We start from the raw sequence: 57671 nt of genomic DNA on the forward strand, positions 1-57671 counted from the left end.
GGTTATCTGTCTTGCCACGGGTCACCTCGATGCTTGGATTGATCCTATCGAGTGTCCAGCCGGATTAGACCACCTCAACCCATCCATGGGGGCTTGGTCGCCGCATCCATGCGGCTCACACCCCCGCAAACCCGCCCCCGCCGACCCTTCGACATCGGGTCGGTGGCCATGGAAAAAGCTGGGGCTTCGCTGACGCCGGCCGTTGGCCGGCCCTCTGCATTGCCGGCCCTCCGCATTGCCGGCTGCGGTAGGTATCGACCGTTGGTCGATACGCGCGCTACAGGATGTACGGCACCTTGAAGGCCAGGGTGAAGTCCGGCGAATCCGGCGTCAGGCCGATACCCAGCAGGCTCACGATCGTGGTGTTCTGGTTGAGTGCGTAGGTGATGCCCAGGTTGAGCGTGGCCGCATTGGCGTCGCTGCCGACGATCTTGACCCACTGGCCGCCCTTGAAGCGGGTGGAGGCGCGGGCGCTGAGCTTGTCACTGAAGGAGATGCTCAGGCTGGTGCGTTCGTTGAAGGCGAACGCCACGCCGGCGCCGAAGTAATACGAGCCGCCGAGTTTGACGTCACCGGGGTTGACGGTATCGGGGTTGGCGTCGAGGTCGTCGAAGCTGTTTTCGAACGAATGGATGTAGCCGATGTTGGCGAACAGGATGGCCGGGTCGGCGGTCTTGACCGCCGACAGGCCGACGTTGGCCTGCCAGACGCCGTTGCCGGTGGGTTGCTGTTCGGGCACGGCGAAGCGGATGAAGTCGTCGTCGTCGCGCTCGAGCACTTTCCAGCTCAGGCCGTAGGGTTCGCGGCCGGTGGGGGCGGTGGCGCCGACGGTCAACACGGTTTCGGGCCAGCGGCCTTTTTCGGAGAACAGTTTGTAGTTGGCACTGAGGCTGATGTCGCCGATGCCGTTGCCGGTGGTTTCTTCCTGGGCGATGGCCGCCGCCGAGCCGCCGGCGCCGCCCTTCTGGAAGACGGTCTTGCGGGCCAGGTAGGGCACGTCCAGGTTCAGGGCCAGGCGCGGGGTGAGGCCCCAGCGTGCGGCGAGGTTGTAGGTGAGGGTGTCGGACTCGACGTTTTCGATGGCGATGTTGCCGAGGAAGATCGCGTCGAGGGCGAGGAAGCCGTTGAGGGTCAGCTGCTTGCGGTCGTAGCGTGCGTAGCTGAGGCTGTTTTCCAGTGTGAAGCGGCGGGTGAACAGGGTCGAGGTCTGTTGTTTGACGTCGTCGACGCTGCGGCGCGAGGCTTCTTTGGCCTGCTGCGCTTCGGCGGCGGTGCTGGCGTAGCCATCGCCGGTCGGCGGTGCGGCGGGGGTGCTCGAGGGCAGCGGTTCGGGCGGGGCGGCGCCGGCCAGCGGTGCGGTCTTGCCGCTCAAGCGGGCCTGCATGGCCTGCACCTGCATGTCCAGTTCGCGCAGCCGGCGCACTTCCTGGGCGTAATTGGCTTTGAGCGTTTCCAGCTGCTGGATGAGTGCTTTTACGTCTGCTTCGTCTGCCGGGGTGGCCGGTGCGTCCTGGGCGTTTGCCGCAGCTGACGCGGTCAGTGCCAGCGCCGCCAGCGCCAGCGGTGTCGTGCATATCGAGGTGTGCATTTCCTTGCCCTGTGTTCTGGTGTCGTTCCCCCACCCGGCCGGTGTTACTGGCCGGGCCCCATGCCTACGCCGCGTACCAGGTTCATCGCCTGGGCCACGTTCTGGTTCAGCGACGCGCTGTTGGCCAGGGTCTGCCGCACCAGGTCGATCTGCATGCGGTTGCTGGCCGATTGGCCATCGCTGGCCACGGCGATGCTCTGGCCGACGCTGCCGTTGCGGATCCATTGCTGGACCTGGCCCACGCCCTGGATCTGCAGCTGCACGCTGGCGCCGTTGCCGTCCTGCTGGGCCACGGCGCTCACGCCGCCCTGCTGCGCGCTGGCCTGCGCGGCGCTCTGTTCGGTGGTGGTGGGTGCGGTGCCTTCGCGCACGTTCAACTGGGTGGCGTTGCTGGCCACGTTGTTGTCACCGGCCACCTGGATGCTCTGGGTAAGCCCGGCCACGTTCTGCAGGCCGCTCGAATCCACGCTGCGCCCCGGGGTCTCCGGCAGGGGCGCGTCGGCGGCGGTGACCGTCACGCTGGGCGTGAAGCTCACCTTGGGCGTGTTGCCCCCATGGCTGAAATCCATGCCCAAGGTCAGCGCGCTCTGTGCGGACTGGTTGCCGGCCTGCCATTGTGAAACCATGGTCACGCCGAACCAGGCCACGGCATTGCCGTTGACGGTGTAGCGGCCACGCATCAATTTCAGTTCCGGGTCGGGGATTTCGCTCAATCCCTTGCCGGGGCGTCCCTGCTCCTGCGCGTTGGGTGCATCGGCGGCGTGTACCGGGGCGACCCCGAGCAGCGCGACGAGCAATGCACTGTGCGTCCAGTTTGCGATGTTCATGGTGCCTCCTAGAACAGATCGGCATGGGTGAAACCGAAATCCACCAGTTCCGCGTCGGTGATCGGGCCCTGCCGTGCATACAGCGAACGCGCACTGGGCTGTTCGCCGGGCTGCAGCAACACGGTGTTGCGGTCGAAATCGGTACCGATGACGACGAACACGGCGCGCGACGGCCATGATTCGAGAAATTCGTTGACGGGTATGCTGCGGTTGCCCAGGATCGGGTCCGCTACGTCGACCACGTCGCCGCGGACCTGCTTGAGGACCACGAAGTGGCGGAATCCACGCACATCCATCAACACCAGCCCGGGCACGCGCAGCGAGCGCAGGCGCTCTTCGTTGACGCGGTAGCCGCGCCCACGCATGCCCATCGATTCCACGTAACGCTTGATGTCCAGCAGCGAGAAGCCACGCTGGTGGACCAGTTCAGGGTCCGACACCCCCATCATTCCTTCGATCACCGTGCCTTCGTCCGCGTCCAGGTGGTAGGCATAACGCAGGATCGTGGCCAAAGCGGCCGCGCCGCAGCTGTAATCGGTGTGTTGGCGCACCACGTTGCGGAAGCGCCGTTCCTGCATGCTCTCCACGCGCTGGGAGTACACCGCGCCATTGGGCAGCACGCCGCTGAAGGACACATCGCCGGCGCGCGAGGCGCCCACCGGCAGGATCAGCAGCGACAACGCGCAGCACAGGGCTCGGGTCGACCACATCGGCATGGCTCCGGAAGAAGGAAGGAGCCCCTGCCCCAAAGGGGGAGGATGGAACAGGGGCTCCCGGGGAACCCGGCCATTGGCGGATGGCCGGGTTTGTTGCGCTCAACGCGTGTTGCCTGCGAAAACGGACAGCGTTACTCGCCGCCACCGCCGCCCGGGTTGCCGCCAGTGGACGGCTGGGCCACGGCCAGGGCCAGGCTGTTGGCCTGCAGGTTGCCGGTGCCGGCTGCGACGTTCACGCCGATGTTGCCGCTGGCGCCGCGGAACGAGTCACCCGACAGCGAAGCGTTGTTTTCGGCACGTTCCACGACCCAGCGGGTGGTGGCCACGGTACCGCTCAGGCTGGCCTGCAGATCGGCATAGCCCACTTCACCGTACGCCAGAACGCCGCGCTCGTCGGTGTCGAAGGCGAGACCGCCTGCACCTTCGTTGTACGGGTTGTCGGTGGCGCCCTGGGCGTCAGCATCCAGGTCGATGTGCCCGGTCTGGTTGCCACCGGTATGCGACGAGCCGCTCCAGGTATCCGGGTAGAAGTTTTCCTTCTGGTAGGCATTGCCGCGACCGGCGTAACCACCCACGCCGATGGCTGCAGTACCGCCCCGGACGTTGCCACGCAGGGTGACCTGGGTGGTGTCACGCATGGCCTTCACGTAGCCCTCGTTGGACACGCTGTTGCCGGTGGACACCTGGTTCGAGCTGATGCTCGCGGTGGCCATGCGGGCGGTGGACACCGACGCAGCCAGGGCGTTCTTCTGCTCGTTGTTGTTGCCGGCGGCGCTGTTCACGCCGATGTTGCCGGTGGCGCCGCGGAAGGCGTTGCCGCTGAGGCTGGAGTTGTTGACCACGCCATCATTCATGGTGGTGTTGCCGGCGCCGTACTGGTTCACGTACACCTGCGCATCGGACATGCCGAAGGTGAACGAAGCATCGGCGGCGGACAGCGACGCGGCGTTGTCCTGGGCATTGTTGTCACCGGCGGCGGTGTTGAAGCCGAGGTTGCCCGACGCGTCCTGCGCCACGTTTTCGCTGATCGAGGAATTGTTCTCGAGCAGCTGGTTGTCGCCTTCGTTGTCGGTGATCGACTGGCGGTTGTCGATGATGGCAATCGCGGCCGAGTCCACTTCCAGGTCACCCGAGACGGTCGGACGGCCGCGGAACTGTACGTCCGCACCCACCTGCAGGTCCGATTCCAGGTTCACGTCCACGCCGTGGTTGTTCTTTTCCTTGCGCTCGTCGGCCTGGATGTTGCTGTTCTTCTGCACGTTTTCGTTGACCGAGACATTGCGCGTGTGGTTCACGTCGCTGGTGTCGCTGTAGCTCTTGGTCGTGGTCCTGGTGCTGGTGTCGGAGCTGGTGTTGGTGGTGCTGTTGTTGCGTACGCGGGTGCGCGAATCCCAGTCATTGCGGATGTTGGTATCGATATTGGTATCGATATCGGTATCGATGCTGGTGGTGATGTCGGTGTCGACATCGGTGTCGATATCGGTGTTGATGTTGGTATCAACGTCGGTATTGAGGTTGGTGTTCGTGTTCGTGTTGGTGTTGGTGCGGGTTTCCCACACGTTGTGGATGTGGTTGATGAACGCGCTTGCGTTCTGGTTGTCCTGTGCGGAGGCAGATGCGGTAGCCGCAACTGCGATGGCCAGCGCAAGTACCGTCTTGTTCATGGTGTTCATGGTGCCCTCTCTCTTCACGGTCAATCGGGTGGATGGAACTGCTCACGGGGTGGACTGCACCGAAATGCCCAACTGGTTGGCGGTGGTGTTGCCGGTACCCGCGATTTGATTGAGTTGCAGAACGCCGTCGAATCCCTGCAGTGCGGTGTCCTCCACGGCGACACTGCGGGTTCCGGCGGAACCACCGCGACGTGCGGTGCCCTGCCCCCCTGCTGACGCGAGTGCCCCCGACGCGGACAAGGCCTCGTCGTTCGTCTCGCGTATGCCCTGTTGCGCCAGCGTGGCCGTGACGACGTTGAGCGTCGCGTTGCCGATACCGCTGGCCTGGTTGATCATGGCGACGCCGCTGGCGCCGTTCAGTGCCTGGCCGCCGATGCTGGCGCTGGCATCCAGCGCGCCATCGGCGCGCACGCGGTTGCCGGCGAGGCGTTGGCGTGCATCGATGTTGACCTGTGCGTTTTCGCCGCTGGCGATACCCAGCAGGTTGGCCTGCAGGTTGAGGTCGCCGGCGGCCATGTTGACCACCATGGCGCCGTCGGCGCCGCTCAGCGCGCGGCCCTCCAGGCGGGTGTTGTTGAGGTAGCCCAGCATGCCGGCGTAGTCGCCTGCCTGCTGCGCGTACAGCGGCAGTGGCAGCACCAGCGAGAGCCCCAGCGAGAGCAGCACGGTTGCGCGCTTCATTTGCCGGGCCCACCTGCAGGCGCACCGGCCGGCTGGCCGAGCGGGAACTGCGCCAGCGCACCGCGCACCTGGTCACCGATACCGCGGGTGGCGTTGCCCACCGCGCCCATCGGCCCGCCGATGCTGCGGCCGAGCGAGCTGCCCGACAGCACACCGCTGCTGGTGGCCTTGCCCAGGGTGCTGTTGATGGTGCTGGTGGTGACGCGCTCCACGGTGGTCTGCGGGTGCCCCGCAGAGAGGCCGGTGTTGGAGCCCAGCGAGGCGTAATCGTCGTCGCTCAGTTCGTCCATGCCGGTCGAGGTGCCCAGTGCGCCAGCGACTTCGCGCTTGGGCGAGGGATCGGCGATCAAGGCCACGCCCGGGGGAGCGGGGCGATACGCCGGCCGCGCGGATACATCCCGCAGCAGCACGATTTCACCCGGTTGCTGCTTCACGCCCTGCCGTGCGCCCGAGGCCTGCACCGCTGCCGGTGCCAGCACCATCACCATCACCAGCAGCAGCCACGTCACCACCGTTGCCTTGCTCCGTACGCGAACGCTGTCCATTGCGACCTCCCGATACATGCGGAGGGATGGAGCAGCAATCGTGCCAAGTCCGAAAGGCCCTGTTTGCGGGCATGTTGCCGGCAGCGACCGCTGTCACTGCAACGCAGGTGTTACACCCGCGTGGCGTTCACGCGTCCTGAACACGAACGTGCGCGCGTCAGGAAGGCGGATAACGCTCACTTCACATGTAGGTGTATCAGCGTTGTTACACCGTCGGATACAGATGTCACAGTGCGCAGTCATCAAACGCAGACGGGCCGACAATCGCCGGCCCGCTGCATGACGACCTGACCGATCGTGCTAAGAGGTGCGCTCTTCGCCCTCTTCCACGCCCAGGTTGGTGGACGGGTTGTCGTAGACCTCGCGGTCGAGCAGCCCGGTTTCCTTGGCCACCAGCACCGGCACCAGCATCTGGCCGGTGACGTTGGTCATGGTGCGCATCATGTCCAGGATCCGGTCGATCGCGTACAGGTAGCCGATGGTCTCCAGCGGCAGGTTGGCTGCGCTCAGCACCACCGTGGCCATCACCACCGCCGTACCGGGTACCCCGGCTGTACCGAAGCTGCCCAGCACCGAAGCGATCAGCACCACCACATACTGCTCGGGGGTGAGCGGCACGCCGGTGTACTGCGCGATGAACACCGCGCACAGCGCCGGATAGATCGCGCCGCAACCGTCCATCTTGATGCTGGCGCCCAGTGGCACCGCGAAGGACGCGTAGTCCTTGTTCACGCCAAGGTTGTGGGTGATCGAACGCATTGCCGCCGGCATCGCCGCGAAGCTGGACGAGCTGACGAACGCCACCTGCATGCCCGGCGCGGCACCGCGGAAGAACTTGAGCGGGTTCAGGCCGTGCACCAGCAGCAGGCTGCCGTACACCAGCACGATATGCAGCGCGCAGGCCACGTACAGCGCCAGCACGAAGCTGCCCAGCGGCAACAGTTTTTCGAAGCCGTAGCTGCCCACCAGCCCGGCGATCAGGCCGAAGGTGCCCAGTGGGGTCATCTCCAGCACGAAGCGAGTGACCTGGATCATGATGTCGCTCATCTGCCCGGTCAGCTTGCGCGCCTCGGCGACCTTGTCGCCCAGCTTGACCATGGCAAAACCGAGCAGGCCGGCGAAGAAGATCACCGGCAGGATCGAACCGCGCCCCGCCGCCAGCACCGTCTCGCCGGCCGCGTTGACCTTGGTGCCGATGCCGGTGAGCGCGTAGAACACGTTGGACGGCACCACGTCCATGACCACCTTGACCACGCTGGGCACTTCGCGCGGCGTGTAGCCGTGGTCCATGCTCAGGCTGAGGTTGCCGGTACCCGGCTGCATCAGGGTGCCCACGGCGAGGCCGATGCCCACCGCCAGCGCGGCGGTGATGATGAACCACAGGAAGGTGCGCCCGCCCAGCGCCGCCACCGATTTCTGCCCGTGCAGGGAGGAAATGGCGTTGATCACCGCGAAGAACACCAGCGGCACCGCGATCATCTTGATCAGCGTGACGTACAGGTCGCCCAGCGGGCCGAACCAGGTTTCGGCGGCGGGGCCAAGCAGCCAGCCGGCCAGCGCGCCGAGCACGAAGCCGCCAAGTACGCGCTGCCAGAACGGGATCCGCAGCCAGGCAGACACCAGCGTCATGAGCATTCCAGGGAGAGGGTGACAGCCCCTCACCTTAGCCCAACGCGCCCCTGCGGACGAGGCGCACAGAAACAAATCAGCGTGTCATCGGCGTGCCTTGCGGCGTTCTGCATAATGAACGCCCGTTTCACCATTGAGATACGCGCGTCCATGTCCCGTTTCACGCCTGTTGTGGCGGCCCTCGCCACCACCCTGCTGCTTGGCGCCTGCGCCGCCTCCGCCCCCGCTTCCCGCGCCAACGCCGGCGCCGTTCAGGTCGATGTACCGGCAGTGGCCCACCCGGCCGGTGAAACCCCTCAGTGGTGGTACCGCAGCGGTGCCGCCCGTGCCGCCGGCAGTGGCGCCATGGACGGCCGCGCGAAAAACGTGATCCTGTTCCTGGGCGATGGCATGAGCCTGACCACCGTGGCTGCCGCACGCATCTTCGAGGGCCAGCGCAACGGCAACCCGGGCGAAGAGAACCTGCTCTCCTGGGAGCGCTTCCCGGCCACCGCGTTCAGCAAGACCTACAACACCGATTCGCAGACCCCGGATTCGGCCGGCACCATGACCGCCATCACCACCGGCGTGAAGACCCACATGGGCGCCATCGGGGTCAGCGCCGGCAGCCGCAGCGACTGCGCCGACAGCCTGGGCAAGGGCCTGCTGACCTGGCTGCAGCTGGCCGACAGCGCCGGCATGGCCACCGGCGTGGTGACCACCGCGCGCCTCACCCACGCCACCCCGGCCGCGACCTACGCCCATTCGCCCGAGCGCAACTGGGAAAGCGACGCGGACCTGCCGGAGGCGGCCAAGGCGGCCGGCTGCAAGGACATCGCCCAGCAGCTGCTGGACACCTCGCGTTACGGGCGAGGTCCGCTGGTGGCGCTGGGCGGCGGTCGTGCCCAGTTCACCAACGTGGAAGAGACCGACCCGGAGTACGACGACAAGGTGGGCCTGCGCCTGGACGGGCGCAGCCTCGTCGGCGAATGGAAGCAGGCGCACCCGCAGGGCGCCTATGTCTGGAACGCGCAGCAGCTGCAGGCCGCCGCCAACGCCCCGGCGATCCTGGGCCTGTTCGAGCCGGACCACATGCGCTATGAGATCGAACGCAAGGACGACCCGTCCGGCGAGCCCAGCCTGGCAGAACTGACCCAGGCGGCCATCGCCAACCTGTCGCGCCACCAGGAAGGCTACGTGCTGATGGTGGAAGGCGCGCGCATCGACCACGCCAACCACAGCGGCAACGCCTACCGTGCGCTCAGCGATACGGTGGCGCTGTCCGACGCGGTGCGTGCAGCGGTGGAGGCCACTTCCGACCAGGACACGCTGATCATCGTCACCGCCGACCACTCGCACACGCTCAACTTCGTGGGCTACCCGGCGCGTGGCAACCCGATCCTCGGCAAGGTCAAGGACAAGGGCGGCGAAGACGGCGCCGGCACGCTCGACCTGGCCCGCGACGGCCTCGGCCTGCCCTACACGACCCTCAGTTACGCCAATGGCCCCGGCTTCACCGGCGCCACCAACCAGCAGCCGGCAGGCCCCAAGGCCTACCCGCACAACCCGAGCAGCTTCGACCCGGCCAAGGGCCGCCCGGACCTGACCCACGTGGATACCGAGCACCCTGATTACATGCAGGAAGCGCTGGTGCCGATGAAGAGCGAAAGCCACGGCGGCGAAGATGTCGGCATCTGGGCCCGTGGCCCGGGCAGCAAGGCGGTGCGCGGCACCATGGAACAGAACGCGATCTACCACATGATCGTGCAGGCCACCCCGCGCCTGCGCCAGCGCCTGTGCGATGCCGGCACCTGCGACGCCAAGGGCGTGCCGGTGGAGCTGCCCGCACCCAAGGCGTTCGAGCGCAAGGACGCAGGCAACTGATGCGGCGGGCCGGCGTGCTGGTGGCATTACTGGCCCCGGCGGTGGGCCTCGCCGCGCCGCCGGCCTGCCAGCGGCTGACCGAGGAAGACGGGTTGCAGCCGCTGGCCGGCTGCCACCTGGAGCAGGGCCGGCTGTCGCTCGACGCGGCGGCACGTGCCAGGCTCGATTACGACAACCTGGGACTGGCTGCGGTGTACGCCGGGGACAGCTTCCACTACGTCAGCCGCCAAGGGCGCACCCAAGCGGTGATCACCTGGGACAACGGCCCGGATTACGTCGAGGAAGGCCTGCTGCGCGGCCGGGTGGGCGAGCGCATCGCCTACTTCGATGCCGCGCTGGCGCAGGCGGTACCGGGCACCTACGATTTCGGCTGGCCGTTTTCCGATGGCATTGCCCAGGTATGCAACGGCTGCCGGCGCGGCACGCCCGATGGCGATGGCCACACCCCGATGGAAGGCGGCGAGTGGTTCCACATCGACCGCCAGGGTCGCCGCGTGGCCGATCCCACCGGCCGATGAGCCTGCGTGATGGCGGCGCGTGCTGCCAAGGCCGATACTGGCCCTCTGCCTGACATGTCCCATTCGATGCCTACTGCGCTGCCCCCTGCCCCCGACCTGCCCGCACCCGTATTGGTGGGTTTCAGTGGCGGACTGGATTCGACGGTGCTGCTGCACTGGCTGGCCCAGTCACCCGCACAGCGCGCCGCCGGCCTGCATGCGGTGCACGTGCACCACGGCCTGCAGGCCGATGCAGATCGTTGGGCGGCGCACTGCGAGGCGATCTGCACGGCCTGGTCGATTCCGCTGCAGGTGATCCGCGTGGCGGTGCCGCGCGACAGCGGTGCGGGCCTGGAAGCCGCGGCACGCCACGTTCGCCGCGAAGCGTTCGCCCGCGTCCTGCGCGAAGGCGAACACCTCGCACTGGCGCACCACCGCGATGACCAGGCCGAAACGTTCCTGCTGCGGGCCCTGCGCGGCTCCGGGGTGGATGGCCTGGCGGCGATCCGGGCGCATGCGCCGTTCGGCGCCGGATCGATCTGGCGGCCGCTGCTGCAGATCCCGCGCAGCGACCTGCGGGCGCATGCCGCGACGCACGGGCTGGAGTGGATCGAAGATCCCAGCAATGCCAGCGACGTGGCCGACCGCAACTTCCTCCGCCTGCACGTGCTGCCGCTGCTGCAGCAGCGCTGGCCGCAGGCCGATGCGGCGTTCGCACGCAGCGCCGAATTGAGCGCGCAGGCGCAGCGCCTGCTCGATGCCTCCGACCACGACGCCTTGCGGCGCTGCACGGTGTCGCCCGGCGTGCTCGACTGCGCCAAGCTGCAACGGCAGCCGCGCGAGCGCCGCGCGCGGCTGCTGCGGCAGTGGGTGCGCAGCGCGGGACAACCGCCGTTGCCGGCCGCGGGCGTCCAGGCCATCGAACGCGAACTGCTGCCCGCTGCCCAGGATGCCGATGCGCAGTTCGCCTGGCAGGGCGTGCGCATCCGCCGCTGGCGCGGCCACCTGTACCTGCTGCCGATGGCCTTGGCACTGCCGCTGGACTGGAGCGTGCATTGGGACGGCGCCAGCCCACTGGCACTCCCCGATGGTGGCGAACTGGCACTGATCGGCGCCCAGCGGTTGGGTGAACCGGTGCAGGTCAGCGCACGCCGGGGCGGCGAGCGCATCCAGCTGCGCGGGCGCAGTCATTCGCACGCGCTGAAAGATCTGCTGCAACAGAGCGGATTGCCTCCGTGGCAGCGCCGCCAGGTGCCGCTGCTGTATGCAGACCAGGTGCTGGTTGCGGCCGGCGACCAGGTGATCGCGGCACCGTTGCAGCAGTGGCTGGATGAACAGCACGCCCGACTGCGCTGGACGCCGGGCGCGGCGTGAATTGACCCCTTGGGGCTGGCGCCTCACACTTGTCGCATGGCCAAGAAATCCCCCACTGACGCCTCCCCGGTCGCCCACTTCGAGCATTCGCTGGAAGAACTGGAGCAGCTGGTGGAGAAGATGGAAACCGGCGACATGAGCCTGGAGCAGTCGCTGAGCGCCTACGAGCGTGGCGTGGGCCTGTACCGCCAGTGCCAGCAGGCGCTGGAGCAGGCCGAACTGCGCGTGCGGCTGCTCAGCGACCCGGCCCGCCCGGAAACCGCCGAGCCGTTCGACCCGCCCAGCCATGACGGTTGAGTCCACGTTCGCGCGTTGGCGCGACCGCATTGAAAGCCAGCTCGACGCCAGCCTCCCCCCACCGGAACAGGCGCCCAAGCGCCTGCACCAGGCGATGCGCTATGCAGTGCTCGGTGGCGGCAAGCGCATGCGCCCGCTGCTGGTGTACGCCAGCGGGCAGATCTTCGGTGCCGACGAACATGCGCTGGACGCACCGGCGATGGCAGTGGAGCTGATCCACGCCTATTCGCTGGTGCACGACGATCTGCCGGCGATGGACGACGACGCCCTGCGTCGCGGCCGCCCGACCACGCACATCGCCTTCGACGAGGCCACGGCGATCCTGGCCGGCGATGCGCTGCAGACGCGCGCGTTCGGGCTGCTGGCCGATGCGGCGTTGCCGGCACTGCTGCGGGTGCACTGCCTGCAGGCGTTGACCCACGCCTCGGGTGCAGCCGGCATGTGCGGCGGCCAGGCGTTGGATATCGATGCAACGGGCCACGCGCAGCCGCTGGCCGACCTGCAGCACATGCATGCATTGAAGACCGGCGCGCTGATCCGCGCGGCGGTCCGCATGGGCGCGCTGTGTGGCGATGCGCCGCACGCGGCCCTGCTGCAGCTGGATGATTTTGCCAACGCCCTCGGCCTGGCCTTCCAGGTGCGCGATGACATCCTGGACGTGGAAGCCAGTTCAGAACAGCTCGGCAAGACGGCGGGCAAGGACCAGGCGCAGGCCAAGTCCACGTTCCCGGCGTTGTTGGGAATGGACGGTGCCAAAGCCGAACTTGCGGCGCTGAGCGAGCGCATGCACGACAGCCTTGCCGGATACGATGAACGCGCTGATGCGTTGCGTGCGCTGGGTCGTTTGGCGGTCGAGCGCAACCACTAACGGTAGGTACCGACCGTTGGTCGGTACGGCAGCCACGCAGGCCGTGGCGTCACGGATCAGAACGAAAAACGCCCGGCATTGCCGGGCGTTTTTTGTGGAATACCGACCAACGGTCGGTATCTACCGTGACCTCGGCGGCACCGGGCGTTGCCCGGTACACGCCAGCGGTCACTTGATCAGGCGCAGGGTGAACGGATAACGGTAAGCCTCGCCGTTGTTCGCCTTCACCGCCGCGATGATGCAGAACACGAGGTTGAGGATGCCCACCAGCGGCGCCAGCAGGCCGCCGATGATCACGATCATCAGGATGAAGCAGATGATCATTGCCAGGGTGATGGTGATCTGGAAGTTCAGCGCTTCCTTGGCCTGGTCGGTGACGAACCCCTTGCTGGCGTCGTCCTTGCTGATCAGCCAGATGATCAACGGGCCGATGAACCAGGTGAAGATGCCCAGCAGGTGCGCGGCAAGCGCCATGGTGCGCTGGTCGCTGGGAACCGGGCCGGCGCTGGTCGGCGGCGGCGGCGGGGCGGTGATGTTGTCGAATTCGCTCACATGAAACTCCTTGTCCAGTGTATGGGTGGTGCATGGCAGGCTCCCCGCCTGCCGAGGCAGCGGGCACAGGATACGTCAATCGATGCCGTCAATCGTTACCGGCAACGGTCATCCGCCCGACCAGGATCGAGCCGACGTGTACGTGCGAACGGCGGTCGATGTCGCTGCCCACCGCCTCGATCGCCGCGAACATCTCCTTGAGGTTGCCGGCGATGGTGATCCCGTCGACCGGGTACTGGATTTCGCCATTTTCCACCCGGAAGCCGCCGGCCCCGCGTGAGTAGTCGCCGGTGACGCCGTTGACGCCCTGCCCCATCAGCTCGGTCACCAGCAGGCCGTTGCCCATCTGCCGCGCCATCGAGGCCAGATCGCCCGCGTTGGAATGCACCCGCAGGTTGTGCACGCCGCCGGCGTTGCCCGTGGTCACCAGGCCCAGCTTGCGTGCCGAATAGCTGCCCAGCACATAGCGCTGCAGCACCCCGCCTTCGATCAGCGACGAATCGCGGGTGGCCACGCCATCACCATCGAACGCGGTCGAACGCAGGCCACGGCGCAGCAGCGGCCGCTCCTCGATCGCGAACCAGTCCGGGAACAGCTGCGTGCCCACGCTGTCGAGCAGGAAGCTGGCACGGCGGTACAGCGCCCCGCCGGACACCGCACCCAGCAGGTGGCCGATCAGCGAGCGCGCCACTTCCGGCGAATACAGCACCGGCATCTGCGCGGTGGCCATCGAACGCGGGTTGAGCCGGGCCAGGGTGCGCTCGGCGGCGCGGCGACCGATCGACGCCGCATCTTCCAGGTCTTCGCGGGCCAGCGCGCTGCTGTACCAGCCGTCGCGCTGCATGCCGTCACCCTGCCCTGCGATCAGCGCACAGCCCACCGAATGATGGCTGCTGCGGTCACGGCCGATGAACCCGTGCGAGTTCGCATAGACCGACAGGCTGGTGGCGGTGGACGCCGATGCGCCGTCGGAGTTGCTGATCCGCGGGTCGGCCTCGCGCCCGGCCGCTTCGCAGGCCAGCGCCAGATCCACCGCCTGGTCGGCCTGCAGCGCCCACGGGTGCCAGCTGTCCAGGTCGGGGAACTCGCGCGCCATCAGTTCCGGGTCGGCCAGGCCGGCGGCCTCGTCGTCCTCGGTATGCCGGGCAATCGCGCAGGCCTGGGCCACCGTCGATTCCAGGCTGGCCGGCTGCAGGTCGGCGGTGCTGGCGCTGCCCTTGCGCTGGCCGAAGTAGACCGTGACCGCGATTCCACGATCGCGGGTGGATTCCACCGTTTCGACTTCGCCCAGGCGCACGTTCACATCCAGCCCGCGTTCCTCGCTGCAGCTGACTTCGGCCTGGGTGGCGCCCAGCGCCCGGGCCCGGGCCAGCAGCTGCTGGGAGATGTCGGCCAGCTGTTCCAGCCTCGGCAGGCTGTCGTCGGCGGCATGGGCTTCAGGGGAGATCACGTTCAATGCTTTATCCTGTACGGGTGAGTGCCTGGCGCAACGCCGGGCACAGTTCTGGATGTGGAAAGAAGACGATGCGCGGACGCGACGAAGAAACCGGTGAATTCCTTGATATCAGCCGCAGCCAGAACCGGCGCGACGCGCTGGACGTGCTGGCCCTGGGCGAGAAGCTGGTGTCGCTGACCCCGGCCCAGCTGGCCCGCGTACCGGTGCCGGAAGACCTGCTGCCGCACATCGCCGAGGCCAAGCGGATCACCGCGCATATCGCCCACAAGCGCCAGCTGGCGTTCCTGGCCAAGCACATGCGCCGCGAGGACGATGCCACCTTGGACGCGATCCGCGATGCGCTGGACGCCAACAGCGATACCTCGCGCCGCGAAGTGGCCGCGCTGCACCGCGCCGAGGATTGGCGCGAGCGCCTGCTCAAGGACGGCGACACCGCGCTGAGCGCGCTGCTGGCCGAGTACCCGCAGGCCGACCGCCAGCAGCTGCGCACGCTGGTGCGCAATGCGCAGGCCGAGCGCGCGAAGAACAAGCCGCCGCGTGCCTTCCGTGAAATCTACCAGGTGCTGCGCACCCTGCTGCTGCCGGCCGCGCTGGGCCTGGAAGCGACGACGGCCGACACCGACGACGACGACATCGGCGACGCCGACAGCGCCGAAGACTGAGCCGGGCTGGCAGGACGGGCGCATCCGGCGATCAGGCCTGGGTGCCGCCCACGGTGATGCCATCAATCAGCAGCGACGGCTGGCCCACGCCCACCGGCACGCTCTGGCCATCCTTGCCGCACACGCCCACGCCTTCGTCCAGGGCCAGGTCGTTGCCGATCATGCGCACCTTCTGCATGGTTTCCGGACCATTGCCGATCAGGGTCGCGCCCTTCACCGGCGCGGTGACCTTGCCATCTTCGATCAGATAGGCCTCGGTGGCCGAGAACACGTACTTGCCGCTGGTGATGTCGACCTGACCGCCACCGAAGTTCACCGCATACAGGCCGCGCTTGACCGAACGGATCATTTCTTCCGGGTCATGCTGGCCGGCACGCATGTAGGTGTTGGTCATGCGCGGCATGGTCATGTGCGCGAACGATTCGCGGCGGCCGTTGCCGGTCGGGGCCACGCCCATCAGGCGTGCATTGAGCGAATCCTGCATGTAGCCGACCAGGATGCCGTCCTCGATCAGCGTGGTGCACTGGGTCGGATGCCCCTCGTCGTCGATGTTGAGCGAGCCGCGGCGACCGTCCAGGGTGCCGTCGTCAACGATGGTCACGCCCGGCGCTGCCACGCGCTCGCCAATACGGCCGGCGTACACGCTGGTGCCCTTGCGGTTGAAATCACCTTCCAGGCCATGGCCGACCGCCTCGTGCAGCAGCACGCCGGGCCAGCCCGGGCCGAGCACCACGGTCATCACCCCGGCCGGGGCCGGAATGGCGTCCAGGTTGACCAGCGCCTGGCGCAGCGCTTCGCGGGCGAAGGCTTCCGGGCGTCCGTCAGCGAACAGTTCCTCGTAGCTGTAGCGCCCGCCACCGCCGGAATAGCCCGATTCACGGCGGCCGTGCTGCTCCACGATCACCTGCACGTTCAGCCGCACCAGCGGGCGGATGTCGCCGGCCAGCACGCCGTCGCTGCGCGCGATCAGGATGGTATCCACGCCACCGGACAGGCTCACCATCACCTGCTGCACGCGCGGGTCGGCCGCACGCAGGAAACGGTCCAGGCGCTTGAGCACCTCCACCTTGGCTTCGTTGCCCATGCCATCGATCGGGTCCAGTGCGGGGTACAGCGCGCGTGCATTGCCGCGCACCAGCGACCGCGCCGGCTGCGCCCCGCCCTCGCGGGAAATCGCGCGCGCCGAGCGCGCCGCGCCCAGCAGCGCATCGCCATGGATGTCGTCGGAATAGGCAAACCCGGTCTTCTCGCCGGCAATGGCGCGCACGCCCACGCCCTGTTCGATGGAATGGGCGCCGTCTTTCACGATGCCGTCTTCCACGCTCCAGCTTTCGCGGCGGGCGTGCTGGAAGTACAGATCGCCAAAATCGATACCCGGCCCCAGCAGGGTGCCAAAGGTGCGTTCCAGGCCACCGGCATCCAGCCCGGCGGGCAGCAGCAGGCGGTCTTGGGCAAGGGTGAGTGCGTTGTCGGTCATGGTCTTGATCTGTGGGCGCGGGCAGATATCGCAAGCCGTGCGCGGGACATTGTGGGGGTAACGGCCGGGATCAACGTGGCGGCGCGTCGTCGCGGTCGATCACTTCGACCTTGGGTTCGGCCCAGGGGCCGGTCACGCGGTAGGTCTTGGCACCGATCTCGCCCAGCGGCTTGGACAGCACCGCATTGGCGGCCGCGCCCACCGCCGCGCCGACCGGACCGCCGGCGACGGCGCCGACCACGGTAAGCAGGTTGCCGGCGCGCGGATTGACGTCGATGGTCTGGTCGAACTGCTGGCGGCGCAGGTCGGTGCGGCCGCGGATGCTGATGTTGGCGGCCGGGCCTTCGATCAGCACTTTGTCGGTGGTGGCCATGCCATCGGCGAACGCCAGCGTGCCCTCCACCTGGTTGAAGGCGAAGCCCTTGGAGAAGAAATCGCGGAAATCGAACATCAACCGGCGCGGCAGCTGGGTCACGCTGAGCAGGCCGAGCACGCGGCCGGCGCCCGGCTCGAGCTCCAGCAGCTGGCCGTTGCGTGCGTGCACCTGCATCTGGCCCTGCAAAGCGCCCAGCTGGAAGTCCGATGGCCCGCCCTGCCAGCCGGCATCCAGGCTGATCTGGCCCTGGCCGCCGCGCAGCTGGCCGCCGTAGTCCAGGTTCTGCATCAGCCCGCCCAGGTCCTCACTGTCGACCTTGACCTGGAACTGGGTACGCGCCGCCTCACCCATGCCCAGCCAGCGGCCCTGGATGTCGATCACCTGCTTGGGCGCGCGGAACTGCAGCTGGTCCACGCTCAGCCCGTTGCCGAACGGACGCGTGCGCAGCACCGCCTGGCCCAGCCGCGCCTTGCCGAACTGCAGGTCGTTGATGTCCAGCGACAGCGGCGGAATCTTTGCCGGGTTGGTGTCGTTGGCGCTGGCTTGCACCCGCGCCGGCAAGCTGGCGTCGGCCGGCAGGATGATCGGCGCGCCATCAGGCGGGGCTTTCACGGGGGTGGGCAGCGACTGCCAGTGCACCCGGTCCAGCTTGCCGACGATGGCCGCGCCGTCGGCATTGGGCACGCTCAGGTCGCCCGACAGCGACGGGCCGTCCAGGCGCACGTCCACGCCGGTGGGAGTCGGACGCAGCTGCAGGCGCGTCTGCGCGAACACGCCGCCGGCCAGCAGCAGCTGCCCGACCTGCACGTCCACCTGGCGCAGCGGCATCGGGTCCGCACCGGGCGTCCCGCCTGGCGAACGCGCCAGCGCGATCCAGTCCAGGGCATCCAGCGAGCCGCTGCGGCCGTTGACCACCAGCCCGCTGGCGGGCGGGTCGCGGTCAACGGTGGCGCTGCCCAGCGTGACCTGCACGCCCGTCTTGTTGTCGTGGGTGCGCGCGGCCAGGGCCAGCCGTTCGCCGAAGGCAACGTCCACCCGACCGGCGCCCATCGGCAGCTGCGCCTTCACGGCGGTGGCCAGGGGCACCTCGGCTGGCTTGTCCAGCGGTGCCGGCAGGTCCAGCCGGGTGCCGACCAGGTCCGAGTGCAGGGTGAGCAGGGTCGGCGGCGCGGTCTTGCCGCCCGGCGCCAGCTTGGGCAGCGTCACCCCGATCGTCCAGCGCGACGTCCCCTCGATGTAAGGCTTGAGCCAGCCCAGCTCGGGCGCACGGTCCAGCAGCTGGCCGGCATCCATCCGCGCGGCCAGCTCGGCTTCGAACGCATGCTGCGGGTCACGCGCATAACCGCCGGCGCGCAGGCTGAGCTGGCCGTCCTGGCCCAGGTGGCGCACGGCCAGTGCCTCTGCACCGAACCCGTCCTGGCTGTACCTGGCCTGGCCGCGCATCGCCTCGAAGGTCAGGTCGAAGCGTTTGTCCGACAGCGTGGCGCCGTCCAGATCCACCGTGCCCTGCAGGTGCCCGCCGCCCTCGGCGTGGTGCAGCGGCTGCAGCAGGTCGAAGGTCACCGCCGCCGGGCCCTTGGCCGCCAGGTTGTCCAGCGAATCGGCATAGGTCTTGTGCAGCGGGCTCTGCTTGAGCATCGCCAGCAGCGCGCCGGCGTCGCTGCGGCTGGCCGCCTTGACGTACAGCTGGGAGGCGCCGAAATCGGCGATGCCTGCATCGAAGTGGTCCACCGCCACGCCGGCCAGGTCGCCACGGCCGTGCAGCTCGAACCCCGGGCCGATGAAGGCGATATCGCCTTCGACCTTGTCCATCGTCGGCCAGTCACGCTGGAAGCGGATGTTGCCGTTGTCGATGCGGCCGGTCGCCTCGAACCGACCGTTGTGGTCCTTGAACGGCCAGTCTTCCAGGTCGCCGGTCACCAGGCCGATACCCCCGCGGATATGGCCCCCCACCAGCGCCGCATCCAGCCAGTCGGTGGCCGCTTTGCTCATCTTGGAATGGATCCAGAAGCGCTTGGCCGCGGTCATCGGCACGTCGTCGAGCTTGGCCGCCAGCTGCATCCACGGGCGCGTGCCATTGCCCTGGAACCACATCGTGCCGCGCACGTCGGCGGCGTAATCGGTGCCCTGCACGCGCAGCGCCGGGGTGCCGATGCGCCAGCCGCCGCCTTCATCGCGCCAACCCACCATGCTGCCGGCCAGGCGCACGTCATGGCGCACGCCGAACCCGGTGGGCCAGTCGAAATGCATCACCCGGGTCGGCTGAAGGTCGAGCCGGAAGCCGTTGGCATCGCCCTCGAAATGGCCGCCCACCCCACCCAGGCCGGGTGCGTGGCCGGCGGCGGCGAACTGGATCTCTTCCAGCTCGCCTTCAAAACCCAGCGGCCCGTCGCGCTCGCCGGCGAACCGCACGCGGCTCATGCGCACCTTCGGCGCCGCGTCGTGCAGCCAACCGCGCAGCCCGGCATCGATCCGATCGGTCAACGCCAGCCCGCGCAGCAGCGCGGTGGCATCGATGTTGTCGCCGGCCAGCGCCATGTGCTGGCCGCCGGCCACCAACAGCCCATCCAGCGTTTCGGTGCGTCCTTCCAGGCCGATCCGCAGGCGCGGTGCATCGGCACGCCAGCCGCCCTGCACCCAACGCCAGCGCGCGCGAAGCTGCAAGGTATCGAGCTTCAGTTGCGGACGCCCGCCATCGGCCAGGCGCGCACCACGCAGCTGTACGCCAGCCAGGTCGGCATCGGTGGTGATCATCACCGGACGGCGGTCGCGCAGGTCCACCCAGGCATTCAACGTGCCGGTACCCTGCTGCAGGGCCACGCCGCCGAACTGCAGCAGCGACGACCACGCACGGAAGTCGGCCGGGTCGGCGGCCAGCCAGGCCTGCCCGTTGCCGTGGGCACGGTCGAAATCCACCACGGCCGTCAGCGGAGCGCCCTTGAGATCGGCCCACGCGCGCGCACCCACCGCCAGCCGCTGCCCGTTCACCCGCAGCCGCAGGTCGATGCGCGGCAGTTCGGTCTGTACATTCAACGACGGCGCATCCACCCGCAGCCGACCGCCGATGACCTGCAGTTCGCCCAGCCGGCGCAGGGTATCCAGCGGATCGCCGCCGGCCTTGGGTTGCGGCAGCCCCTGCACCGACCAGCGGCCATCGGGCGCACGCTGCAGCACCAGCGTCAGGCCGCGCAGGCGCAGCTCGGTCAGCGAACGACCGGGCAGCAGCCCCGAATACATCGAGACCTGCACTTCAGCCTCGCCGATGCGCAGTCCCTCGCCTTCACCGATGCGCAGGCCCTTCAACGCCAGCACCGGGCCGCGCCGGGTCCAGCGTGTCTGCAGCTGGTCGAAACGCACCGGCTGGCCGGCACGCGCACTCAACCACCCGGCCACCTTGTCCGGGTGCCGTTCGGCCAGCGGCAGCACTTGGCTGAGGCTGCCCACCAGCACCGCCACACAGACCAGTACGATCGCCATGGCATAGACAGCATGGCGGCGAATCCTTCGCAGTCGCAGGCGCAGCGGCGCGCTCATCGGGTCCCGCAGGCGCCGGCGCACCACTGCGCGGGCCGGCTCAGGTCACAGCAGCACGACATCGAACTGCTCCTGCAGGTACTGCTCGTCGGCCTGGAAGCGGATCGACTTGCCGAGGAATTCCTCCAGTTCTGCCACCGCCGAGGATTCCTCATCGGTGATCCGCGCCACGACCTTGGACGAGGCGATCACCAGCAGGCGCGCGGCATCGAACTGGCGCACGGCCCGGGTGATCTCACGGAAGATTTCGTAGGTGACCGTTTCCGCGGTCTTGATCGACCCGCGCCCGCTGCATTCCGGGCACGGCTCGGACAGCTGGCGCTCCAGGCTTTCCACGGTGCGCTTGCGGGTCATTTCCACCAGCCCCAGCGGCGAGAACTCATACACCGTGGTCTTGGCATGGTCGCGCGCCAGCGCCTTCTCCAGCGTGCGCAGCACCTGGCGGCGGTGCTCGGCGTCATCCATGTCGATGAAGTCGATGATGATGATCCCGCCGAGGTTGCGCAGGCGCAGCTGGCGCGCCACCGACTGCGCGGCCTCGAGGTTGGTGCGGAACACCGTTTCCTCCAGGTTGCGCTGGCCCAGGAACGAGCCGGTGTTGACGTCGATGGTGGTCATCGCCTCGGTCTGGTCGATCACCAGGTAGCCGCCGGATTTGAGCGGCACCTGCTTGTCCAGCGCGCGGCCGATCTCATCCTCCACCCCGAACATGTCGAAGATCGGGCGGTCGCCGCTGTACAGCTCCAGCTTCTCGGCCAGCACCGGCATGTACTTGGCCACGAAGGCCTGCAGCTGTGTGAAGGTCTCCTTGGAGTCCACCTTCACCTTGTCCACGTCCTTGCGGATCAGGTCGCGCACCGAACGCAGCGGCAGGCTCAGGTCTTCATAGATCACGCTGCACGGGGCCGCCTCGCGGCCACGGCGCTCGACCACGTTCCAGACCCGTGACAGGTAGGCGATGTCTTCGGCAATCGCCTCGGCCGGCTGGCCTTCGGCATTGGTGCGCACGATGTAGCCGTAACCACCGTGCTGGGCCGACAGCTCGGTGACCAGCGTCTTGAGCCGGGCACGCTCGGCCTCGTCCTCGATCCGCGCCGATACCCCGACCACCTTGGACTGCGGCAGCAGCACCATGTAACGCGAGGGAATGCTGATCTGGGTGGTCAGGCGCGCGCCCTTGGTGCCGATCGGGTCCTTGACCACCTGCACCACGATGTCCTGCCCGTCGCGCAGCAGCTCCACGATCGGCACCGACGATGGCGGCGGCAGCGTGGTGCCCTCGGTATCGGGGCTGGCCACCGGGGCCGGCCGTACCACGTCGTTGGCGTGCAGGAACGCGGCGCGCTCCAGCCCGACCTCGACGAAGGCCGCCTGCATGCCGGGCATCACCCGCTGCACCTTGCCCTTGTAGATGTTGCCCACCACCCCGCGGCGCCAGCCACGTTCGATGTGCAGTTCCTGCAGCATGCCGTTTTCGATGACGGCCACGCGGGTCTCGCGTGGGGTGACGTTGACCAGGATTTCTTCAGACACCGGCGACTCCCTTCGATTCAAATGCCTGCAGCAACTGCTCGGTCTGTTGCAGGGGCAAGCCCATGACACCCGAATAGCTTCCCGCCAGGTGGCGGATGTAACGCTCGGCCCCGCCCTGGATGGCGTAGGCCCCGGCCTTGCCCATCGGCTCGCCGCTGGCCACGTAGGCGGCAATGGCCGCCTCGTCCAGCGCGATGAAACTCACCTCCGACACGACCATCACCGCCTGCTCGGCGCCGGCGGCGACCAGCGCCGCGGCGGTCATCACCTGGTGGGTGCGGCCGGACAAGCGGCGCAGCATGGCGGCGGCATCGGCGGCATCGACCGGCTTGCCGAACACCTCACCGTCCAGCACCACTTCGGTATCCGCGCCCAGCACCATCGCGTCGGGGTCGTGGGCCACCTGCGCCAAGCCGGCACGGGCCTTGTCGATGGCCACGCGCTGCACGTAGTCCTGGGCGGTTTCCCCGGCGGCCCGTACTTCAGGCACATCCAGGTCCAGCGCGCGGAACGGTCGGTCCAGGCGCGCCAGCAGTTGGGTTCGTCGGGGCGAACGAGAGGCGAGATAAAGCATCGCGGAAGCATAACCTGCGGGCCCTGTCTGAATCGCGAGCAACGCCTCCGAATCGTCATCAACCCCGATAAACCTCACCAGACGTTCATCGCTCCGACACCAACCTCAACGCCTTCACATGGAGATGCATATGCGCCGCCCGACCCTGTCCCCGCTGCTGCTTGCCCTGTCCCTTGCCCTGGGAACCTCGATGACCGCCCACGCCCAGACCCCGCCCGCCATCGCCGTCCCCGCCGACAGCACCCTGCTCAACATCTCGGCCAACGCCGAAGCCCGCCGCGTGCCCGACGTGGCCACGCTGTCGGCCGGCGTGGTCACCCAGGCCACCGACGGCAACACGGCCATGCGCCAGAACGCCGAACAGATGGTCAAGGTGCTGGCCGCGATCAAGGCCGCCGGCATCGCCGAGCGCGACGTGCAGACCAGCGGGGTCAACCTCAGCCCGCAGTACCGCTACGCCGAAAATGAAGCGCCGAAGATCACCGGCTACCAGGCCAGCAATACCGTCAGCCTGAAGGTGCGCGACATCGCCAAGCTGGGCAAGGTACTCGACGCGCTGGCCGCACAGGGCGCCAACCAGATCAACGGCCCGCAGTTCGAGATCGACCAGCCCGAACCGGTCTATGACGAAGCCCGCCTGGCCGCACTGAAGAAGGCCCAAGCCCGCGCCGAGACGTACGCCAAGTCGCTGGGCCTGCGCGTGCGCCGCATCGTCAGCATTTCCGAAAGCGGCGGCGGCAACTTCCGGCCGGTGATGATGCGCGCCGCAGCCGCGCCGATGGCCGCCGATGTTTCCACTCCGGTGTCGCCGGGCGAGTCGACCGTGTCGGTCAACCTGGACGTTGTCTTCGACCTGGGGCGGTAAGCCCGCCCGGTATTCGACCTGGGCCGGTGAGCCCGCCCGTCAGCAGCGGACCGTTGGTCCGCTGTGTTCCTGACCGGCAGCCAAACACCCACGCCACCCCTGACTTCCGGCCCGCGCCGGGCTGCGGTATTGCTGTCATTGCGGGGCCCCGGCCCCTGCACGTTGATGTTCCCGCACGCACATCTGGCAAGGAGAGTGGCGCATGGTCCGTACGCATCCCCCGGTGGTCCCGCTGCAAATCGACGTCCCGCGCGTGCTTGGCTGGAGCACCGCGCTGGCCCTGCACCTGCTCGCCCTGATGCTGCTGCTGATTCCCGCCGCCTACGTTGCTGCCCCGCTGCCCCGCGAGCGGACGGTGGTGAACCTGATCACCCCACCGGTGCCGCAACCGGAGCCGCCGCTACCGATCCCCCCGCAGGAACCGGTGCCGGTGCGTGCGCCGACCACCACCCCGCGCGTGGCCCCGCTGCCGCTGCCCACCGCGAGCGCGGACGACGTACTGGCCGTGCCGCCTCTGCCCGCCAGCGACGTACAGACGCCGACCCTGGCGCCGGTCGAGCCGGCGCCTGCGGCCTCCGGTGACGGCGCGCAGCTGCAGTACCGCACCGCACCGCCGCCGAGCTACCCGATCGCCGCCATCCGGGCCGGGGAGCAGGGGACGGTCACCCTCCGGGTGCAGGTCGACGCCGACGGCAAGCCGACCTCCGTCTCCATCGAACGCAGCAGTGGTTCGCGGGCGCTGGACCATGCTGCGCGGCAGCAGGTGCTGCGCAACTGGCGCTTCGTGCCGGCCCAGGTCAACGGGCAGGCCGTGCCGGCCGTGGGCCTGGTCCCGGTGAGCTTCTCGCTGCCGCAGTAACGTCAGGAATGCGGGGTCCCCAACCCGGGACCCCGCACTTTTTTGACGGCCATCACCAATTGCGCGAATTAAGCAATTTTTCACGTTTACGTCACCTGTTGGAAACCTAGATTGGCGCCGACGCGTCAATCCGTTGACGGCGCCCCAGCCCAGACCCCAGGTTGTCCAGTCAGGAGAGAAGCTGTGAAACACCCGATCCAACAACGCTACAGCGGCAATCGTCGCAACCCGCTTGCCCACTCCATTTCTTCGGCCCTTGCTGGCGGCGTGCTGCTGCTGGCCGGCGCCTTCGCCTCCTCCTCGGCCCTGGCCCAGGACCAGGCCACCAACCTGGACCGCATCACGGTCACCGGGTCGAATATTCCCCGCACCAACACTGAAACCCCCTCGCCCGTGCAGGTAGTGACGCGCCAGGACATCGATCGCAGCGGCAAGACCACCGTGGCCGAGTACCTGCAGACGCTCACCTCCGATGGCGCCGGCTCCATTCCCAAGACCTTCGGCAACGGCTTTGCCGGCGGCGGCGCGGGCATCTCGCTGCGCGGCCTGGGTGCCGGCTCCACGCTGGTGCTGTTGAACGGCCGCCGCATGGCCACCTACGGCCTGGCCGATGACGGCCAGAAGGTCTTCACCGACCTGAGCACCATCCCGCTGGACGCGGTCGAGCGCGTGGAAGTGCTCAAGGATGGCGCGTCGGCGATCTACGGCTCCGACGCCATCGCCGGCGTGGTCAACATCATCCTGCGCAGCGATTTCGATGGCGTGATCCTGCGCGGTTCGTACGGTCTGTCCGGCGACAGCGATGGCGACGCAAAGAAGGCCACCTTGACCGCCGGTACCGGTGACCTCGCCGAAGACGGCTGGAACGCCTTCTTCAGCCTGGACGTCGGCAAGACCGATGCAATCAAGATCAGCGACCGCAAGGACCGCAAGTGGATCGGTACCGGTGACCTGCGCCGCTGGGGCATCGCCGCCTCCGACGCGCAGTTCCTCAGCGGCGCATTCCTTAACGGCGCCACCAGCGGCGGCGCCGGCCCGAACGGTTCGGTGTTCGACGACCGCAACGTGGATGCCGACAACCCGGCCTTCCTGGTACCGCTGCCGGGCTGCCAGTCCGTGACCAACATCCCGGGCCAGACCGATGCCTCGATCGCCGAAGACGGCTGTCTGTACGATGCGGCCCAGCAGTTCCGCGACCTGAGCCCGAAGGAGGAATACGTCAACGTATTCGGCCGCGCCAGCTTTGCATACGGCGAAGGCGGCGAGATCTACACCGAGATCGGGTACTCCAAGAAGGAAACGGTCTTCAGCAACACCCCGTCCGGCGTGTCCGGCAGCTGGGGCTATCCCGGCGGCCCGGTCAACGCCAGCAGCGGCCCGGGTGCGGTCGTGCTGGGGCCGACCCATCCCGACAACCCGATCCCGGGCCAGGACTCGCGCCTGCGCTATTCTGCCTGGGACGTCGGCCCGCGCGTGACCACCAACACCAATGAGTTCACCCGCTTCCTGGTCGGCACCAAGGGCAACTGGGGCGAGTGGGGCTACGACACCGCCTACCTGCATTCGAGCACCAACCTGGTCAACAAGCGTGACGGCTTCCTGCGCTACAGCGCCGTGCAATGTGCGCTGGGCGACCCGGCCTGCGCGGGTGGGGTCTGGCGCATCGGCGACAACGCCGGGCAGAACTCGCAGGCGCTGTACGACTACATTTCGCCGCAGATCCAGGCCAACGCCAAATCCAGCCTGGACATGTTCGACTTCACCGTCTCGCGCAGCCTGATGGACCTCAAGGGCGGCCCGCTCGGCCTGGCGATCGGTACCGAATGGCGCAAGACCAGCAACAGCCTGACCCCGCAGACCTATACCGACGTGGGCGACATCATCGGCCTGGGCTACTCGGCCTATGACGGCACCCAGAACGTGTACGCCGGCTACGTGGAACTGTCCGCGCCGGTGCTGGAGCAGCTGGAGTTGTCGGGCGCCGTGCGTTACGACAAATATGAAAGCGGCGAAGGCAAGGCCACCCCGAAGTTCGGCGTGAAGTGGACCCCGGTGGACTGGGTGGCACTGCGTGCCACCTACGCGGAAGGCTTCCGCGCGCCGAATCCTGCCGAGAACGGCGACGGCGGCCTGGCGGCGTTCTCCACCGCACGTGATCCCGTGCGTTGCGCGGCCAGCCCGCCGGCGGATGTGACCACCAACTGCGGTGCGCGCCCGGTGGCCATCATCACCAGCCCGAACCCGGACCTGAAGCCGGAAGAGTCCAAGAGCTACTCGTTCGGCATCGTGCTGCAGCCGACCTCGACCACGTCATTGACGGTGGATGCATGGGAAATCAAGCGCACCAATGAGATCGCGCAGGGCAGCACCGCCGACGCGATCGCAGCCGGCAGCGTGCTGCGCGATACCGACCTGATCAACGGCATCCCCGGCACCGGCACCATCCTGGCGGTGAATACCGCCTACGTGAACGCCAACTCGTCGCGGGTGCGCGGTATCGATACCGATATCCGCCAGACCTTCGACGTCGGCCCGGGCCAGCTGGAGATGGACCTGCAGTGGAGCCACGTTCTGAAGTTCGAACGCACTGAAGGCGACAACACGGTTGATTACGTGGGCACGCACGGCAACTGCGACGTGACCAACTGCATCGGCACGCCCGAAGACCGCATCAACTTCGGCACCACCTGGAAGCAGGATGCGTGGAGCGTGAGCGGCGTGGTCAACTACATCAGCAGCCTGGAGAACAAGGACCGCCGCGGTGGCGATTACCTCGCGTTCTATGCCGATGGCACGCCGGTGGAGAAGATCTCCTCGTTCACCACGTTCGACCTGTCCGGTCGCTACAACATCACCGACGCGTTCGAACTGAACGCCTCGGTGCAGAACGTGTTCGACCGCACTGCCCCGCTCGACCCGACCACCTATGGTGGCGTGAACTACAACCCGCTGCACTTCAGTGGCGCGATCGGGCGTTACTTCACGGTGGGTGCGAAGTACACCTTCAACTGATCCACACACAGCACTGAAAGACGACGCCCGGGCATTGCCCGGGCGTTTTCTGTTCGCGCTGGGCAGAAGCGAAGGGTGCCGACGCGTTATTTCTGGAAGTCGCGCGCTGCGGGGACGGCGACACTTGTGCCCCATTCCAGCAAGGCCCCTACTTTGGGTATACAGAACATCACGCTTCCCGATGCCGTCTCCCGTCGTGCGGTCGCGCCTCCCGTGCGTGCCGTGGAGGCCGTCCCGCATCGACTGCCGACATTCATCGGCGCTCACAACCCGCCTGATGCGCATATGAAATCGGGAGTCTTCGAGGCCCTGGTGCCGTCGCTGCCTGAACCCCCGCGTATCGTGTTGCCTGACATCCACGACATCAGGCGCGATCTTGACGCTCGCCTGCTCCGCAGTAGCGGCAATTACGTCTGCCGTGAAAGAGAGATTCCCCGCCTCACTCCTCCGGTGCAGTCATTCAACGTCAGCAGTGCACTTACGAGGATTGGACAGGCAAAGACCCTGGAGCAGGCACTGCCTTCGATAAACGTGCTCCTGCGTGCAGGGGGCTACCCGTCTAGAGTGCTCCCGGCTGCAAGCCCTTCCGACCGGAGCTCTGCCGGTCCTGCGCACGCCAATGGACATATCCAGCTTGGCACTAATGTGTGAACGAAGAGGCCCGGGCATGTCCCGGGCCTTCTTTCGCGTGACCGTGATCGCGAACAGCGATACACCTGGACATGCGCGCAAAAAAAAGCCTCGCATCGCTGCGAGGCTATTAAAACTTGGCGCCCGAAGTTGGACTCGAACCAACGACCCCCTGATTAACAGTCAAGTGCTCTAACCGGCTGAGCTATTCGGGCGGGGTGCAAATTGTAACCAGTTTTTCGCAGCTTGTAACCCGTCTGCGCGGAATTTCTTCACGCGCGGTGATAGGGGTGGTTGGCCAGCATCGCCGCTGCGCGATACAGCTGCTCGGCCACCACCAGCCGCACCAGCATGTGCGGCAGGGTGAGCGGGCCGATCGACCACTTCTCGTCGGCCAGCGCCGATACCTCCGGCGAATGCCCTTCCGGGCCGCCAATCAGGAACGCCAGGTCCCTGCCCTGCCCGCGCCAGTGCTCCAGGCGCTGCGCCAGCTGCTCGGAGCTGAGTTGCTTCCCCGGTACATCCAGCGCCACCACATACGCGTTCTTGGGCAGCGCGGCGATCACCCGCCTGCCTTCGTCCTCGGTGGCGCGACGCGCATCGCGTCCCTTGCCACGCAGGCCCGGCTCGATTTCCACCAGCTCGAACGGCAACCAGTGCGAGAGCCGCTTCTGGTACTCGGCAAAACCCTGCGCCACCCAGCTGGGCGCGCGTTCACCGGTGGCGATCAGCCTGGCTTTCATCGTCGTGCTCCTTCAAATGACAACGGCGCCACCCGGCGCCGTTGTCGTCACCACGTGCGCAACGCTCAGCGCGCAGCGTAGTCGTCTTCTTCGTCGCCCTCGTCGAGCAGGCTCGGCGGCTGGTCGCCCACCGTCCACAGGCGCTCCAGCGCGTAGAACTCGCGCACGCGCGGCAGCATCACATGCACCAGCACGTCGCCCAGGTCAACCAGCACCCACTCGGCTTCGCGCTCGCCTTCCACGCCCAGCGGCATGATGCCGAGGTTCTTGGCGAACTTGACCACTTCGTCGGCAATCGACTTGACGTGGCGGCTGGAGGTGCCCGAGGCGATCACCATGAAATCGGTGACGCTGGACTTGCCGATCACGTCGATCTCGACCACGTCCCTGGCCTTCAGTTCTTCGGTGGCCTGGCGCACGCACTCCAGCAGCTGCTGGGTGGACGGTGCCGGGTTCGGCATGGTGACCTTGATGGTCTGGGGCTGGGCTTGGTCGCTCAAAGCAGGGAGACTCGATAAATGTGGGGCCGATTATACGGGGCGGAGGAGCTGAACGTGTTCACGGCGTAGGGACCCCGTACAGGCCATGGCGGGCGATGTAATCGGCGACCGGCGGTGGCAGCAGCCCGCGCCAGTCCCCGTCGGCGGCGATCCGCTCCCGCACGGCCGTGGCGGATTCGTTGCGCAGCGGGGCGTGCAGGCGCAACACGCGCCCTGCGGGGGCGCTGAACAGCGCCTTGTCGGTGTCTGCCCAACGCCCCTCCAGCGCCTGCTGCAGCGGGGCCGGCAGGGCCTGCTCCAGCGAGCTTCCCGGGCGGTCGGCCACGATGAAGTGCGCCAGCTCGAACAGGTCCTCCCACTGGTGCCAGCTGGGCAGGCCCAGCAGGCTGTCGGCGCCTAACAGCCAAGCGATGGGCTGGCGCGGGCCCAACTCGGCACGCAGCTCGCGCAGCGTGTCGACGGTGTAGGAAGGGGTCGCCGGCTGGCGCTGGGCGCGCTCCATCTCGCGCCGGTCCAGCAGCAGGCCCGGCTCATCGCCGATCGCCAGCGCCAGCATCTCCGCCCGCTGGGCGGCATTCGCACCGGGGGCCTGCCGGTGCGGCGGATCGGCCGCCGGCAGCAGGCGCACGGCGACCTGCAACTGGTCGCGCGCCGCCCGCGCGATGGCCAGGTGCCCCAGGTGCACCGGGTCGAAGGTCCCACCGTAATGGATGCGCAGGCCCATGGGGCTCAGGCGCGGGCGAGCAGGCGTACCGCGCGCGCTTCGGCCACGGCCACCAGCAGCCGCTCCAGGCCCAGCCAGGCATCGCCGTCGGCGCGCCCCTTGGCCATGCGGTCCACCAGCCCGGCCTCAGCGACGAAGCGCTCCCAGCGTTTGGCTTCCGGGTGCCGCTGCAGCGCGCGTTTGAACGGCGCCTGGCGCGATTCCCAGATGCCGCGACTCTTCATTTCGGCCGCCAGGTTGCCACCGCGCGCCTGCACCCGGGCCAGCGCGGCGGTGGACAGCATCTCGCGGATCACCATCGGCATCAGCGCGGCCACCGCCTCGCCTTCGCCGCGCAGCCCGGCCAGCATGCGCAGCACCGCCGCCGGCTGCCCGGAGAACGTGGCTTCCAGCAGGCGGAACACATCGTAGCGGGCGGCGTCGGCCACCAGCGATTCCATGGTGTCCACATCCAGGGTCTGGCCACTGGCCAGCAGCGCCAGCTTGTCGATTTCCTGCGCGGCCGCCAGCAGGTTGCCTTCCACCCGCTCGGCCAGCCGCTGCACGGCGGCCGGGTCCGCGCGCAGGCCCTGCTGGCGCAGGCGGCGCTCGATCCAGTCCGGCAGCTCGTGCGGCTTGATCGCCCAGGCCACCGACAGCACGCCGACCCGGTTCACCGCCTCGGCCCACTTGCCCTGGTGCGCCTTGCTCCACTCGTTGCAGGTGATCAGCAGGATCACGTCCGGCGCCGGGTTGGCGCAGAACTGGCTGATGACCTCCCCGCCCTCCTTGCCCGGCTTGCCGGTCGGCAGGCGCAACTCCACCAGCCGGCGCGCACTGAACAGGCTGGGGGCGTTGAAGGTGGCGTCGAGCTGGTTCCAGTCGAAATCGCGGCCGTCGGCATCGAACACTTCGCGTTCGCTGATGCCGTCGGCGCGAGCCCGCGCACGCACCGCATCGGCCGCTTCCAGCACGCGCAGCGTTTCCGGCCCGGCAATCAGGTACACCGGCGCCAGGGCCTGGCTGGCCGGCTGGCTGGCAAGCTGTTCGGGGCGCAGTTCCATCGTGCGGCCGGTCCGCCGGGCGGGCCGGTCAGCCGCCCTGCGGCGGCTTGACGGCCGGCACTGCGGCCGGAGGCGTGGTCGACGGCGCGGTCGACGGCACGCCGGCAGGCGCCGCTGCTGGATCGGCGGTCGGCTTGGCCGGCGGGTTGAGCCGCCCGCGCTCCAGCTCGGCGCGCACCACGCTGTCGATGCGGCGCATGATCGACGCCGACATCTCACGGCGCAGTTCGTCGGCCAGGATCTCGCGTTCGGTGGTGGTACCGGTGGAATCGGTCGGCGGCGAGACGTAGTCGCGCGACAGCTCGATGACCTGCTGCGGGACCAGGTCGCTGCCGTCTTCGCGACGGAACACGAAGATCACCGCGTAGCGGAGGCTGAACTCCTGTGCGCGGCCCTGGGCATCAATCGCGATGGGCAGGTCGCCCCAACGCTCGGACAACACCTGCAGCTGCGCAGCCGGTTCCTTGCTGTCGGCGTCGGCAAGGGTCGCGCCCGATGCCTGCAGGCCACGCCGGAGCAGCTTGGCCAGTTCGCTGTAGGGCGCCGTGGAGACCACCTTCACCGCCGCCGTATCGGCCGGCAGCATCAGCTTGTTGCGCAGGTGGAAGCCACAGCCGGCAAGGGTAGCGGTAAGAACAAGGGCAAGCAGGAATCGGGTCATGTTCACAGTCTGGAGGAGCCGGGCGAAGCCGGCAACAGAAAATTGGATGCCGTTACGATGCCCGACCCTGCGTGAACGAAGCACGTAGAGCGGGGCTTACCCCGCCACGATGTTCACGATCTTGCCCGGCACGATGATGATCTTGCGCACGGTCAGCCCGTCCAGGAACTTCGCCGCATTCGGCTCGGCCAGGCCCAGTGCCTCGATCTGGTCGCGCGCGGCATCGGCAGCCACCTCGATGGTGCCACGCAGCTTGCCATTGACCTGCACGGCCAGGGTCACCGCATCACGCACCAGCGCGCCGGCATCGGCCTGCGGGAATGGCTGGTCTTCCAGCAGCGTTTCGCCATGGCCCAGCAGCTGCCACAACGCATGGCTGGCATGCGGGGTGATCGGGTTGAGCAGCAGCACGGTGGCCTGCAGCGCTTCCTGGCGGACCGCACGGCCCTGGTCGGAGCTGTCATCGAACCTGGCCAGCGCGTTCATCAGCTCCATCACCGCGGCGATGGCGGTGTTGAAGCTGTGGCGGCGGCCGTAGTCGTCGCCGACCTTGCCGATGGTTTCGTGGGTCTTGCGGCGCAGCGCCTTCTGTTCGGCGGTCAGCGCCGCCAGGTCCAGCGCCGGGGCAATCCCCTCGTCCGCATGCTTCTGCACCTGCGTCCACAGCCGGCGCAGGAAGCGCGCCATGCCGTCCACACCCGCTTCGTTCCACTCCAGCGACTGTTCCGGCGGTGCGGCGAACATCGAGAACAGGCGCACGGTGTCGGCGCCGTAGCGGCTCACCATGGCCTGCGGGTCCACGCCATTGTTCTTGGACTTGGACATCTTTTCGGTGCCGCCGATCTCCACCGGCTGGCCATCGGCGATCAGCACTGCGCCGGTGACGCGGCCACGCTCGTCGCGCCGCACGTCCACGTCGGCCGGGTTGATCCAGTCCTTGGACCCGTCCGGGTTCTGGCGGAAGTAGGTATCGGCGATGACCATGCCCTGGCACAGCAGGTTCTGTGCCGGTTCGTTGCTGTCCACCATGCGCGCATCGCGCAGCAGCTTGTGGAAGAAACGGAAGTACATCAGGTGCAGGATCGCGTGTTCGATGCCGCCGATGTACTGGTCCACCGGCAGCCAGTAGTTGCCGCGCTTGTCCACCGCGTCACGGGCACCCGGGGAGGTGTAGCGGGCGTAGTACCAGCTCGACTCCATGAAGGTATCGAAGGTATCGGTCTCGCGCTCGGCCGCGCCACCGCAATCGGGGCAGGTGGTCTTGCGCCATTCCGGATCAGCCTTGATCGGCGAACCGGTTCCGACGAAGTTGACGTCTTCCGGCAGTACCACCGGCAGCTGCTCTTCCGGCACCGGCAACGCGCCGCACTTGGGGCAGTAGATCACCGGAATCGGGCAACCCCAGTAACGCTGGCGGCTCACGCCCCAGTCGCGCAGGCGGTAGTTCACCCGGCGCTGGCCCTGGGCCTTGCGCTCGAAGCGTTCAGCCAGCGCCTCGAAGGCGCCCTGGAAATCCAGGCCATCGAATTCGTCGGAATTGACCAGCTCGGTCTCGCGGGTCTTGTCGCCGTACCAGTCCTGCCAGTTGCGCGGGTCGTAGGCGGTTTCGTCCTTGCGCGGCGACTTCAGCGCGATGACCTGGCGGATCGGCAGGTCGTACTTGTTGGCGAATTCGAAGTCGCGCTGGTCGTGCCCGGGAACGGCCATGACCGCGCCGGTGCCGTAGCCCATCAGCACGAAGTTGGCCACCCACACCGGCACCTGGGCGCCGGTGACCGGGTGCACCGCGCGCAGGCCGGTGTCCATGCCGCGCTTTTCCTGGGTTTCCAGTTCAGCCTCGGACACGCCGCCCTGCTTCATCTCGGCCAGCAGCGCGGCCAGCGCCGGGTTCGACTTCGCCGCATGCAGGGCCAGCGGATGCTCGCCTGCGATCGACACGAAGGTCACGCCCATCACCGTGTCCGGGCGGGTGGTGAACACGCGCACCGAATCCAGCGCGCTGCCGTCGGCATCGCGCACGTCGAACTGGATCTCCAGCCCTTCGGAGCGGCCGATCCAGTTGCGCTGCATGGTCTTGACCGATTCCGGCCAGCCCGGCAGTTCATCCAGGCCGTCCAGCAGTTCCTGGGCGTAATCGGTGATGCGCAGGAACCACTGCGGAATCTCGCGCTTCTCCACCAGCGCGCCGGAGCGCCAGCCACGGCCGTCGATGACCTGCTCATTGGCCAGCACGGTCTGGTCGACCGGATCCCAGTTCACCACCGCGTTGCGGCGGTAGGCCAGGCCCTTGCGCATCAGCCGGGTGAACATGCGCTGTTCGTGCACGTAGTATTCGGGCGTGCAGGTGGCGAACTCGCGCGACCAGTCGATCGCGTAGCCCATCGACTTGAACTGCCCACGCATGTGTTCGATGTTGGCGTAGGTCCACTTGGCCGGCGCGGTCTTGTTCTTGATCGCCGCGTTCTCGGCCGGCAGGCCGAAGGCATCCCACCCCATCGGCTGCAGCACGTTGTGCCCGGTCATCCGCTTGTAGCGGCTGATCACATCGCCAATGGTGTAGTTGCGCACATGGCCCATGTGCAGCGCGCCCGACGGGTACGGCAGCATCGAAAGGCAGTAGTACTTCGGCTTGTCCGAGGCCTCGTTCACCTCGAAGGCGCGCGTGGCGTCCCAGAACTTCTGGGCGGCGGATTCAACCTGCTGCGGATCGTATACGTTGGGTTCGACGCTGGTCATGGAAAACACAGTTGCGGCGGCAAAGCGGCACAGCGTACCGCAGTGCGGCAAAGGGCTCCAATCATCGACGCTACGGATACGGGACTGGAATGGCATCCCGTTGATAAATCAAGGAATTACCCATTTCCGGATTATCTACAACGGTCATCCCGCGCGCGCACCCGCGTGGATTGCGGCCGAATCCGCCAGTTCAGTCGTGGCGGACCTTGCTGGCCACTGGCAGCGCCGCCGCCAGCCACACCGCCCAGGCAACGAAGGCGACGCGCTGCGCGACTGGCGCCGGAATGACCGCCTGCAGCACGAAGGCACCCACCAGTACGGCCAGCCCCGCAGACACGTGCAGTGCCGCCAGCCGCCCCCAGCCCGGCAGGCGACGCGCCCCGAAGCCCGCCATCAGTGCGCCCGGCACGAACGCCAGCACCCAGACCATCCACGCGCTGGCGTGGAACTGGCTGGCCGGGCTCTGGATGTCGGTGGGATCCAACGGCAGCACGCCCATCGCGGCGAAGGCCAGCCCGGACAGCACCAGCATCTGCCCGCCCACCCGCATCGTCCACGGCGCGGTGACCGGCACCCGCGCCAGCAGGCGCAGGGCCACCACCGCGGCCAGCAGCCCGGGCAGCACGAAGCCAAGCAGGTCGAAGGCCACCGCATGCGGCACCCCGGTCGCACCCAGCAGCGCCACCGGGTGCCCCAGTGGCAGGTAGCCCGGCAGTAGCGCGCCAAAGCCCAGCACCGAGGCCAGGAACAGCACCGCAGCCAAGGCGCCCAGCAGCGGATCGAAACGTTGCAGTGTCTTCATGCGGCCATTCTCCGCCAGCGTGGCGCCATCGCCTATAGGGCAACGCCGACCGATTGGGGTTGCTTCTCGATATCGCCGGCACCATACACTGCGTACATCTTTATCGTTGATCTTCCGACCATGAGCGAACTGCCCCACGTCTTTGACGCCACCACCGAAACCTTCGAAGCACAGGTGCTGCAGAAGTCGCTGCAGACCCCGGTACTGGTCGATTTCTGGGCCACCTGGTGCGAGCCCTGCAAGACTCTGGGTCCGATGCTGGAAAAGCTGGCCGGCGAGTACAACGGCGCGTTCGAGCTGGCCAAGGTCGACGTGGACAAGGAGCAGCAGATTGCGGCGGCCTTCCAGATCCGCTCGGTGCCCACCGTGTTCCTGGTCAAGGGCGGCCAGCTGGTGGATGGGTTCCCCGGTGCGATCCCCGAAGGCCAGCTGCGCGAGTTTCTGGCCCAGCACGGCATCAGCCCCGCCGAAGCCCCCGAAGCTGCGGCTGACGAGCCCGCACCGCTGGACCCGCAGGCCCGCGTGGACGTGCTGCGCGCCGGCATCGCCGCCGAGCCGGACAAGGAGGAGCTCAAGCTTGACCTGGCCCTGGCCCTGCTGCAGACCGGCGCCACCACCGAAGCCAGCGCATTGATCGATGCCCTGCCGGCCAACCTGTCCACCGACGACCGCGCCGTGCGCGCTCGCGCCCGCCTGGATTTCGCCAAGGCCCTGCAGGACGCCCCGGCACCGGAGCAGCTGGACGCGCGCATCGCGGCCGATGGCGGCGACCTGCAGGCCCGCCACCTGCGCGGCGTGCAGCAGCTGCTGGGCGGCGAAGACGAGGCCGCGCTGGAGCAGTTCCTGGCCATGTTGCGGAAAGACGGCAGCTACAGTGACAACCTGCCGCGCAAACTGCTGATCGATGCCTTCAAGGTCATCGACGACGCCGCGCTGGTCGGTCGCTACCGCCGTTCGATGGCCGCGCTGGTGTTCTGAGCGCGCCCGCCGTTCAGAATCCCTGCACCGGCAGCGGTCAATAATGTGATCGCGGTCTAACTTTCGACCGCGATCCATTCGGGGGGATGCGGTCTGGCCATGGGGGCCCTACGGCTCGGCCCCGCCTCCAGGGGCACAGATGACCGTGAGTTCGACCCGCTTCCCGCGCCTGCGCGCCCGTTCGATCCGCCTGCTGACGCTGCTGGGGCTGCTGTTGTCCGCCTTCCCCGTGCTGGCCCAGGACTGGACCTACCGGGTCCGCCCCGGCGACACCCTCTGGGACCTGGGCGGGCGTTACCTCAAGCCGGATGTGCCCTGGGCACACCTGCAGGCGCACAACCGTGTCGCCGACCCTTACCGGCTGCCCCCGGGCACTCCGCTCCGGTTCCCCATCGCGTGGCTGCGCGTGCAGCCTGCGCCCGCCCGGGTGCTGGCCGTGCGCGGCGCGGTGCACGCCCGGCTGGGCGACAGTGGTGCATTGCGCCCTGTGGTGGAGGGCGAACGGCTGGGCATCGGCACGCACCTGATCACCGGGGCAGATGCCAGCATGACCCTCGCCTTCGCCGACGACTCGCGCCTGCAGCTGCGCGAGCACTCGCACCTGCGCCTGGACCAGCTCAGCCGTTACGGCCACACCGGCATGGTCGACACCCGCCTGCGCCTGGAACAGGGCCGCAGCAGCAACCGGGTCACCCCCGCCAAGGGCCCGGCCTCGCGCTACATCATCGATGCCCCGACCGCGACCAGCAGCGTGCGTGGCACGCAGTTCCGGGTCAGTGCCGGCGGTCAGGGCCGCATGGCCGCCACCGAGGTACTGGAAGGCCGCGTGCAGGTCGGCAACCGGCGCGGCGAGCGGCTGGTTACCCACGGCCAGGCCACCCGCAACCGGACGCTGGACGCCCGTCCCGACATGCCCGAGACGCTGCTGCCCGCCCCTGTTCTGGCCCGCACTGGACTGCGTCTGGACCCACTACCGGCCCAACTTGCGTGGGAACCAGTAGCGCAGGCCACCCAGTACCGGGTAGAAGTAGTGCGCGCCGATCAGCCGGAGATCCTAGTGTTCGCCAGGGACACCGCCGACACCACCATGACCGTAGCCGACCTGCCCGCCGGCCTGCTGCGGCTGCTGGTGCGTGCGGTCAGTGCCGATGGCGTGGAAGGCGTGGATGCGCAGGCCGATTTCGAAGTGCGCGACCAGCCTGCGCCGCCGCTCACGGTGCGCCCGGTCAATGGCGAAACGATCACCAGCCCGCGCCCGCGCTTCGAGTGGAGCCAGGTGCAAGGCGCCGCCAGCACCGTGCTGCAGGTTGCCACCGAGCCGCAGTTCCTGCAGCCGGTACTGGAGCAGGAAGGGCGCGGCACCCGCGTGCGTGCTGCCGAAGACCTGCCCCCCGGCGACTATTTCTGGCGCGCGGCCTCGCGCGACGGCAACGGACACCGCGGCCGCTTCGGCCAGCCGGTGGCGCTGGGCATCAGCGACGCGCCGGTGGACCCTGCCCTGCAGCCGCCGCAGGCAGCCAAGGGCCAGCTCACCCTGCGCTGGCAGGCAGGCGCACCCGGCCAGCGCTACCGCGTGCAGCTCGACCGGCGTGGCGACTTCGCCCAGCCGCTGCTGGACCAGCAGGTGGATCAACCGGAGGTCACCCTGAAGCGACCGTGGCGCGGCACCCTCCACGTGCGCGTGCAGGTCATCGATGACGATGGCCATGCCGGCCCGTTCTCGTCGGCGCAGCAGGTGGAACTGCCCTGCCGCGCCTGCCAGGGGGCCGCCGGCGGCGCCCTGTTGCTGCTCCTGCTGCTGTGAGGCCGCTCACGCTCTCCTGGCCCCGGCGCATCGTGCTCGCGGTGCTGGTGGGCGTGCTGGCGGCGGTGGCCAGCCACGGGCAGTGGTTCTGGAAGCAGGATGAAGCGATCTACGACACCTACGTCGGGTCCTGGGACTACACGCCCGATCCGCGCCTGCTGGTGGTGGCCATCGACGACAGCAGCCTGCAGCAGCTCGGCCAGTGGCCGTGGCCGCGTTCGACCCATGCGCGGCTGCTGGACCGCCTGACCGCAGCCGACAGCCAGCGCGTGGTGCTGGACCTGCTGCTGTCCGAACCGGACCGCCAGGACAGCGCGCAGGATGCCGAACTGGCGGCGGCGATCCGCCGCAATGGGCATGTGGTGCTGCCGGTGCTGGCCGCGCCGTCGAGCGGGCCGCGCATGGCCGAGGAACTGCTGCCGATTCCGTTGATCGCCGCCAACGCCTCGATGCTGGGCCACAGCGATGTGGAGGTTGAGGCCGATGGCGTTACCCGCGGGCTGTACCTCACCGCAGGCATCGGCTCACCGCACTGGCCTGCGCTGGGCCTGGCGTTGGCCAACACGCGCGGACCGCTGCCCGGGCTGATCGATACCCGCCCACCCCATGACGCGCCCTACCAATGGCACCGCAACCACTACGTGCGCGTGCGCTTCGCCGGCCCGCCCGATCGCTTCCCGCAGGTGTCGTACGCGGATGTGCTGAACGGCGATGTCGCGCCGGAAATACTGCACGACCGTCTGGTGCTGGTGGGCATGACCGCCAGCGGCATCACCCCGCGCCTGCTTACCCCGACCACCCGCGAGCGCTGGATGAGCGGCACCGAATACCAGGCCAACGTGGCGTCGATGCTGCTTTCCGGGAATGTGATCAGCGTATTGGCGCCCTCATGGCAGGCAGCCTTCAGCGGGCTGCTGGTGGCGTTGTGTGCGCTGGGCCTGACCCTGCCGCGCGCGGTGGCCAGCGCCCTGCTGGCCCTGCCGCTGGCGCTGCTGTCCAGCTTCGCGCTGCTGCGTGCCGGCCACCTGTGGTTCGCGCCCGCTGCAGCGCTGACCTGCATGCTGGCGGTGATCTGCGCGTGGGTGCTGTGGCGGATCGCCGCGTGGCGCCGGCAGGCCAACAGCGATGGCTTGACCGGGCTCGGCAACCGCGTGCGTTTCGAACAGACCCTGCAGCAGGAGCATGATGCCGGCCGCCGCAGTGGTCGCCCGCTGACCCTGGTGCTGATCGATGTGGACCACTTCAAGCAGCACAACGACCTGCATGGGCATCATGCCGGCGATGCGGTGCTGCGCCGGATCGCCAACGAGATCCGCGCGCATGCGCGGCGCCCGCGCGACATGGCCGCGCGCTTTGGCGGTGACGAGTTCGCGCTGGTGTTGCCCGATACGACGTTGGAAGGCGCCGTGCAGGTGGTCGAAGACCTGATCGCTGCGGTACGCGGCATGCACCTGTCGCCCGCCACGCAGCCGCACGCGCAGATCACCCTCAGCGTGGGCCTGTACACCCACACCCCCGATGCCAGCAGCGAGCCGCGCCACTACTTCGAAGGCGCCGACGCAGCGCTTTACCGCGCCAAGGCCGCAGGTCGCGACGGCTACGCCACCGGCGAATCGGGCATGGGCGAAAACGCATAGAACCGCGCCCTGCTTGGCTCTACCGCGCTGCGGATTGCACACCATACGGTTGCGGATGGTAAGCTTTCGATACCTCCCCTGCCCCTTGCCCGCGATATGAAAGCCAGCCTGTTCCGCCATGGACTCAACCTGTGGCCGCCGTTCCTGTTTGCCGGCATCCACGTCACCGAGGTCACGCCCGACTACCGGTATGTCCGGGTGGAGCTGCGGATGCGGCCGTGGAACAAGAACTATGTGGGCACGCACTTTGGCGGCAGCCTGTTCGCCATGACCGATCCGTTCTGGATGCTGACCGTCATGCAGAACCTGGGTCGCGATTACTACGTGTGGGATCGGGCGGGTGAGATCGAGTTCCTCAAGCCTGGCCGTGGGACGGTAACCGCCGAGTTCCGGCTGGATGAGGCGCTGCTGGATCAGTTGCGGGCAGCTACCGCCGGTGGTGAGAAGTATCTGCACTGGTTCAGCAATGACATCGTCGATGCGCAGGGTGAAGTCGTGGCGCGGGTGCGCAAGCAGGTGTACATCCGGTTGAAGCCACAGGCGCGCGTTTGACGTGCGGCCGGTCGAGCGGCAATCGTGATCCAGTCCATTTCACCGCAGTCAACACAGCATTCCCCGACAGGACGCATTCTGCGGTGGCTGGCCGCGTAAACCGGGCCCGCGCCCCGCTACAATGCGCCGATGTCGCCTGAAGCCCCCCACCTCGTACCGCGCCCCTCCCTGCAGCGCCTGTTCCTGACCGGCCTGCTTACCCTGCTGCCGATCTGGTTGACCTGGGTGGTCATCAAGTTCGTGTTCGTGCTGCTCTCGGGCATCAGCAGCCCGGTGGTGGTGCCGCTGTCGGCGCAGATCGCCGCCTCGTTCCCGCATTACCTGGGCTGGGTCAAGGTCGAGTGGATGCAGAACGTGTTCGGGCTGCTGGCCACGCTGCTGGTCATCCTGAGCGTGGGCGTGCTCAGCCGGCGCGTGATCGGCCAGCGCCTGCTGCGCTGGTTCGGTGCGGTGATCAAGCGCATTCCGCTGGCCAGCATCATCTATGAAAGCGCCAAGAAACTTCTGGACATGCTGCAGACCGAGCCGGGTACGACCCAGCGCGTGGTGCTGATCGACTTCCCGCACCGGGACATGAAGGCGGTGGGCCTGGTCACCCGGGTGATCCGTGAACAGGGCACCGGCCGCGAGCTGGCGGCCGTGTATGTGCCGACCACCCCCAACCCGACCTCCGGGTATCTGGAAATCGTGCCGGTGGAGCTGCTGACCCCGACCGACTGGACAGTGGACCAGGCGATGAGCTTCATCATCTCCGGTGGGGCTGTGGCGCCTGAAACCGTGCCGTTTACGCGGGCTGGCGAGCGCTGAATAGGGGTTTTCGGGCTTCGGCCCGCGCTGCGTGGGACGCGCGTGGCGTGTCTCTACGCTGTACGCCGGCATCCTGAGCGGGGCGCTGAGGTGGTTGTGTCCGGCTGAATCAGGCAAGCTCCCCGGTCTGTATAGGATTTACGGAAGCATTCGATGCCCCACCCCGCCCGTGCCCTGGCGCTCGTGATTGCCTCACTGCTGGTCTTCACTGCCGCTGCCCCGGCCGAAGCCGCCAAGAAGAAGGCCAACCGGCCCGCCGCCGCACAGACGCGCCAGGCCAAGCCCAAGGCCAAACCCCGCGCCCGCCCCGCCGCAGCCCCCGCGCGGCAGCCGCTGGTGCGCCAGCAGACCAAGGCCGCCCAGCTCGAGCGCATCTACGACGAGTACTGGGACGCCTCGATGCGACTCAACCCGCTGCAGGCCACGTTCCAGGGCGATGCCCGCCACAACGACCAACTGCCGAACATCCTCTCGGCCGCCTACCGCCAGCAGTCGCATGACTTCACCGAACAATGGCTGGGCAAGGTCGAGAAGATCGGCCCGGACGGCCTCACCGGCCAGGACCTGCTGAGCTACCAGATCTTCGTGCGCGATGCGCGCATGTCGCTGGCCGCCGAGAAGTACCCGGGCTGGATGCTGCCGGTGAGCCAGTACTACAACCTGGGCAGCATCATGGCGATCCTGGGTTCCGGCTCGGGCGCGCAGCCGTTCAACACCGTGCAGGACTACGACACCTGGTCCAAGCGTTCGCTGGGCATTCCGCCACTGTTCGACCAGGCCATCGCCAACATGCGCGAGGGCATGCGTGCCGGCGTGGTGCAGCCGCGCGACCTGATGGAGAAGGTGCTGCCGCAGCTGGATGCGGTGATCAAGCCCACGGCGGAGGAAAGCATCTTCTGGGCGCCGGTGCGCAACATGCCCGACGATTTCCCTGAAGCAGACAAGGCGCGCATCACCGCCGACTACAAGCGCATGATCGAGTACCGGCTGATGCCGGCCTACCGCGCGCTGCGCGGCTTCATCGCCACCGAATACCTGCCGGCCACCCGGAAAACCGATGGGCTGTCCGCACTGCCCAATGGCGTGGCGTGGTACACCCAGAACATCGTCCAGAGCACCGCCAGCACGCTTACCCCGCAGCAGATCCACGCGCTGGGCGAACAGCGCGTGGCCAGCCTGCAGGAACAGATCACGGCAGTGATGAAGGAAAACCGCATCCGCGGCTCGCAGCAGAAGCTGCTGCGCAGCATGCGTACTGACAAGAACTTCCAGTACGCCACGCCCGATGCGCTGTTGATGCGCTACAAGCAACTGCAGCAGCAGGTGGGCGCGCGCCTGCCTTCGCTGCTGGATACGCTGCCCAAGGCACCGTTTGAAATCCGCCCGGTGGAAGCCGACCGCGCCGCCAGCGCTGCCGCCGTGAGTTACCAGCCGTCGCTGCCCGACGGCATGCGCCCGGCCGTGCTGTACGTGAACACCAATGCCCTGCCCAGCCGCCGCACCTGGTCGGCGCCGGCGCAGTACCTGCACGAAGGGATTCCCGGCCACCACGTACAGCTGGGCCTGCAGCAGGAACTGGACAAGCTGCCGCGCTTCCGCCGCCTCGGCGGCGACGTGGCCTTCGTGGAAGGCTGGGGCCTGTATGCCGAATCGCTGGGTGACGAACTGGGGGTCTATCAGGATCCCTACGCAAAGATCGCCTACCTGCAGGGTGCGTTGACCCGCAGTGCGCGCATGGTGGCCGATACCGGCGTGCACGCGCAGGGCTGGAGCAAGAAGCAGGCGGTTGATTATCTGGTCAAGACCGCCGACATGCCGGTGGAAGATGCCACCGCCGAGGTGGAGCGCTTCATGGCCCTGCCCGGCCAGACTCTGGCCAATGGTCTGGGCGAGCTGAAGATGATGGAGCTGCGCGACAAGGCCAAGGCATCGCAGGGTGCGGCGTTCAATCCGCGCCGGTTCCATGCCGAGGTGCTGCGCGATGGCTCGATGCCGCTGGATATCCTGGAGGCGAAGATAGAGCGCTGGCTGGCCGCGCCGGCCACCAGCGAGGCACCGCCGTCGCGTTGAAACGGAGTGCGGGCCGCACTTGCGGCCCGCAGTGCAGATCACACGTCGTCGGGCTTGGCGCCGAGCATGTCCTCATCGCCGAAGATCATCAGCCGCATGAACTCGTCGCGGAAGAACTTCGCGGCCATTTCCCGGGTCACCTCTGCCATGTCCGGCGCGATCGGCTTGATGTCGTGACCGGGCTCCGGCGGGTTGATGCCAGGCTCGGGTGGGTTGATGGACGGATCGTCCACCGCGGCCTGCATGCGCTGCATCAGCGTCTGCTTCTGGCCCTCCACCGTAGCGGTGTTGGGGGGCGCCATCGCCCCCAGTTTTTCAAGCATCATCAATCTACTCCAATCGGGGTCAGGGGTAAGGGCAATCGCTTGAGGCGGGCGTCGATCCCGCTCACGTAGGCACCGGCACGCTGGCGCGCGGCCGCTTCCAGTGCATTGGCATCCACGCTGGCTTCCACGGCGGCGGCCATCGCGCCCACCGGGTCCAGTTCAAACAACAACGGACCGGCTTTGAGCATCGGCAACGCCGACCGGGACGCTACTACCTGCACACGCGGAGCGTCGGCCTTCGTCGCCAGCTGCGCCAGCACGGTTTCGCCCAGTGCAGGCATCTGCCCAGGCACGTACAGCACCAGACCCGCCTCGGCCGTAACCAGCAGCTGCTCGCAGCGACGTACCACCAAGGCCGCGTCCACGCCTTCAGCGGCAAGACTTGCGGAGATCACTTCACGCACCTGGCCGAGTACCGCTTGACGCGTGGCTTGTACATCGCCCAACGCGGCCGCCAGCAATGGCACCGCCTCGGCAATGGCGTCGGCGTAACCCTGGCCGAATCCATCAACGCGCGCCTGTGCGATGGCGGCGTCCACCTGCTCGGGCAACGCCCCCAACACAGCCGAGGCGCGGCGCCGCGCGGCGGATTCGAGCTGGTCGGCCCGTGCCGCCTGGCCCAGCGCGCTGGGCGCGATCACCCCGCCCTGCGCATGCGCCAGCACGTGCTCAGGAAAGCTTTTCAACATAGGTCACCGCCGTCCAGAAAAGGTCCAGATCGATACGTTCACGCGGCAGCGGGCGTAGGGTGTCGCCCGCCATCGGCGCAAAAGGAAGGGAGAGCCGCGCGGAGAGCCAGGCGGGCAGCAGCGGTGCCAACGGCTGCAGCTCGACGCCGCCCCAGACCAGCAGCACCCTGGAGAGATCTGCTGGTACGGGCGCCTGCACGCAGCCCCCCGGTTGCCTCGCATGATCGGCCCGCATGAACGCCTGCACCGTGGCCGGCAATGCCGAACAGCCACGCTGCGACGCCAGCCAGTCACGCAGCCGCGCGGCCGCCATGAGCGTGGCCACCTCCGGCAGCCTGGGCCACAGGCCCATCAACCGCCGCGTCAGCACGTCCGCGGGAGCCGCCAGCGTTGCCGGCATGGGCAGGCGACGCTGGCGGATCAACGTGGTGTTGAGCCAGCGCTGCTGATCCAGGGAGGCGTCGGCGTACACCGCCCGCCACGGCCGGTAGTAGGCAGCCGGGGCATAAGCGATGTGCATGGCATCATGCGCCACGCCAGCGCCTCCAGCCGGTTGCGCCAGTGCCAGTGCCGGTGCCACGCGCGCTGACCCGCTGCCATGCCGTGCGCAGGCGGTTGCCGACCGCCGGCACCAGACGCACCAGCACCCACCCGCCCAGCAGCAACATCAGGGCCAGGCCACCGCAGAGCAGCACCCAGGCCAGCGGCAGGCTGCGTTCGTTGCCGGCCGTCACGGCAAGCGTCCGCGGCCCCTCGACCTCGGTAAGGATCACCGAGACGTTGTCGTACTCCACGCCATCAAAGGTGTTGCGCAGGAAGCGCTTCACGGTCTGCAACAGCACTTCCGCATCGACACCTGGCTCATGCGCCACTACGGCCGCCACGTGCATACGCCGGCGTTCGGCACGTCGACCTTCGGTGCCCAGGTTGGCATCGTAGTTCAGGTGCACGCGACTGGACTGCACGCCATCGATCAACTGCAGTGACTCTTCCAGACGCTGTTCCACTGCCGAAATCAGCCGCGCACGCTCACCGAGCGGCGTACTGACAAGAGAATCGGCCGGGAACGCCGCCGACACCTGACTGCGCGGCGCCGATGGCAGGTCGTTGCGTTGCATCAGCTCAATGGCTTCGGGCAGATCGCGCGGACCCACCTGAACCTGGTAGCCGCCCTTGCCCAGGTTGAGCTTTTCGGCGTCGATGTTATGGCGGAGCAGTACGGCAATCACTTCATTGGCCTGGCGCTCGTCCAGGTTTTCCAGCAATGGCTTGCGCGCGCAGCCAACCAGCACCACCAGCGCAAGCAGCGGCAGCACCACGCGCCACCGGCTCAGGCGGCGCACGGCCACCGCAAAAGGCGGCATGTTCATGACTTGAGCAGCGTCTCCACCGTCTTGTTGGCGTGGTTGGCCAGTCCGGCGGCGACGATCATGCGCTTGGTGTAATCGGCCAGGTTGAGCTGCAGCTCGTGCAGCGCAGCCGGGCTCGATGCGGTGGCGGGATTGTTGCTGGCGGCCTGGATCGAGGCCAGATCATTGCCGGCGCTGACGTAGCCGTTGGCCAACGCCTGGCTCATGCGATCCGAGAGCGGTACGGCGGCGCCTTCAGCGCCGCCCACCACGTCGATCTCGGTAGCGATCTGTGTCACTTGCAAGGGTGCATCTCCTGCGGAACATCCGCATAGGGTCCTGGTACCGGCAGCACCGCTGCCGGCACAGGAGGTCATCAACCCAGGTTGCGGGCGTTCTGCTTCTGCATGTCCGACAGGCTCTTGGCCGAGTTCGACTGCAGCGTGCGGTAGGTGGTGTAGGCCGACAGGGCGGTCTGATAGTCGGCAAGATGCGCCGGATTGGTCGGGTCACCCTCGTCGCCGCCAGGAATGCCGTCGCCGGCAATCTTCTTGAACGCGTCGTCCAGCGCCTTCTTCAGGGTCGTTACCCCCGCGTCAAATCGGTCGCTGTGATCGCCCAACCAGCCCCACTGCGGGCCCTGGACATCGCCATCGAAATCGTCGCCCGGAACGGGCGTGGTACCAACGGGTGTTGTAGTCATTACAGTTACTCCGGAAGAAAGGTCAACGGCTACCTGCCGTAGAAAAATCCCAGCGACCTTCGCCCACCGAGAGCAGCTGGTCCTGGGAATACTGGTAGGAACGCCCCTTGAGCAGGTCGTCCCACAAACGGATGCTGATGCGCACGCGGCGCTCGCCCCACTGCTGCACGAAATCGTCGCGGTACTGCGCCATGGCGTGCAGCGACGCGTCATCGAGGAACACATCGTTGGAAATGCTGGCCCGGCCGGCATGGTTGCCGGTGCGGGTGGTAATGCCACGCGCGCGCAGCTCGTCACGCGCGATGGCCACCAGCTGGCCATCGCCTACCAGGCGCACATCGATGCTGGCCGCGTACGGCATCTGCGGTACGAGCAGGGCCTGCACCTGGCGCTGACGCTCGGCATCGTTCAAGCCCAGTGCGGTGATCACCACTTCCGGGCGCTGCGGGGTGCGCAGGCGGATTACCGCGTAAGGCACGCTGGCACTGTCGAGCACGGCACCGATGCGCGCGGCCTCCACGTGGCGCTCGCGGTACTGGTCCTGCAGCCGCCCTGCCCGCTGGCTGGCACGCTGGCCCCAGGCCACGGCCTCGGCACTGTCGCCGAAGGCATACAGGCGCCCGTCGGCGTCATGCACCACGGTGTAGTTGTAGGGGGATTTCGCCAGTACCGCTTCCAGCGTGCGGACCTGCGTGGCAGGCCGCTGGCGGTCGTAGAGCCACCAGCCGCCGGCGCCCACCACCATCACCAGTGCGGCGACGGCAATCCAGCGGCGGGCGCCGGCACCGCGCGTGGGGCGCATTACCGGGGTGTAGGGCGTGCCTTCGTCGACCAGCACCGGCAGGCGGTGGTCCAACACGGCCGCCGACCAGGTATCGGTGTCGGCACGCACGGCGAGCGCAAGGCCTGCCACGTGCACCACCGAATTCAGTGGCAGGTCCTGCGGGCTCCAGACGTCGGCCCCTTCAGCGCGCACTTCCAGCGTGATGCTGTCGTCGCCCAGGTGGAAGCGGAACGAGGCCGGCGCCAGATCGCCGGGGATGTAGAACACGTTGTCCGCATTGGCGAGGGTGGCGCCCAGCTGGCCCTGCTGCAGGGTGCGGGCCGGGCCGACGTGGAAGACGGTATCACCGGGAGAGAGGGTGAATTCCACGCCATCGAGCTGGCCGGAAAGCAGTTTCAACTTGTGCGCGGGGAGCATTGGAGTCCGGGGAATGCGGGATCGGAAGTGCCGGTGCACAGGGCATTGCGGCGACGACGCGCAGACTGACAGCTCCCCCGGACCCCTTACATGAAGATAATTTCAATGTCCTAGCACTGCACTTTCTTGTAGTGCCGCCCCACTCGGGAGCGGGGCAGCGCACCACCGCGGTGACTAATTCGTCACCGAGGTCGGGGTTACTTGATCGACCTGAGTGGGGTAACAGCCCCATTTGACAGCTTCCGGAATGGAGAGCAGGTCGCGAATTCCTATGATCAAGCTCTGTGCATTACCCGCGTCAAGTTGCAGATTCAAAACCCGCTCCAAGTCCCGCATTTCCGCCCCATCCAGGAGTTCAGCCACCTTGATCGCCCCCTCTTCGGCTCGATCAATGGACGCTGCCAATGCGGGACTTCGCTCTGCGATACAACTCAAGAAAGGGCGAGGTAACATCGCGCTGGCGATCGCGTCAAACAGCCTCTGGCCGCCTAGCCTCATGGCACACTCTACGATGCATTTGCGCGAAGCACTCATCGCATCTGTCAACTTTTCAGACTTTGAATCTCCGTGATACCAGCCGTCTGGCGCAGAGCGACATCGACCAATACGGACGCCAACCTTCAGAATTGCGGCCTCGACTTTTCTCTGGAACTCAATAAGATCTCTGTCTGCGGGCGACGCATCAAGCTGCTCAGCAAGGCCCGCACGGATCGCCCCCAATGTCATGAGGTGAAGGAAAAGATAACTTCCCAATCGATCAGTACTGGCCGGCCCCATCCAGTTCATTGTCTGATTCAAGGCTGCCGCCTCTCGACGTGACGCGCTCGACCTTGACTTGGCAAAAACGTCATAGCAAACACTGGCGCTTTGCCCTATGGCCTGTCGTACAAAGGTCCCAGTAAGAGTCACGTAGTGACAGTAGTCGAACGTCGGCGGCGGGCGGTTCTCAATTCTCTCCAATCGAATACTGCGGAGTGTCTTCTCAATACTGAACCGCGATGGCGCGACCGGCCGCGACGGCGCAACGATTGGCAATCCCGATGTACGTGGCATGCATGAATTCCTTGACTGTGGCCGACATGAATTTCTCTTCGCAGGCTGAGCTACCACAGATCATCGACGTGACCTCCCGTAGTACAACCCAGTCACTTTCTCGACGTAGCGGCGAGTCTCCAGATAGGGGGGGATTCTTGTTCCGTGCCGAAGTACTGCGCCCTCACCGGCGTTGTAAGCCGCCAGTACCAGCTCCAAGTCGCCCCCAAAACGACGCTCCAGCCATACAAGATAGGCAGTGCCAGCACGCAGATTCTGTAGCGGGTCAAGCAGGTTCTCGGCACCAAAGCGTTTGCCGGTAGCGGGAATCACCTGCATCAGACCAAGCGCGCCGGCGTGCGAGCGTGCCTGGTGGTTGTAGGCGGATTCGACCCGGACGATAGCGTGCACCAGGCGGGCGTCCACGCCGTATTCGACGGCGACCTGTTGAATCAACGGGTTCCAGTGTGCTGCTGCCTTGGGCATGGCGGTCGGTGCCGCGGGCGATGGCCCGGGGCCAGTTGCCATGGGTTTGCGCGCTGTAGGCATGTAGAGTCGGTGCGGGTCAAACGCCTTTGCGCCCACGAATGGGGCTTTCGACACCTGCAGTTGACCATTGCGATCCAGGGTGGCGAATACCTGGCTACCACTGGCTGGCGGGGCGGTGGCGGCCAATGCCACCACCACCCCGACCGTCCAGCGCATCACGCCAGTGCATCCGGGCCAGCGATCGCCTGATACAGGTCGGCCAGCGTGACAACCTCACGCATGGCTTCGGCATCCGGCAATGGGGCCCCGGCCTCCTCGATCTGGATCAGCAGCGCATGCATCTCCAGCGAATCAATGTCCAGGTCCTCCACCAGTCGCTGCTGCGAGCCGATCTCTTCCAACGGCCGCCCCAGATGGGCGGCCGTCAGTTTGCGGAGGTCCTGCAGGCTCAACCCGGCGCTCATGATGCGATCTTCTGCAGCTTCTGCAGGTTCATCTGGTCGAGGTCACGCCTGACTGCCTCCCGGCTCTCGATGAACCTGGACTTGTCGTCTATTGAAATGCGATCAGCAACCCGATCAAGGGTCTGCGGATCCCAGTATGCGCTGTCAAGCGAGCCGAAGCCGGTCGGCGACCCATTGCCGGAATCAACGCCATCGGAAACGTGCCACTTTGTGTCGGCCGCGACGATGATGGATTCATCATCCCGCTCTGCTTCCAACGCGTCGTCGAAAGATTCCTGGCGCGAGAGGATGGCTCCGGGCATCTTCGAGCCCCTGATCGCCTCAAGCGTCAGCGGGTTGAGTGTGCTGCTGGCGTTGCTGAACACCGAATCCGAACGGCCGCGAAGCAAACTGTTGCGGAAGTTGTCGGACGGCAGGGTGACCGACCGGGCCGGCGCAGGGATACCGAACGCCCGTGCCGGGCGCGACGGTTCGGCCAGCGGGCCATTCGGGATCAGTGGAGCGTGGAGTGCCCGACCGGTTCCTGCCGGAGCTTGCGGCGACCGCACGTCAGCGTCCCGACGACCTTCCGCGACACCGCTGCGCACGAGGGCGGGTGAAAGCAGCCCTGCTTGCCGTCGCGACGTGAACGTACGCAGGGCAGGTGGCTTGAACGCGTCTACGCCCGGCGAGCGAGCACTCGGAGTGGCGCCCCCCTCCGGGCTATGCTGCGCCGAGGAGTCGGCCGCATTTCGCGGATCAGGCGAGATCAGACGGCTCTTCTTGAAGAAGGCATCAAACGCCTTCTGCAACTCGGTCTTCTCCTGCACAGGGACTGGCCTGACCTTTCCTTTCATGAACGGAACGAAGGGCGCACCGGCATTTTTGCTGCGCTCTTCGACGTACTTCTTCACGTCGCTGGGCTCGACCTGAGCGACAGGGTTGGAGCCACTACCCGCTTTCCACTGACGGTCCGGCTTGTACGAACGCTCGCCCGTCGGTGCGGATTGATCAGGCTCCAGCGGCCCCACGTCCACACCCAGCAAGCTCAGGTAGTGCCTGTATTCCTGGTACGGGCCGGCGGCTGCGAACGGCGCATGAGCGTTGCCCAAGCGGCTGCCATCATTGCGATCCTGCAGCCGGCGATTCTGCTCGTCCCGCTGCACCTCCAGACGCTGCTGGGTATCGCCCAGACGCTGCTGCCGCTGCAGTCGGCTGTTGGTATGATCGGTCTCATCCCGGCCCTGAAGCTGGTGGCCACGCTGCTGCTGAGCGTCGGGATGGGCAATATCGTCCAACCGGCCGTCTGGCGACAACTGGTTGCCCGATGCGTTGCGGATCTGGCGATCGACCTGTTCGTTCTGATTACTCTGGTTACCCAGCGTGCGGGTGTCCTTCTGGTTACCCTGGCTGTCCACATTCCTGCGGAGATGCTGGGTGCCCTCGCCGTTCTGCGAGTTCAGGGCATTCTCGTTGCGCTGATCGAACTGGTTGCGCTTGTCCAACTGGTTGCGCTGCTTGGTCTCGGTTTCCTGATCCGCGCGCACCACACCATTGCCGTTGCCGGCGTTCACGCCACGCGGCGGCACCGGAGGTGCCGGCTCGTTCTTGGGGAGAAGATCGGATGTAGACGTCCCTTGATCGAGGACATCGGGCCGCGCCTGGGTACCTCGAGGCACCCGCGCCCCACCCGCTCCATTGGCGAAGGTCTCGTAGCGCTGCTGTGACTCGTTGAGCATCCGTTCCAGCTTGTCGATGTACTGATCCTGCTTATCAATGCGCTGGTCCTGATGGCGGACGATCTCGGTCAGCCGACCTAACTCGTACGCATCCGCCCGCGATCGGTCGAACAGGTTGAAAAGCTCATGGAGCGGAAGCTGCGCACGCTCAAGTGCCTTGCCGAACTCGCTGAAGTCGATGTTGGTCGGCGAATGGTTGATGTTCGTGCAGCCGCCGTGGCCGTTTCTGTCGTGGATCAACCTCTGCAGGTCGCGCGGCAGCTCAGAGCGGTCGCGCGGCGGCTCGGGAGTACCGGCGCGACCCGGATCTCCCTCAACTATATATTCGGGTAGCTTCAGCAGGTCCAGAATCGCAACCATGAGATTCTCGACACTACCGGCGTCAATGTGCGCCTGCAGTATCTTCTCAAGGTCGTCGCACATTTTTTTCTGCAGAACCTGCATCACGTCGGCCCCGCCTTCGCCCTTGGCGAAGAGGTGCGGGTTCTCCTGGCGTTCCCTGATGCTGTCCATCAACGGGCCCGGCAGGATCGCGGCGGCAACATCTTCCAGCAACCCGGCCATCGGTAGGGTCTTGGCACATTCCAACATGCGCTGCTTTGCCACGGCCATTGCGTCGGTCAGTTTCGCGCTGCGCTTATCGCCGTGGTAACCGCCATCCGGGACGGTCTTGCAGCGACCGGCTTTGATACCCATCGCGATAATCGAGTCTTCCAGCTTCCGCCTGCATCGGATCAATGCCGCATCATCCGGCGTTTCGTCAAGGCGCATCGACACACCGGCGTGCAAGGCTCCGGCTGCAGTCAGATGCATCTGCAGAAGATTTCCGAAGTGTTCAGTGGCTTTGCGGCCGAGCAGCTGGAGGGACCTGTTCATAGCGTCCAAGTCGCGTCCGGAAAGCCCAGCGCGTGCACGATCCATGATGTCGTAGCAGACACTGACGGCACCGCTGTGGGCATTTTGACGGTGGACGCCCGTCACTCTGGACATCTGGCAGGGGGCAGGCAGGTCAGCATTGGCGACCCGGTCAAGAGGAATCTTCTTTACAGCGCGCGAAAGGTCGAAGCGGTCCGACCGGGGGGGAGCAATCGGCGTCGACTGCGCAACTTGTACTGGCATGCTTGTTCTCCTGGGAGTGCGCAATCAGGCATTGCGCACGCAACTCATGTGCTTCGGACATGTTGCCGATGCGCGAGCCGAAGGTCTTTACAACATTGGCGAACTTCACGGCCGCGTTCAGCCGCCGCCAACCAGATTGCCGGCGCTGGATACCAGCGCCGGCAGGAGTGAGCGGATCACGACGGAAAAACACCCGCGGCAAGACCGACTACTATCAGGTGTTGTGGACGTAAGCGTTGTTTGCTTCGGACATCTTTTCGATCGACGAACTCAGGATCTTCACGATGTTGTCAAACTTCTGGGTCATTTCATTGAGCTTCTCACCCAGCACCTTGCTGACGTGTTTGATCTGCTCCATGTTGCTGTCTTTGGCAGAGACCCACGCGTTGTACTGAGCGCTATCCATGATCACCACAGCAGGCAGTCCCGGAATCAGCGAGTACTCCATGCTCTCTTTGATGTCCTTGACTGCCGACAGATCCATCTTGATGTGGTAGCGCCCATCGTCGGCGGGACCGCTGACCTCAAGTCCGGGCAGGCCCAGTGAGTCTTTGAAGGATTGTGCAGCCGCGTGTGAAGAGAACGACGCCAACGCGTTGGTGTCCATGCCGTACGTCTCCATGAGCGTCTTAAGTCGCGCATGGACTGCGCGGAAGTCAATTTCGATGTCGCCCTTATCACCCGAAGCGATAGGCCTCAAGTCCTCCATGATGTCGGAGAATTCCTTGTAGAACTCCAGAAAGGTCGACAGCGCGTCCTGGTACTTGCTCAGCCACTCGGTCTTCAGCACCTCCAGCAGTGCACTGATCTGTGCAAAGAAGTCAGCATGCGAGTTCCAGATCAGGCCGCTCATATCCATATCGGCCGGATTCTGCATCGGCGCCTCGAGGCCCGGCAGGCCCACATTGTCTTCATCCTCCACCACGATCTGCGGCATGAGGAAGGAGAAGATGCGCAACAGATCGGTCTGCTGACGCGTTGACGTCTGCAGGGTTTGCTGCAGCGCACTGGCGAGCTCGGACTCCTTCTGCTTCCTCCGCTTCAGGTCCTCCATGGCAACTGAGTCAGCAAGCACCTCCGTTGTCGCCGGCCCCAGCGTCCCCAGGCCGTCGGCTTCCAGCGCGCTTGTCAGCGCTTGCTGTTGGGCCATGGCGGTCCTCGCGTTACGCGCAGTTTGTCCCAGCTGGAGAAGGCGCGAGCGGGTTTCCGGGTCCAGCGCAGGCGCTTCGATGGTGCTCTGCTTGATGTCGTTCTGGAGGCTCTGCAGGGGATACATGGCCGCCCGTGCGGCGGTGCTCTTGATGATTTCCATAAAGTTCTCAGGACTTTGAAATGATGTGGGCGGAAGTGGACGACATGAGGTTGAGCAGGCTCTCGTAGAGCTGCGCTGCAGCGTCGCGCATCTCGCGCGAGCGGGCCGACTGGTCCTGCTGTTCATCCGCAATGCGCCGGAAGACATCGGCCACCTGCAGCAACAGCTGGCGCTCGGCCTCGGTCATCTCGGCTTCAATCTGTACGCCGGAGCCCACCGCGTTGCCGATACCGGGTCCCATCATGTTGAGCAACATGGCGTTGCCAGCGGGGATCTGGGACCTCGCGCCCACCTCCGGGTGATCCGCATGGAGCTCGTCTACGCCACCCGCCGCAGGTTGCTCGCGACCGATGTGCTTCATTCCCGGCGGCGCATCGGCGTCCGCCTGCACGGCAGCACTCGGTCGATCGCCGCCAGGACCAGCCTTCGCTGGCGTGCCGTCCACACCGCGGGAGGGGCGCATGTCGGCGGTTGGCGTCGTGTTGCCCTTGGCGACGCCGCTTGACGACTTTACGGTGGCGTCGAGCTTGTTGCCGTCCATTACGTTCTTATCAGCGGAGCGGACCTGCATCGACGTGGACTTGAACGTCTGCTTCAGCGCCGCGGCGCCGATTGCAGCGGTCATCCCCGCCGCGCAGACGGCGCCTACCAGGCTTTCTTTAGCCTTTTCGACTCCCTTTTCCCCGGCAATGATGGTGATCTGTCGCTGTATCTCCACCATCTGCGCGCTGTTGTCGCGGTCCAGTTTTTCGAACCTGAGCAGCAACTGCCGCAACAGGGCCAGAAGATTACTGAATGGGCTGCTCTTGATGAAGGCGCCTGCTTGCGCCGAGCGGTCTGCGACATCGGTATCCATCCCGGTCGCCGTAACCTGTGACATCACTGCCGCCGGCCCATTGACGTCAGCACGCGGCTGCGACTGGACGGCGACACCCTCGGTGACACGGGTCCCGGCACCGGCCTCGTACTGGATCGGATCGCTGGCAGTAGCCAGTGCGGCCAACAGATTGGGGAGTGTAATGATGACCCCCGCCAGCACCAGCTTGGCGGCCTGGTCGTCCATCGCCGGCTCTCGCAGCTGCACCGTCGAGGCGCCGCCGCCCTTTCCGCGGGTGCGCTGCTCGTCGGTTGTCGCGGAGGTGACAGCCTCGACCAGCGCAGCCAGCGTGGTCAGACTCATCTCCTCTGGTGAGACCGCCCCATTTGTCGGCTGCTTGAGCGCGGTGTTGAGCGGCATGAAGGTGGTGGCGTGACCCGATGTTTTGGCAATGTCAAGAGGCATGGAATTCCTTGGATGTAGTGATGGATGGTCAACGCGCTCAGGCGTTGGCGCTGCCGATGCGGGCGGTGACGAACCGCGCGGTGTCGTGCTGCGATTCCTGTACGTTGGTCATCTGCTGGAACAGATCCGCGACCAGGTTGTTGGTCTGCATGAAGTACTCCAGGATCTTCTGGATGAGATCGCGGAAGATCTTGCTGTCCGCCAGGCCGATCTCGAGATCCTTCAGCAGCTTGGCGGCGTCGACGTACATCTCGGCGATGATGATCGAGCCCACGCCCTGGCTGGCCTGGTTGGCGAACTGCAGGGTATGGGAGGCCTTGATGGCCTGGCCGGAGCGCACCGCCAGGGTGTCGGCATTGCTGCCTGTAACCTTGGCCATCGTCTTGCTGAGGGATTTGGCCACGTCATCCACGGTGTGGCTGACCGAGCGCGCGGCGGCCTTGATCATCTGTGGCAGGGCCTTGCTGATCGCCTCCGAAACAGCGCGGGTCACGGCCTTGGCCAGCTGCTGCACGGCAACGGTGCCGGCCAGGCGCTTGGTCAGGACCACGGCGGCGATGATCATCGCGGCCACCGCAATGACGCCCAGCACGTCCTTGATCTTGTCCACGAACGCGGACGACACGCCGAGCGAGGTGAGTACGTCGCCGATGATATTGCCCACCTGCTTCACCAGCTCCATCACCAGCTTCATGATGGGTTCCATGATCTTGCCCATCACGTCCAGGCCCAGCTCTTCACCGATGGCCAAGGCCAGGCCGACGCCGGCCAGCACCATGCTGGCGCCACCGGTGAACGGGGCAGCCACCACGGCGACCACGGTGACTACCCAGCCGACGATCTTGCCGATGCAGCCCATCTTCTTCTGGGCGGCTTCAGCCTTGGCCAGCTCATCCTGGTACTCCTGCGAGCGACGCAGGTTCTCGGCTTCACGCAGCTTCAAGACCTCCTGCAGCAGGCGGGTGTCCTCTTCCAGCTTCTTGTCGTTGGCCTTGCCGATGATTTCCTGAAGCACGGCCAGCAGCTCGCTGAGCATTGCTGCATTGGTGCGGGCCTTTTCATCGCCACGCGCACTGACACTGCCGTTCGGGTCGAGGCTGTCGGCTGCGCTCTTGAAGGCTTCCAGATCGCCCAAGGCCTTGTCGAGCACGGCCACCGCCTCTGCCAGCGCCTTGGTTGCCTCGCCCACCCGGGCCTGCTGTTCGGCGGCCTTGCTCTTGGCGGCTTCCAGCTGGGCGCGGATGGCGTCCTGCTCTTCCGGCGGGGCATCGGCCAGCGCCTGTTCCAGACGGGCCACTTCGGCCTCGGCCTGCTTCAGGGCTTCCAGGGCTGCGGCCAGTTCGCCTTCGGCAGTGCCGACCTCGCCCATTGCCGAATCGACCAGCGCCTGCGCCAGACGGATGGCTTCGGACAGCTCCGCCGCCGAAGCGGCGCGCTGGGCCAGGCGCTGCTTCACCAGCTCCAGCTGCGAGGCAAGGCTGCGCCCGTTCTCTTCGGTGATCAGCTCACTCAGCTGCATCGCCAGCAGGGTCATGGCCGCTTCCGGGGTCATGGGCGTCTGCGGGGCGCTGCTGGCGCTGGCCTGCTGCATCGCTGCACGGACGATGCGCGGCATGTCGGCCTTGCGCAATGCCGGTGCGTTGGCATGGGTTGCTTCCGCTTCGGTCGAGGTGCCGTGGCGCTCGCCTGCGGCATCGGCCAGCAGTTTCTGGACCTGGCTGTCGATCTCCTGGATGCGTTGCAGTGGCACCGAGCCAAAGCCCGCAGCAGCTTTGGCGGCGCCCTCGGCGCTTGCCGCCGGCGGGAGAGTGAAAGCCAGCGGCGTGGCGCCGGCGGAAGCAATGGTAGTCATGCGGAATCGGTTTCCTCGGTGGTATCGGGAGGGGCGTCGCCATTGCTGGCCAGCGCCTGCAGGTAGACCTTGGCCCGCGCAAGCAGGGCCGGATCGGTGGAGCGCAGCTGCACGGTTTCGAAGCAGCCCTTGGCCATGGCGAGCTTGCCCATGGCCAGGTGGCACTGGCCGACATGCAGCATCGGCCGTTCGTCGCCCTTGAGCAGCGCGTAGGCCAGCGCGTACATGTCGATGGCCTTGGCGTATTCCTTCTTCATCTGCAGCACAGCGGCCAGGCCCAGTGCGTAATCGCCGTTGTAGAAGTCGTACAGGTACAGGAAGCGGAAGAATGTTTCGGCCTCGTCCAGACGGCCGTCGGTGTAGAAGCGGTGCGCATACGCGTACACGCTTTCCAGCAGGTCATCGCTGACCCCTTTCAGATCCTTGATGGCGGCTCCGGTCTGGGCACCTTCGAACAACAGTTGGGCAAGTTCATCAAGCTGGGCCTGGTCGGTGTCGGATCCAGCGGGGGCGTCGGGGGCAAAAGTCATGGTGGGTTACCGGGTTGGTGCCAACGGCGCTGCAGGACAAGCACAGTGTGGCGGGGGTGCGAAGGAGAGGCTTTCGGGTTTCACTCATCCGGCGGGCGGACGCGGGGACGTGACGTCAAGGCCGGGTGTCGCATCCGGCGCAGAATCAGCGGAAGGATCGGAATCTGATGGCGCTTCGGCATGGTTGCGCTCGATGTCCTTCAGCCACATCAGGATCCGGGCGATGGGCGTGACCAGCTCGGCCGGCACGAACTGGTAGCGGCGCGCCTTGAAATAAACCGCGCGCGCGACCGGAATGTCGCGCACGACCGGGATGCCCAGGCGCTCGGCAAAGGCGATGACCTTGCGTGCGCGGTTGCCGCGTTCACGCAGCGACACGAACTGCAGGCCCGGGTAGTCGGGATGCACGAAGATGCCCACCGCAATGTGGGTCGGATTGGCCAGGATCATCGACGAGCCG

At 66.9% G+C, this 57671-nt stretch carries 51 protein-coding genes and 1 tRNA gene (1 of these 52 running past the window's edge); 15 read left to right on the top strand and 37 right to left on the bottom strand.

Features of this window, described 5'->3' with window-relative positions:
- Positions 1-277: 277 nt before the first annotated feature.
- The 7 genes from ACQG3P_RS07035 to ACQG3P_RS07065 form a co-directional block, all read right to left on the bottom strand.
- Positions 278-1588 carry a transporter gene (locus tag ACQG3P_RS07035; RefSeq protein ID WP_068853510.1) on the bottom strand — a complete coding sequence of 437 codons (1311 nt, stop codon included), beginning with the start codon at positions 1586-1588 and terminating at the stop codon, positions 278-280.
- Between the two features lie 44 nt (positions 1589-1632).
- Positions 1633-2415 (bottom strand): hypothetical protein, encoded by a 783-nt coding sequence (locus ACQG3P_RS07040; RefSeq protein ID WP_426804626.1) that lies wholly within the window; start codon positions 2413-2415, stop codon positions 1633-1635.
- An 8-nt stretch (positions 2416-2423) separates the two neighbouring features.
- Positions 2424-3125 (bottom strand): C39 family peptidase, encoded by a 702-nt coding sequence (locus ACQG3P_RS07045; RefSeq protein ID WP_093533407.1) that lies wholly within the window; start codon positions 3123-3125, stop codon positions 2424-2426.
- 137 nt (positions 3126-3262) lie between these two features.
- Positions 3263-4804, bottom strand: coding sequence for an adhesin (locus ACQG3P_RS07050; RefSeq protein WP_426804627.1), 1542 nt, complete (start codon positions 4802-4804; stop codon positions 3263-3265).
- A 42-nt stretch (positions 4805-4846) separates the two neighbouring features.
- Positions 4847-5485, bottom strand: a complete 639-nt coding sequence (locus ACQG3P_RS07055; protein WP_426804628.1) for a hypothetical protein — start codon at positions 5483-5485, stop codon at positions 4847-4849.
- Positions 5482-6030 carry a hypothetical protein gene (locus tag ACQG3P_RS07060; protein WP_426804629.1) on the bottom strand — a complete coding sequence of 183 codons (549 nt, stop codon included), beginning with the start codon at positions 6028-6030 and terminating at the stop codon, positions 5482-5484. The genes ACQG3P_RS07055 and ACQG3P_RS07060 overlap by 4 nt, the downstream gene beginning before the upstream one ends.
- Before the next feature lie 300 nt (positions 6031-6330).
- Positions 6331-7659 (bottom strand): dicarboxylate/amino acid:cation symporter, encoded by a 1329-nt coding sequence (locus ACQG3P_RS07065; protein WP_426804630.1) that lies wholly within the window; start codon positions 7657-7659, stop codon positions 6331-6333.
- Between the two features lie 150 nt (positions 7660-7809).
- Here ACQG3P_RS07065 and ACQG3P_RS07070 point away from each other — a divergent pair, with 150 nt between their 5' ends.
- The 5 genes from ACQG3P_RS07070 (at position 7810) to ACQG3P_RS07090 (ending at position 12558) form a co-directional block, all read left to right on the top strand.
- A complete protein-coding gene (locus ACQG3P_RS07070) occupies positions 7810-9522 on the top strand; it encodes an alkaline phosphatase (protein WP_426804631.1) in 1713 nt (570 codons plus the stop codon).
- Complete coding sequence (locus ACQG3P_RS07075; protein ID WP_426804632.1) at positions 9522-10040, top strand: WG repeat-containing protein; 519 nt, start codon at positions 9522-9524, stop codon at positions 10038-10040. The genes ACQG3P_RS07070 and ACQG3P_RS07075 overlap by 1 nt, the downstream gene beginning before the upstream one ends.
- 66 nt (positions 10041-10106) lie before the next feature.
- Entirely contained in the window at positions 10107-11393 is a 1287-nt protein-coding gene (tilS, locus tag ACQG3P_RS07080; RefSeq protein ID WP_320457418.1) for a tRNA lysidine(34) synthetase TilS, read from the top strand.
- A 36-nt stretch (positions 11394-11429) separates the two neighbouring features.
- Complete coding sequence (locus ACQG3P_RS07085; protein WP_068853531.1) at positions 11430-11690, top strand: exodeoxyribonuclease VII small subunit; 261 nt, start codon at positions 11430-11432, stop codon at positions 11688-11690.
- Entirely contained in the window at positions 11680-12558 is an 879-nt protein-coding gene (locus ACQG3P_RS07090; protein WP_426804633.1) for a polyprenyl synthetase family protein, read from the top strand. Before ACQG3P_RS07085 ends, ACQG3P_RS07090 begins: the two co-directional genes overlap by 11 nt.
- A gap of 168 nt (positions 12559-12726) precedes the next feature.
- On the opposite strand, the gene ACQG3P_RS07095 is transcribed toward ACQG3P_RS07090, so the two are convergent.
- Both ACQG3P_RS07095 and pmbA read right to left on the bottom strand, forming a co-directional pair.
- On the bottom strand, positions 12727-13110 hold the full coding sequence (locus ACQG3P_RS07095; RefSeq protein WP_307106630.1) for a DUF4870 domain-containing protein: 384 nt from the start codon (positions 13108-13110) through the stop codon (positions 12727-12729).
- Between the two features lie 88 nt (positions 13111-13198).
- Positions 13199-14566 (bottom strand): metalloprotease PmbA, encoded by a 1368-nt coding sequence (gene pmbA / locus ACQG3P_RS07100; RefSeq protein WP_184126487.1) that lies wholly within the window; start codon positions 14564-14566, stop codon positions 13199-13201.
- A 68-nt stretch (positions 14567-14634) separates the two neighbouring features.
- Between pmbA and yjgA the strand changes: the two genes are divergently transcribed.
- Positions 14635-15228 carry a ribosome biogenesis factor YjgA gene (gene yjgA, locus ACQG3P_RS07105; protein WP_426804634.1) on the top strand — a complete coding sequence of 198 codons (594 nt, stop codon included), beginning with the start codon at positions 14635-14637 and terminating at the stop codon, positions 15226-15228.
- A 31-nt stretch (positions 15229-15259) separates the two neighbouring features.
- Here yjgA and tldD read toward each other — a convergent pair whose 3' ends face one another.
- From tldD to ACQG3P_RS07125, 4 genes are all read right to left on the bottom strand, one after another.
- Positions 15260-16705 carry a metalloprotease TldD gene (gene tldD / locus ACQG3P_RS07110; protein ID WP_184126485.1) on the bottom strand — a complete coding sequence of 482 codons (1446 nt, stop codon included), beginning with the start codon at positions 16703-16705 and terminating at the stop codon, positions 15260-15262.
- A 70-nt stretch (positions 16706-16775) separates the two neighbouring features.
- Positions 16776-20615: a YhdP family protein gene (locus ACQG3P_RS07115; RefSeq protein WP_426804635.1), complete on the bottom strand. Its 3840-nt coding sequence runs from the start codon at positions 20613-20615 to the stop codon at positions 16776-16778.
- A 45-nt stretch (positions 20616-20660) separates the two neighbouring features.
- A complete protein-coding gene (gene rng / locus ACQG3P_RS07120; protein ID WP_068853541.1) occupies positions 20661-22148 on the bottom strand; it encodes a ribonuclease G in 1488 nt (495 codons plus the stop codon).
- On the bottom strand, positions 22141-22722 hold the full coding sequence (locus ACQG3P_RS07125; RefSeq protein ID WP_184126483.1) for a Maf-like protein: 582 nt from the start codon (positions 22720-22722) through the stop codon (positions 22141-22143). The genes rng and ACQG3P_RS07125 overlap by 8 nt, the downstream gene beginning before the upstream one ends.
- A 130-nt stretch (positions 22723-22852) precedes the next feature.
- Here ACQG3P_RS07125 and ACQG3P_RS07130 point away from each other — a divergent pair, with 130 nt between their 5' ends.
- The 3 genes from ACQG3P_RS07130 (at position 22853) to ACQG3P_RS07140 (ending at position 27458) form a co-directional block, all read left to right on the top strand.
- Positions 22853-23587, top strand: coding sequence for an SIMPL domain-containing protein (locus tag ACQG3P_RS07130; protein WP_068853543.1), 735 nt, complete (start codon positions 22853-22855; stop codon positions 23585-23587).
- A gap of 202 nt (positions 23588-23789) precedes the next feature.
- On the top strand, positions 23790-24446 hold the full coding sequence (locus ACQG3P_RS07135; RefSeq protein ID WP_093533418.1) for an energy transducer TonB: 657 nt from the start codon (positions 23790-23792) through the stop codon (positions 24444-24446).
- Positions 24447-24629: 183 nt separating this feature from the next.
- Positions 24630-27458, top strand: a complete 2829-nt coding sequence (locus ACQG3P_RS07140) for a TonB-dependent receptor (protein ID WP_426804636.1) — start codon at positions 24630-24632, stop codon at positions 27456-27458.
- A gap of 768 nt (positions 27459-28226) precedes the next feature.
- On the opposite strand, the gene ACQG3P_RS07145 is transcribed toward ACQG3P_RS07140, so the two are convergent.
- The 8 genes from ACQG3P_RS07145 to ACQG3P_RS07180 form a co-directional block, all read right to left on the bottom strand.
- A tRNA-Asn gene (locus ACQG3P_RS07145) sits at positions 28227-28303 on the bottom strand.
- A 57-nt stretch (positions 28304-28360) separates the two neighbouring features.
- The gene (gene rlmH, locus ACQG3P_RS07150; protein WP_426804637.1) at positions 28361-28831 is read right to left on the bottom strand and encodes a 23S rRNA (pseudouridine(1915)-N(3))-methyltransferase RlmH; all 471 of its coding nucleotides are present in this window, start codon (positions 28829-28831) and stop codon (positions 28361-28363) included.
- 65 nt (positions 28832-28896) lie between these two features.
- Entirely contained in the window at positions 28897-29292 is a 396-nt protein-coding gene (rsfS, locus tag ACQG3P_RS07155) for a ribosome silencing factor (RefSeq protein ID WP_184126665.1), read from the bottom strand.
- A gap of 97 nt (positions 29293-29389) precedes the next feature.
- The gene (gene nadD, locus ACQG3P_RS07160) at positions 29390-30055 is read right to left on the bottom strand and encodes a nicotinate-nucleotide adenylyltransferase (RefSeq protein WP_426804638.1); all 666 of its coding nucleotides are present in this window, start codon (positions 30053-30055) and stop codon (positions 29390-29392) included.
- 5 nt (positions 30056-30060) lie between these two features.
- Positions 30061-31098, bottom strand: coding sequence for a DNA polymerase III subunit delta (gene holA / locus ACQG3P_RS07165; protein ID WP_184126479.1), 1038 nt, complete (start codon positions 31096-31098; stop codon positions 30061-30063).
- A 28-nt stretch (positions 31099-31126) separates the two neighbouring features.
- On the bottom strand, positions 31127-31759 hold the full coding sequence (gene lptE, locus ACQG3P_RS07170; RefSeq protein ID WP_426804639.1) for an LPS assembly lipoprotein LptE: 633 nt from the start codon (positions 31757-31759) through the stop codon (positions 31127-31129).
- 96 nt (positions 31760-31855) lie between these two features.
- Entirely contained in the window at positions 31856-34495 is a 2640-nt protein-coding gene (leuS, locus tag ACQG3P_RS07175; protein WP_095363494.1) for a leucine--tRNA ligase, read from the bottom strand.
- Positions 34496-34685: 190 nt separating this feature from the next.
- Positions 34686-35297, bottom strand: a complete 612-nt coding sequence (locus tag ACQG3P_RS07180; RefSeq protein ID WP_184126476.1) for a DUF998 domain-containing protein — start codon at positions 35295-35297, stop codon at positions 34686-34688.
- A gap of 120 nt (positions 35298-35417) precedes the next feature.
- Here ACQG3P_RS07180 and trxA point away from each other — a divergent pair, with 120 nt between their 5' ends.
- From trxA to ACQG3P_RS07210, 6 genes are all read left to right on the top strand, one after another.
- Complete coding sequence (gene trxA, locus ACQG3P_RS07185) at positions 35418-36275, top strand: thioredoxin (protein ID WP_320457430.1); 858 nt, start codon at positions 35418-35420, stop codon at positions 36273-36275.
- Between the two features lie 139 nt (positions 36276-36414).
- Entirely contained in the window at positions 36415-38079 is a 1665-nt protein-coding gene (locus ACQG3P_RS07190) for a FecR domain-containing protein (protein WP_426804640.1), read from the top strand.
- Complete coding sequence (locus ACQG3P_RS07195; RefSeq protein WP_426804641.1) at positions 38076-39716, top strand: CHASE2 domain-containing protein; 1641 nt, start codon at positions 38076-38078, stop codon at positions 39714-39716. The genes ACQG3P_RS07190 and ACQG3P_RS07195 overlap by 4 nt, the downstream gene beginning before the upstream one ends.
- A gap of 96 nt (positions 39717-39812) precedes the next feature.
- The gene (locus tag ACQG3P_RS07200; RefSeq protein WP_426804642.1) at positions 39813-40268 is read left to right on the top strand and encodes a DUF4442 domain-containing protein; all 456 of its coding nucleotides are present in this window, start codon (positions 39813-39815) and stop codon (positions 40266-40268) included.
- A gap of 129 nt (positions 40269-40397) precedes the next feature.
- Complete coding sequence (locus ACQG3P_RS07205; protein WP_068853557.1) at positions 40398-41075, top strand: DUF502 domain-containing protein; 678 nt, start codon at positions 40398-40400, stop codon at positions 41073-41075.
- Between the two features lie 153 nt (positions 41076-41228).
- Positions 41229-43145 carry a DUF885 domain-containing protein gene (locus ACQG3P_RS07210; RefSeq protein WP_426804643.1) on the top strand — a complete coding sequence of 639 codons (1917 nt, stop codon included), beginning with the start codon at positions 41229-41231 and terminating at the stop codon, positions 43143-43145.
- A 38-nt stretch (positions 43146-43183) separates the two neighbouring features.
- Here ACQG3P_RS07210 and ACQG3P_RS07215 read toward each other — a convergent pair whose 3' ends face one another.
- From ACQG3P_RS07215 to ACQG3P_RS07290, 16 genes are all read right to left on the bottom strand, one after another.
- Entirely contained in the window at positions 43184-43471 is a 288-nt protein-coding gene (locus ACQG3P_RS07215) for a hypothetical protein (protein WP_320457436.1), read from the bottom strand.
- A complete protein-coding gene (locus ACQG3P_RS07220; protein WP_426804644.1) occupies positions 43471-44157 on the bottom strand; it encodes a hypothetical protein in 687 nt (228 codons plus the stop codon). The genes ACQG3P_RS07215 and ACQG3P_RS07220 overlap by 1 nt, the downstream gene beginning before the upstream one ends.
- Positions 44141-44695 (bottom strand): hypothetical protein, encoded by a 555-nt coding sequence (locus tag ACQG3P_RS07225; protein WP_426804645.1) that lies wholly within the window; start codon positions 44693-44695, stop codon positions 44141-44143. Before ACQG3P_RS07225 ends, ACQG3P_RS07220 begins: the two co-directional genes overlap by 17 nt.
- On the bottom strand, positions 44685-45530 hold the full coding sequence (gene sctJ, locus ACQG3P_RS07230) for a type III secretion system inner membrane ring lipoprotein SctJ (protein WP_426804646.1): 846 nt from the start codon (positions 45528-45530) through the stop codon (positions 44685-44687). The genes ACQG3P_RS07225 and sctJ overlap by 11 nt, the downstream gene beginning before the upstream one ends.
- Positions 45527-45808: a type III secretion system inner rod subunit SctI gene (gene sctI, locus ACQG3P_RS07235; protein ID WP_093533434.1), complete on the bottom strand. Its 282-nt coding sequence runs from the start codon at positions 45806-45808 to the stop codon at positions 45527-45529. The genes sctJ and sctI overlap by 4 nt, the downstream gene beginning before the upstream one ends.
- Before the next feature lie 77 nt (positions 45809-45885).
- A complete protein-coding gene (locus ACQG3P_RS07240; RefSeq protein ID WP_320457441.1) occupies positions 45886-46212 on the bottom strand; it encodes an EscF/YscF/HrpA family type III secretion system needle major subunit in 327 nt (108 codons plus the stop codon).
- Positions 46213-46234: 22 nt separating this feature from the next.
- Positions 46235-47395 carry a PrgH/EprH family type III secretion apparatus protein gene (locus ACQG3P_RS07245; RefSeq protein WP_426804647.1) on the bottom strand — a complete coding sequence of 387 codons (1161 nt, stop codon included), beginning with the start codon at positions 47393-47395 and terminating at the stop codon, positions 46235-46237.
- Positions 47396-47587: 192 nt separating this feature from the next.
- Complete coding sequence (locus tag ACQG3P_RS07250) at positions 47588-48199, bottom strand: hypothetical protein (RefSeq protein WP_249832884.1); 612 nt, start codon at positions 48197-48199, stop codon at positions 47588-47590.
- Positions 48200-48526: 327 nt separating this feature from the next.
- Positions 48527-49150, bottom strand: coding sequence for a lytic transglycosylase domain-containing protein (locus tag ACQG3P_RS07255; RefSeq protein WP_426804648.1), 624 nt, complete (start codon positions 49148-49150; stop codon positions 48527-48529).
- Positions 49150-49398 carry an acyl carrier protein gene (locus tag ACQG3P_RS07260; protein WP_093533437.1) on the bottom strand — a complete coding sequence of 83 codons (249 nt, stop codon included), beginning with the start codon at positions 49396-49398 and terminating at the stop codon, positions 49150-49152. Before ACQG3P_RS07260 ends, ACQG3P_RS07255 begins: the two co-directional genes overlap by 1 nt.
- The gene (locus ACQG3P_RS07265; protein ID WP_426804649.1) at positions 49395-52235 is read right to left on the bottom strand and encodes a hypothetical protein; all 2841 of its coding nucleotides are present in this window, start codon (positions 52233-52235) and stop codon (positions 49395-49397) included. Before ACQG3P_RS07265 ends, ACQG3P_RS07260 begins: the two co-directional genes overlap by 4 nt.
- A 214-nt stretch (positions 52236-52449) precedes the next feature.
- The gene (locus ACQG3P_RS07270) at positions 52450-53547 is read right to left on the bottom strand and encodes an IpaD/SipD/SspD family type III secretion system needle tip protein (RefSeq protein ID WP_426804650.1); all 1098 of its coding nucleotides are present in this window, start codon (positions 53545-53547) and stop codon (positions 52450-52452) included.
- A gap of 7 nt (positions 53548-53554) precedes the next feature.
- Complete coding sequence (locus ACQG3P_RS07275; RefSeq protein ID WP_426804651.1) at positions 53555-54829, bottom strand: hypothetical protein; 1275 nt, start codon at positions 54827-54829, stop codon at positions 53555-53557.
- 37 nt (positions 54830-54866) lie between these two features.
- Complete coding sequence (gene sctE, locus ACQG3P_RS07280; protein ID WP_426804652.1) at positions 54867-56681, bottom strand: type III secretion system translocon subunit SctE; 1815 nt, start codon at positions 56679-56681, stop codon at positions 54867-54869.
- Positions 56678-57211 carry a SycD/LcrH family type III secretion system chaperone gene (locus ACQG3P_RS07285; protein WP_093533441.1) on the bottom strand — a complete coding sequence of 178 codons (534 nt, stop codon included), beginning with the start codon at positions 57209-57211 and terminating at the stop codon, positions 56678-56680. The genes sctE and ACQG3P_RS07285 overlap by 4 nt, the downstream gene beginning before the upstream one ends.
- A gap of 84 nt (positions 57212-57295) precedes the next feature.
- On the bottom strand, positions 57296-57671 hold the 3' end of the coding sequence (locus tag ACQG3P_RS07290; RefSeq protein ID WP_426804653.1) for an EscU/YscU/HrcU family type III secretion system export apparatus switch protein. It continues 737 nt past the right edge of the window; the window shows 376 of its 1113 coding nt (coding positions 738-1113); its start codon lies off the right edge, out of view; the stop codon is at positions 57296-57298.

This window comes from Stenotrophomonas sp. SrG (assembly GCF_050031795.1).
GTDB classification, from domain to species: Bacteria; Pseudomonadota; Gammaproteobacteria; order Xanthomonadales; family Xanthomonadaceae; genus Stenotrophomonas; species Stenotrophomonas rhizophila_A.

Coding starts and splice junctions, on each gene's coding strand:
- ACQG3P_RS07275 (WP_426804651.1), bottom strand. CDS start 54,829: ATGCCTCTTGACATTGCCAAAACATCGGGTCACGCCACCACCTTCATG.
- ACQG3P_RS07265 (WP_426804649.1), bottom strand. CDS start 52,235: ATGCCAGTACAAGTTGCGCAGTCGACGCCGATTGCTCCCCCCCGGTCG.
- ACQG3P_RS07200 (WP_426804642.1), top strand. CDS start 39,813: ATGAAAGCCAGCCTGTTCCGCCATGGACTCAACCTGTGGCCGCCGTTC.
- ACQG3P_RS07040 (WP_426804626.1), bottom strand. CDS start 2,415: ATGAACATCGCAAACTGGACGCACAGTGCATTGCTCGTCGCGCTGCTC.
- holA (WP_184126479.1), bottom strand. CDS start 31,098: ATGGAACTGCGCCCCGAACAGCTTGCCAGCCAGCCGGCCAGCCAGGCC.
- tilS (WP_320457418.1), top strand. CDS start 10,107: ATGCCTACTGCGCTGCCCCCTGCCCCCGACCTGCCCGCACCCGTATTG.
- leuS (WP_095363494.1), bottom strand. CDS start 34,495: ATGACCAGCGTCGAACCCAACGTATACGATCCGCAGCAGGTTGAATCC.
- ACQG3P_RS07055 (WP_426804628.1), bottom strand. CDS start 5,485: ATGAAGCGCGCAACCGTGCTGCTCTCGCTGGGGCTCTCGCTGGTGCTG.
- ACQG3P_RS07215 (WP_320457436.1), bottom strand. CDS start 43,471: ATGATGCTTGAAAAACTGGGGGCGATGGCGCCCCCCAACACCGCTACG.
- ACQG3P_RS07270 (WP_426804650.1), bottom strand. CDS start 53,547: ATGGAAATCATCAAGAGCACCGCCGCACGGGCGGCCATGTATCCCCTG.
- ACQG3P_RS07050 (WP_426804627.1), bottom strand. CDS start 4,804: ATGAACACCATGAACAAGACGGTACTTGCGCTGGCCATCGCAGTTGCG.
- tldD (WP_184126485.1), bottom strand. CDS start 16,705: ATGACCGACAACGCACTCACCCTTGCCCAAGACCGCCTGCTGCTGCCC.
- ACQG3P_RS07190 (WP_426804640.1), top strand. CDS start 36,415: ATGACCGTGAGTTCGACCCGCTTCCCGCGCCTGCGCGCCCGTTCGATC.
- trxA (WP_320457430.1), top strand. CDS start 35,418: ATGAGCGAACTGCCCCACGTCTTTGACGCCACCACCGAAACCTTCGAA.
- lptE (WP_426804639.1), bottom strand. CDS start 31,759: ATGACCCGATTCCTGCTTGCCCTTGTTCTTACCGCTACCCTTGCCGGC.
- ACQG3P_RS07250 (WP_249832884.1), bottom strand. CDS start 48,199: ATGAACTGGATGGGGCCGGCCAGTACTGATCGATTGGGAAGTTATCTT.
- ACQG3P_RS07035 (WP_068853510.1), bottom strand. CDS start 1,588: ATGCACACCTCGATATGCACGACACCGCTGGCGCTGGCGGCGCTGGCA.
- sctE (WP_426804652.1), bottom strand. CDS start 56,681: ATGACTACCATTGCTTCCGCCGGCGCCACGCCGCTGGCTTTCACTCTC.
- ACQG3P_RS07255 (WP_426804648.1), bottom strand. CDS start 49,150: ATGCGCTGGACGGTCGGGGTGGTGGTGGCATTGGCCGCCACCGCCCCG.
- sctJ (WP_426804646.1), bottom strand. CDS start 45,530: ATGAACATGCCGCCTTTTGCGGTGGCCGTGCGCCGCCTGAGCCGGTGG.
- ACQG3P_RS07090 (WP_426804633.1), top strand. CDS start 11,680: ATGACGGTTGAGTCCACGTTCGCGCGTTGGCGCGACCGCATTGAAAGC.
- ACQG3P_RS07045 (WP_093533407.1), bottom strand. CDS start 3,125: ATGTGGTCGACCCGAGCCCTGTGCTGCGCGTTGTCGCTGCTGATCCTG.
- ACQG3P_RS07260 (WP_093533437.1), bottom strand. CDS start 49,398: ATGAGCGCCGGGTTGAGCCTGCAGGACCTCCGCAAACTGACGGCCGCC.
- ACQG3P_RS07060 (WP_426804629.1), bottom strand. CDS start 6,030: ATGGACAGCGTTCGCGTACGGAGCAAGGCAACGGTGGTGACGTGGCTG.
- rsfS (WP_184126665.1), bottom strand. CDS start 29,292: ATGCCGAACCCGGCACCGTCCACCCAGCAGCTGCTGGAGTGCGTGCGC.
- ACQG3P_RS07205 (WP_068853557.1), top strand. CDS start 40,398: ATGTCGCCTGAAGCCCCCCACCTCGTACCGCGCCCCTCCCTGCAGCGC.
- ACQG3P_RS07285 (WP_093533441.1), bottom strand. CDS start 57,211: ATGACTTTTGCCCCCGACGCCCCCGCTGGATCCGACACCGACCAGGCC.
- ACQG3P_RS07115 (WP_426804635.1), bottom strand. CDS start 20,615: ATGAGCGCGCCGCTGCGCCTGCGACTGCGAAGGATTCGCCGCCATGCT.
- ACQG3P_RS07125 (WP_184126483.1), bottom strand. CDS start 22,722: ATGCTTTATCTCGCCTCTCGTTCGCCCCGACGAACCCAACTGCTGGCG.
- ACQG3P_RS07240 (WP_320457441.1), bottom strand. CDS start 46,212: ATGACTACAACACCCGTTGGTACCACGCCCGTTCCGGGCGACGATTTC.
- ACQG3P_RS07065 (WP_426804630.1), bottom strand. CDS start 7,659: ATGACGCTGGTGTCTGCCTGGCTGCGGATCCCGTTCTGGCAGCGCGTA.
- yjgA (WP_426804634.1), top strand. CDS start 14,635: ATGCGCGGACGCGACGAAGAAACCGGTGAATTCCTTGATATCAGCCGC.
- ACQG3P_RS07070 (WP_426804631.1), top strand. CDS start 7,810: ATGTCCCGTTTCACGCCTGTTGTGGCGGCCCTCGCCACCACCCTGCTG.
- ACQG3P_RS07210 (WP_426804643.1), top strand. CDS start 41,229: ATGCCCCACCCCGCCCGTGCCCTGGCGCTCGTGATTGCCTCACTGCTG.
- nadD (WP_426804638.1), bottom strand. CDS start 30,055: ATGGGCCTGCGCATCCATTACGGTGGGACCTTCGACCCGGTGCACCTG.
- ACQG3P_RS07075 (WP_426804632.1), top strand. CDS start 9,522: ATGCGGCGGGCCGGCGTGCTGGTGGCATTACTGGCCCCGGCGGTGGGC.
- rlmH (WP_426804637.1), bottom strand. CDS start 28,831: ATGAAAGCCAGGCTGATCGCCACCGGTGAACGCGCGCCCAGCTGGGTG.
- ACQG3P_RS07135 (WP_093533418.1), top strand. CDS start 23,790: ATGGTCCGTACGCATCCCCCGGTGGTCCCGCTGCAAATCGACGTCCCG.
- ACQG3P_RS07180 (WP_184126476.1), bottom strand. CDS start 35,297: ATGAAGACACTGCAACGTTTCGATCCGCTGCTGGGCGCCTTGGCTGCG.
- ACQG3P_RS07085 (WP_068853531.1), top strand. CDS start 11,430: ATGGCCAAGAAATCCCCCACTGACGCCTCCCCGGTCGCCCACTTCGAG.
- ACQG3P_RS07130 (WP_068853543.1), top strand. CDS start 22,853: ATGCGCCGCCCGACCCTGTCCCCGCTGCTGCTTGCCCTGTCCCTTGCC.